Origin of the sequence: Limosilactobacillus mucosae DSM 13345, from assembly GCF_001436025.1 — a bacterium.
Lineage (GTDB): Bacteria > Bacillota > Bacilli > Lactobacillales > Lactobacillaceae > Limosilactobacillus > Limosilactobacillus mucosae.
This window is the reverse complement of the sequence record NZ_AZEQ01000016.1, coordinates 1-57,051: the sequence shown is the minus strand read 5'-3', so window position 1 is coordinate 57,051 and position 57,051 is coordinate 1. Positions and strand designations below refer to the sequence as shown.

47 protein-coding genes are annotated in these 57,051 nt (G+C 45.8%); 7 read left to right on the top strand and 40 right to left on the bottom strand.

The window, feature by feature from the left end:
- Nucleotides 1-528: 528 nt before the first annotated feature.
- A complete protein-coding gene (locus FC47_RS07835; protein ID WP_235804002.1) occupies nt 529-2,079 on the bottom strand; it encodes an aryl-sulfate sulfotransferase in 1,551 nt (516 codons plus the stop codon).
- A 346-nt stretch (nt 2,080-2,425) separates the two neighbouring features.
- Between FC47_RS07835 and FC47_RS07830 the strand changes: the two genes are divergently transcribed.
- Nucleotides 2,426-4,072 carry a phosphoenolpyruvate carboxykinase (ATP) gene (locus FC47_RS07830; protein ID WP_056968551.1) on the top strand — a complete coding sequence of 549 codons (1,647 nt, stop codon included), beginning with the start codon at nt 2,426-2,428 and terminating at the stop codon, nt 4,070-4,072.
- A gap of 49 nt (nt 4,073-4,121) precedes the next feature.
- On the opposite strand, the gene FC47_RS07825 is transcribed toward FC47_RS07830, so the two are convergent.
- The 4 genes from FC47_RS07825 to FC47_RS07810 form a co-directional block, all read right to left on the bottom strand.
- Nucleotides 4,122-4,682, bottom strand: coding sequence for a hypothetical protein (locus FC47_RS07825; protein WP_052133643.1), 561 nt, complete (start codon nt 4,680-4,682; stop codon nt 4,122-4,124).
- Between the two features lie 188 nt (nt 4,683-4,870).
- Nucleotides 4,871-5,404: a PadR family transcriptional regulator gene (locus tag FC47_RS07820; protein WP_039945548.1), complete on the bottom strand. Its 534-nt coding sequence runs from the start codon at nt 5,402-5,404 to the stop codon at nt 4,871-4,873.
- Between the two features lie 48 nt (nt 5,405-5,452).
- Nucleotides 5,453-5,989 (bottom strand): phenolic acid decarboxylase, encoded by a 537-nt coding sequence (locus tag FC47_RS07815; RefSeq protein ID WP_056968555.1) that lies wholly within the window; start codon nt 5,987-5,989, stop codon nt 5,453-5,455.
- Nucleotides 5,990-6,182: 193 nt separating this feature from the next.
- On the bottom strand, nt 6,183-7,583 hold the full coding sequence (locus FC47_RS07810; protein WP_056968550.1) for a DHA2 family efflux MFS transporter permease subunit: 1,401 nt from the start codon (nt 7,581-7,583) through the stop codon (nt 6,183-6,185).
- Nucleotides 7,584-7,878: 295 nt separating this feature from the next.
- Here FC47_RS07810 and FC47_RS07800 point away from each other — a divergent pair, with 295 nt between their 5' ends.
- Nucleotides 7,879-8,346, top strand: coding sequence for a pyridoxamine 5'-phosphate oxidase family protein (locus FC47_RS07800; protein ID WP_056968548.1), 468 nt, complete (start codon nt 7,879-7,881; stop codon nt 8,344-8,346).
- 537 nt (nt 8,347-8,883) lie between these two features.
- On the opposite strand, the gene FC47_RS07795 is transcribed toward FC47_RS07800, so the two are convergent.
- The 4 genes from FC47_RS07795 to FC47_RS07780 are packed head-to-tail and all read right to left on the bottom strand — an operon-like array spanning nt 8,884 to nt 16,509.
- Nucleotides 8,884-11,385, bottom strand: coding sequence for a CFI-box-CTERM domain-containing protein (locus FC47_RS07795; protein ID WP_056968547.1), 2,502 nt, complete (start codon nt 11,383-11,385; stop codon nt 8,884-8,886).
- Between the two features lie 10 nt (nt 11,386-11,395).
- Nucleotides 11,396-12,640, bottom strand: a complete 1,245-nt coding sequence (locus tag FC47_RS07790; RefSeq protein WP_056968546.1) for a dynamin family protein — start codon at nt 12,638-12,640, stop codon at nt 11,396-11,398.
- Between the two features lie 11 nt (nt 12,641-12,651).
- Complete coding sequence (locus FC47_RS07785; protein WP_056968545.1) at nt 12,652-14,823, bottom strand: dynamin family protein; 2,172 nt, start codon at nt 14,821-14,823, stop codon at nt 12,652-12,654.
- A 3-nt stretch (nt 14,824-14,826) separates the two neighbouring features.
- Nucleotides 14,827-16,509: a dynamin family protein gene (locus FC47_RS07780; RefSeq protein WP_056968544.1), complete on the bottom strand. Its 1,683-nt coding sequence runs from the start codon at nt 16,507-16,509 to the stop codon at nt 14,827-14,829.
- Nucleotides 16,510-16,904: 395 nt separating this feature from the next.
- Between FC47_RS07780 and FC47_RS07775 the strand changes: the two genes are divergently transcribed.
- The gene (locus FC47_RS07775; RefSeq protein ID WP_006499635.1) at nt 16,905-17,879 is read left to right on the top strand and encodes a helix-turn-helix transcriptional regulator; all 975 of its coding nucleotides are present in this window, start codon (nt 16,905-16,907) and stop codon (nt 17,877-17,879) included.
- 611 nt (nt 17,880-18,490) lie between these two features.
- On the top strand, nt 18,491-18,883 hold the full coding sequence (locus tag FC47_RS07770) for a tyrosine-type recombinase/integrase (protein ID WP_056968543.1): 393 nt from the start codon (nt 18,491-18,493) through the stop codon (nt 18,881-18,883).
- 125 nt (nt 18,884-19,008) lie between these two features.
- On the opposite strand, the gene rplS is transcribed toward FC47_RS07770, so the two are convergent.
- From rplS to gmk, 31 genes are all read right to left on the bottom strand, one after another.
- A complete protein-coding gene (rplS, locus tag FC47_RS07765) occupies nt 19,009-19,371 on the bottom strand; it encodes a 50S ribosomal protein L19 (RefSeq protein ID WP_006499633.1) in 363 nt (120 codons plus the stop codon).
- A 117-nt stretch (nt 19,372-19,488) separates the two neighbouring features.
- Nucleotides 19,489-20,937 carry an APC family permease gene (locus FC47_RS07760; protein ID WP_056968542.1) on the bottom strand — a complete coding sequence of 483 codons (1,449 nt, stop codon included), beginning with the start codon at nt 20,935-20,937 and terminating at the stop codon, nt 19,489-19,491.
- A 9-nt stretch (nt 20,938-20,946) separates the two neighbouring features.
- Nucleotides 20,947-21,705 (bottom strand): tRNA (guanosine(37)-N1)-methyltransferase TrmD, encoded by a 759-nt coding sequence (gene trmD, locus FC47_RS07755; protein ID WP_006499630.1) that lies wholly within the window; start codon nt 21,703-21,705, stop codon nt 20,947-20,949.
- Nucleotides 21,705-22,214 (bottom strand): ribosome maturation factor RimM, encoded by a 510-nt coding sequence (gene rimM / locus FC47_RS07750; RefSeq protein ID WP_034540435.1) that lies wholly within the window; start codon nt 22,212-22,214, stop codon nt 21,705-21,707. Before rimM ends, trmD begins: the two co-directional genes overlap by 1 nt.
- 57 nt (nt 22,215-22,271) lie before the next feature.
- Nucleotides 22,272-22,532, bottom strand: coding sequence for a KH domain-containing protein (locus FC47_RS07745; RefSeq protein ID WP_033935154.1), 261 nt, complete (start codon nt 22,530-22,532; stop codon nt 22,272-22,274).
- A 12-nt stretch (nt 22,533-22,544) separates the two neighbouring features.
- A complete protein-coding gene (rpsP, locus tag FC47_RS07740; protein ID WP_033935155.1) occupies nt 22,545-22,823 on the bottom strand; it encodes a 30S ribosomal protein S16 in 279 nt (92 codons plus the stop codon).
- 288 nt (nt 22,824-23,111) lie between these two features.
- Nucleotides 23,112-23,858 carry a hypothetical protein gene (locus FC47_RS07735; RefSeq protein WP_048345356.1) on the bottom strand — a complete coding sequence of 249 codons (747 nt, stop codon included), beginning with the start codon at nt 23,856-23,858 and terminating at the stop codon, nt 23,112-23,114.
- Nucleotides 23,859-23,868: 10 nt separating this feature from the next.
- Entirely contained in the window at nt 23,869-24,726 is an 858-nt protein-coding gene (locus FC47_RS07730; RefSeq protein WP_006499625.1) for an ATP-binding cassette domain-containing protein, read from the bottom strand.
- Nucleotides 24,707-25,090 carry a GntR family transcriptional regulator gene (locus FC47_RS07725; RefSeq protein WP_006499624.1) on the bottom strand — a complete coding sequence of 128 codons (384 nt, stop codon included), beginning with the start codon at nt 25,088-25,090 and terminating at the stop codon, nt 24,707-24,709. Before FC47_RS07725 ends, FC47_RS07730 begins: the two co-directional genes overlap by 20 nt.
- Before the next feature lie 315 nt (nt 25,091-25,405).
- Nucleotides 25,406-26,857, bottom strand: coding sequence for a signal recognition particle protein (gene ffh / locus FC47_RS07720; RefSeq protein WP_048345355.1), 1,452 nt, complete (start codon nt 26,855-26,857; stop codon nt 25,406-25,408).
- A gap of 124 nt (nt 26,858-26,981) precedes the next feature.
- Entirely contained in the window at nt 26,982-27,323 is a 342-nt protein-coding gene (locus tag FC47_RS07715; protein ID WP_033935160.1) for a putative DNA-binding protein, read from the bottom strand.
- Nucleotides 27,324-27,335: 12 nt separating this feature from the next.
- Nucleotides 27,336-28,820: a signal recognition particle-docking protein FtsY gene (ftsY, locus tag FC47_RS07710; RefSeq protein WP_235804003.1), complete on the bottom strand. Its 1,485-nt coding sequence runs from the start codon at nt 28,818-28,820 to the stop codon at nt 27,336-27,338.
- Between the two features lie 677 nt (nt 28,821-29,497).
- Nucleotides 29,498-33,061, bottom strand: coding sequence for a chromosome segregation protein SMC (gene smc, locus FC47_RS07705; RefSeq protein WP_056968541.1), 3,564 nt, complete (start codon nt 33,059-33,061; stop codon nt 29,498-29,500).
- A gap of 16 nt (nt 33,062-33,077) precedes the next feature.
- Complete coding sequence (rnc, locus tag FC47_RS07700; RefSeq protein WP_056968553.1) at nt 33,078-33,803, bottom strand: ribonuclease III; 726 nt, start codon at nt 33,801-33,803, stop codon at nt 33,078-33,080.
- A 54-nt stretch (nt 33,804-33,857) separates the two neighbouring features.
- Nucleotides 33,858-34,109, bottom strand: coding sequence for an acyl carrier protein (gene acpP, locus FC47_RS07695; RefSeq protein ID WP_006499618.1), 252 nt, complete (start codon nt 34,107-34,109; stop codon nt 33,858-33,860).
- A 49-nt stretch (nt 34,110-34,158) separates the two neighbouring features.
- Complete coding sequence (plsX, locus tag FC47_RS07690) at nt 34,159-35,187, bottom strand: phosphate acyltransferase PlsX (RefSeq protein ID WP_056968552.1); 1,029 nt, start codon at nt 35,185-35,187, stop codon at nt 34,159-34,161.
- Between the two features lie 14 nt (nt 35,188-35,201).
- Nucleotides 35,202-37,232 carry an ATP-dependent DNA helicase RecG gene (gene recG, locus FC47_RS07685; RefSeq protein ID WP_056968540.1) on the bottom strand — a complete coding sequence of 677 codons (2,031 nt, stop codon included), beginning with the start codon at nt 37,230-37,232 and terminating at the stop codon, nt 35,202-35,204.
- 87 nt (nt 37,233-37,319) lie between these two features.
- Nucleotides 37,320-39,017: a DAK2 domain-containing protein gene (locus FC47_RS07680; protein ID WP_056968539.1), complete on the bottom strand. Its 1,698-nt coding sequence runs from the start codon at nt 39,015-39,017 to the stop codon at nt 37,320-37,322.
- A 24-nt stretch (nt 39,018-39,041) separates the two neighbouring features.
- Nucleotides 39,042-39,407 carry an Asp23/Gls24 family envelope stress response protein gene (locus tag FC47_RS07675; protein ID WP_006499614.1) on the bottom strand — a complete coding sequence of 122 codons (366 nt, stop codon included), beginning with the start codon at nt 39,405-39,407 and terminating at the stop codon, nt 39,042-39,044.
- Nucleotides 39,408-39,561: 154 nt separating this feature from the next.
- Nucleotides 39,562-39,747, bottom strand: a complete 186-nt coding sequence (rpmB, locus tag FC47_RS07670; protein WP_006499613.1) for a 50S ribosomal protein L28 — start codon at nt 39,745-39,747, stop codon at nt 39,562-39,564.
- Between the two features lie 116 nt (nt 39,748-39,863).
- The gene (locus FC47_RS07665; RefSeq protein ID WP_056968538.1) at nt 39,864-40,547 is read right to left on the bottom strand and encodes a thiamine diphosphokinase; all 684 of its coding nucleotides are present in this window, start codon (nt 40,545-40,547) and stop codon (nt 39,864-39,866) included.
- Between the two features lie 61 nt (nt 40,548-40,608).
- Nucleotides 40,609-41,262 (bottom strand): ribulose-phosphate 3-epimerase, encoded by a 654-nt coding sequence (gene rpe, locus FC47_RS07660; RefSeq protein ID WP_034540451.1) that lies wholly within the window; start codon nt 41,260-41,262, stop codon nt 40,609-40,611.
- A gap of 22 nt (nt 41,263-41,284) precedes the next feature.
- Nucleotides 41,285-42,154 carry a ribosome small subunit-dependent GTPase A gene (gene rsgA / locus FC47_RS07655; RefSeq protein WP_056968537.1) on the bottom strand — a complete coding sequence of 290 codons (870 nt, stop codon included), beginning with the start codon at nt 42,152-42,154 and terminating at the stop codon, nt 41,285-41,287.
- 13 nt (nt 42,155-42,167) lie between these two features.
- Nucleotides 42,168-44,105 carry a Stk1 family PASTA domain-containing Ser/Thr kinase gene (gene pknB, locus FC47_RS07650; RefSeq protein WP_056968536.1) on the bottom strand — a complete coding sequence of 646 codons (1,938 nt, stop codon included), beginning with the start codon at nt 44,103-44,105 and terminating at the stop codon, nt 42,168-42,170.
- 5 nt (nt 44,106-44,110) lie between these two features.
- On the bottom strand, nt 44,111-44,854 hold the full coding sequence (locus FC47_RS07645) for a Stp1/IreP family PP2C-type Ser/Thr phosphatase (protein WP_006499608.1): 744 nt from the start codon (nt 44,852-44,854) through the stop codon (nt 44,111-44,113).
- 16 nt (nt 44,855-44,870) lie between these two features.
- A complete protein-coding gene (gene rsmB / locus FC47_RS07640) occupies nt 44,871-46,217 on the bottom strand; it encodes a 16S rRNA (cytosine(967)-C(5))-methyltransferase RsmB (protein ID WP_056968535.1) in 1,347 nt (448 codons plus the stop codon).
- Nucleotides 46,207-47,163 (bottom strand): methionyl-tRNA formyltransferase, encoded by a 957-nt coding sequence (gene fmt / locus FC47_RS07635; RefSeq protein WP_039945516.1) that lies wholly within the window; start codon nt 47,161-47,163, stop codon nt 46,207-46,209. Before fmt ends, rsmB begins: the two co-directional genes overlap by 11 nt.
- A gap of 20 nt (nt 47,164-47,183) precedes the next feature.
- A complete protein-coding gene (gene priA, locus FC47_RS07630) occupies nt 47,184-49,607 on the bottom strand; it encodes a primosomal protein N' (protein WP_056968534.1) in 2,424 nt (807 codons plus the stop codon).
- Nucleotides 49,608-50,810: a bifunctional phosphopantothenoylcysteine decarboxylase/phosphopantothenate--cysteine ligase CoaBC gene (gene coaBC / locus FC47_RS07625; protein ID WP_056968533.1), complete on the bottom strand. Its 1,203-nt coding sequence runs from the start codon at nt 50,808-50,810 to the stop codon at nt 49,608-49,610.
- A gap of 74 nt (nt 50,811-50,884) precedes the next feature.
- Nucleotides 50,885-51,178 carry a DNA-directed RNA polymerase subunit omega gene (rpoZ, locus tag FC47_RS07620; protein ID WP_006499603.1) on the bottom strand — a complete coding sequence of 98 codons (294 nt, stop codon included), beginning with the start codon at nt 51,176-51,178 and terminating at the stop codon, nt 50,885-50,887.
- Nucleotides 51,175-51,795, bottom strand: a complete 621-nt coding sequence (gene gmk / locus FC47_RS07615; RefSeq protein WP_056968532.1) for a guanylate kinase — start codon at nt 51,793-51,795, stop codon at nt 51,175-51,177. The genes rpoZ and gmk overlap by 4 nt, the downstream gene beginning before the upstream one ends.
- A 420-nt stretch (nt 51,796-52,215) precedes the next feature.
- On the opposite strand from gmk, the gene FC47_RS07610 reads away from it, so the two are divergent.
- From FC47_RS07610 to FC47_RS07600, 3 genes are all read left to right on the top strand, one after another.
- Nucleotides 52,216-52,548: a hypothetical protein gene (locus FC47_RS07610; protein ID WP_033935171.1), complete on the top strand. Its 333-nt coding sequence runs from the start codon at nt 52,216-52,218 to the stop codon at nt 52,546-52,548.
- A gap of 163 nt (nt 52,549-52,711) precedes the next feature.
- Entirely contained in the window at nt 52,712-53,272 is a 561-nt protein-coding gene (locus FC47_RS07605) for a TetR/AcrR family transcriptional regulator (RefSeq protein ID WP_056968531.1), read from the top strand.
- Nucleotides 53,273-53,335: 63 nt separating this feature from the next.
- Nucleotides 53,336-56,749, top strand: a complete 3,414-nt coding sequence (locus tag FC47_RS07600; protein ID WP_056968530.1) for an MMPL family transporter — start codon at nt 53,336-53,338, stop codon at nt 56,747-56,749.
- Nucleotides 56,750-57,051 lie beyond the last annotated feature (302 nt).

Below are 57,051 nucleotides of genomic sequence, written 5' to 3'. Positions count from 1 at the left end.
CGCGACAACGTTATCTAATATACAAAGATTACGGTCATATGTCAACGGCTTATCAAAAGTTTTTCAATTGTTTTTCAAACTATGAATATTAGACTGACTAGCTTAATTATCGTTCATAAAAATACGAATTTTAGCAGTGAAGTCAATCCATATCGATCGTTAGTTTATTAACCGCAAAATTTACGATTATCTAATCATGACACGGTCCAAGCCAATCAGCGACTTTTGCCAACAATCATGATAACAATCTATTTTAAAAATTTTCCGAGTTCAGGCTCGATTTGCTATCCAAAAATCAGCCATCCACTCTTTTAACTAATCAGTCTGCTTATTGTCACCAAAATCACTGATAACTCTTGAACCCAAAATAGAAAAAACATCGACAAAAACTGCCGACGCTTCTTTAAAACAAGCACAAAACTATTTGGTTACATCAAATACAAAATTAGATGGCGTAAATTTGACGCGGTATGCACGGTAAACGTATGTCCGGTCAGTTTTCGATGAACTGATCGTCAAGTTAAATACCTAGTTGTTGTTCTTATCAACTTCGATAATATTGCTTTGACTACCATCATGCTTGTAGCCAAAGTCAATCAAGGTATTGCCATTGCTTAAGCGCTGTGCCGAGCCGATCACCCGTGTAAAGTTATCCTTACCCAGGCTCTTACCATAAGACCAAGTCTGCTTAATGGTTTTCTTCTTAGTATCAATCGTGTACTGAACCGCTTGTGAGTACTTGCCAGATGTCTTGGCATTACCGTTTGTAACATCAATGTTGTTGTCATAAAGCAATACTTTTAGTTTCCCATTTTTACTGCTCAAAAGCGTCAAATCATGCTGACCACCGGTAATCGTCGTACCTTTGGTTGGCGTCAACAGTTTGCTGCGGTACTTCTTAGGCCAGGAGCTCTTCTTCTTGCCAGAGTAGATCCAGTTAATCTTGCCCGTCTTGTAGTTGATGGACATAGTGATATCTTGGTTACGAGCTGAAACTAAAAGATTGCCCGTCTTTTGATCGTAGTACAGCGAATTCATGTGCAGCCAGTCGATCTTGCCACCCTTAGTCGTCGTACTGTTATAGTTGCGATACATGCTTGAAGGCAGCAGTTTCTTAAAGTCGATTACCTTGACCGTCTTACCAGTCTTGTAATCAATTTCGGCAATCATGTCTTCTGCGTACTTGTCACCACCAGAGATCGTTACCAGCAGATTATGGAGATTATGGTTTGGCAACTCAAGCGCGTCATGGTAAACCGCGGTAATGTATTGTTCAAGCGAACTCTTGCCAAGCTTGTCGCTGAAACGGTAACGCCGGTAGATTCGACCAAGGTAGTCCGTTTCAGATAAGACGTTGTAAGAACCCTTATTGCCATTCGTCCGATTTTGAATCAACAAATGGCCATTGCTGAGCTGAACGAACGTGTGACGGCTGTAGAGCGTTGAGTACCAGCGAATATTGCCATCCGCGTCAACGGCAAACGGTTCTTCAGAAGTCTTGTTGATGTAAGTCAGCTCGTTATTGCCGATTTCCATCTTGGACTTGTTGCTCTTAGAAACCGTGATCTTGGTGTTGCGCAGATTCTTTGGCAGCTTGCCCGTCTTGATGGTAAACGTCTTTTGTTCCGTCGTGCCATCCTTGTAGGTAAGCGTAACCTGAACCTGGTTGCTGTAGTTGGCATAAAGCCCCACGATCGGTACCTGGTGCGTGGTCTGGTATCCTTTAACCGTGTTGGTAATCGATGTGTTATCCGTCTTACCGACAACCGTGTAAGTTACCTTAGCAGCCTTATCCGTCTTAAAGATCATCAAGGCCGTCAATGGCGAGGTACCGTATGGATTAACCTTGACGTAAGCATTATCCAGCGTCCGCGTAGTACTTTTGACGATTTTGGCATAGCTCTTGGTCTGCTTGGATGTCGGATTATTCTTAAGCAGATGACTATTGATATTTTTAATGATCTGCTTATCAGAAATGACACCCAGCGAATAATGACGATAGCCAAACCAGCCACCAACCCCGCATAAGACCAGCAGCACCGCGATCAGTGCCAGCCAACGTCCTTTTTTGTGGTGCAAACAATCACTTCCCTATATTAAATTAATAATTTCGCCTTGATCGACAAACCGCTTAACGCCCGACCATCAAAGCTGATACACAAAGCTTAAAGAAAAGTTGCGAATCCTTTTAGGAAAAGTTTTGAAGAATAACGGGGCAAAATGTAAATTTTATGCGATATAAATTCTTTTAAACTTAATCAATAACTTTAAAAAATTCATAAAATTGTCAATTCCAGAGTTTTTTGACATTTATCAAACTTTTCGACAAATATCAAAATTTAAATCTATTATTGGCTGATATTTGCATTATAATAGGAATGTAAGCACTTTAATCACGATAGTTTATCAGAAAGGTGGCTGTTCAATGAGTACTCAAACAAAATTTTCTGAAAAAGACATCGTTAAGACCAATCCGATCTTCTCACGGACGCGGACTACGATTGAATCGGCATTCTACGCCAACAACATGACGCATATTGCTGATACCGCGACTGCTTATCGTTTGGCGGCCGGCAACCCCAACACCATCGTTACCGACCTGCCAATCAAGCATACCGAAGAACTGGGACTGCCAGCCGATGCCAAGATGCTGGTCGACAACCATGGTCAGATCGTGGGCCGGACCGCGGCAGCACGGCGTTTGATCGGTTCTCCAGACATTGATGCCGAAAAAATCGATGGCGTCCTGCGTGAAGCTATCTATGAAGGCCACGAACGCGACTTTTACACGACGGACGTGATCGTGGGGCTGGATGAAGACTTTATGGTAAAGGCGCATCTGGCACTAGCAGAAGGATTTGAGGTTAATCTGCTTTCTTACATGCTCAACTTCCAAACAGCTACCGAAAACTGGCTGAAGCGCTATGCCGATTCACGGGCCTATGATGAAGGCGACATCTATCTGTACTGCGACCCATACTGGAGCAGTCCCGACTATCCACATGGGCTGGTTGTCATCGATGCTCAGCACAATGCAGCGGCAGTCTTGGGTCTGCGCTACTTTGGCGAGCTTAAGAAGTCCACTTTGACGCTGGCCTGGGCAACCGCGCACCGGCATGGTTTTACTGCTTGTCACGGCGGCGAAAAGACTTTCCACTTCAGCGACCGTGATGATCAGACTTTTGCTTTCTACGGGCTTTCTGGTTCGGGCAAGTCTACGCTGACGCACGCCAAGCATGGTGGCAAGTTTGATATTACCGTGCTGCATGACGATGCGTTTGTAATCAATCGTGAAGACGGCAGCTCCACGGCTCTTGAACCGGCCTACTTTGACAAGACCAACGACTATCTGCCGGGCAGCCGCGAAATGCAGTACTTTACTACGGTGATGAACGTTGGTGTCACGCTTAACGAAGCCGGCCAAAAAGTACTGGTAACCCAGGATCTGCGCAACGGCAATGGACGGACCATTAAGACGCGCTATGCCTCTACCAACCGGGTGGATCGCGAAATTGCCCCAATCAATGCCGTCTTTTGGATTATGAAAGATGACAGTCTGCCACCAGTCGTTAAACTGACCGATCCCGTTACCGCGGCTACGTTTGGTCTGACGCTGGCTACCAAGCGCTCCACAGCTGAAAACGTGGTGGGCGCTGACCGCAACGCTTTGGTTATCGAACCATTTGCCGACCCATTCCGCGCCTACCCATTAAGCGAGGACTATCAAGACTTTAAGGCGCTGTTTGAAGAACGCCACGTTGACTGCTACATCGTCAATACCGCCAACTTTAACGGCTTGGACATCCCTAAAGAACTGACCTTGAAGGCTTTGGAAGACATTGCCCAAAACCAGGCCGCCTTTAAGCCATTTGGCGAGCTGGCCAACATGGAATACATTGCTTACGACGGCTATCCAGTTGACTTTAATGATGCTGAATACGTAACCAAGCTCAAGATGCGTTTTGAAATCCGGCGCGACTGGGTTAAGAACTATGAAGCTCAGCACACGGGCGAAAAACTGCCAGCTGAAATTCTGACCAGTCTGGACAACTTGATCAACGATCTAAACTAATCAAATACTGACAACCTTGATCTCCAAGCGCTGAACTGCTCAATGCGGCTCAGTGCTTTTTAGATGCTCCAGTAAGTTGTTTTTGCAAGACAATATCATAGTTTTGCGCATTTTTCATAACGTGATTGGTCAGCCAGACTCGATACTGCTCGATATAGTACGGATCAATCGGACGACAGCTGGCCTCGTAAAACGCGCGCTCCCGTTCCATAATGTAGCCAATCAGTGCTTGACGACCGAATTTGGTAACAGTGTCGGGCAGCAAACGCCGGGGTCCCTCAATTTTGGCCTGCAGCGCAACTTGCGAGGGCCGCTCTACCTTGTAGTCAAGTTTTTGGGAGGTGCCAAAATAACCTTTGACGTAGCTGGCAACCCGACCGTTGAATCGCAGCAGGTCACCAGTTAACAGTTCACCTAAATCTAAAAAGCCTTTCGTATAATTGAGCCATAAATGATCAGTAATCAGTTCCCCGGTTTCGGCTAAAGCAACGTGGGTGAGCAAAAGCGTTGGCCGACAGTAACGGTAGCTTTTTTTATAGCCAACGCGCTCAAACCGGCCGATGAACACGTGTCGCATTTGGGGACCAAGTTGTTGGAGCTTTTTTCTCATTTTCCGGCTTCCTTTCTCAAATCATCTATCAGTGTCCTTATAAATGCTTTAGACGATTTAAGCGGAAATGCATTTTTATTTTTGATGAATTTCAGCGTTTGTCGACCAGATTGCGGCAAAATAAAAAACAATCGCACGCCACCAGCTGCGAAAAAACTGGTATCACACGATTGTTCTTTTCATTGTTTTTAACGATTATTCAATTTATCTTCCAGCCAAACCAATTGATTTTCTTGGCGACTGATTGCGCGAGCCAAAATCAAATAATGACCATATTGTTGATCAATCTGTTCTTGACTGCTGAATAATGCTTGTCGACGCTCGCGCAGATGATTAAGGCTGTTGCTAACCAGTTGGATCTGGTGCTTAAACAAATTTTCCAGTCTTGGATCATTACGATCATTAATGAAAAAAGTCTTTAAAGAAAATAGGTCTTTGGATACCGGCAGCTTATCAACGGGTTCCATCAACCAGTCATTAATAATTTCATGACCATAAGCCGTTAAATGGTAGTGTATCTCTTTATCATTATCTTCTTTTGAGTAGCTTTCAATCCAACGATCTTGTTCCATACGCTTTAGCTCTGGATAAACCTGACTATGTGATGATTGCCAAAATTCCCCGATATCAAAGCGAAACTCATCCATAATCTGCTTTCCAGTACAGTCCTTATTAAGCAGGATCCCCATAATAACATAGGGCAGTATCCTTTTTTGCGGCATTTTGCAGCATCCTTCCTTATCTGATTCTGCAAAACATTATATAACAAGCTACTTAGCCAGACGATGGTAATTTTCATCAAAGAAGCGGCCATTGCGAATATCATCAGTCATGCCGGCATAAGGGGCTTCATTGATAACTTCTTCATTATCCTGACCAGCGTCGCCCATGTAGGTAATCGTCGCAAACTCAGGCACTACTAATTTTGGATAGGTTTCATACTTTTCACGCGATTCATGCATTAAATCAATGTGTTCGTTTTGGAAACAAACCGTAATTTCTGGATATTCCTGTACCCATTTTGGAAAAAAAATCGTACCGTTAAGCTTATGTTCATTAGGAACGAAATCCAACGCGACATCAGTTCCCGTTGGTTCAGTCCAGGCAATCTTGTAAATTCCTTCCGTTAACTGATGAATGTGCGCTGGTTGATCCTTAACCCAACGGCCAGCAACCATTCCGCCATGAATCCGATAGTCAACCGTGTGATCATTTTTAGCGTACCATTCGTATTCCCAGCCATTGTCATACGTATAGATGAAATGCGTTCCCAAGAAGTCATCCAGCGTTTTGAAATGTTTGTCCATATGATTTAAGTTTGCCATATTTATTTCCGCCTTTCATAAATGTCGTTATCAACATAAAACAGAATATCATTTTATGTCGTTATCGTCAAATATCACCGACTAAAATAATTTGACCCCCATTCCCAAAAATACTTTTGAGAATGAGGGTCTATTAAAAATTTTTTGGATTTATTTTAAAGGCTTAATAACACAATTAATCTTTACTTTGTTTGGGCAAAGCAAACGATACGATCAGCGCGATAATTGCCAAAGCCAGCGTAAAGTAAAGTCCCGTGTGTACCCCGGACGTAAAACGCATCGCTTGGCTGCCAGCTGCCGCGTGTCGGCCTAATTCCAAGAAACTGGTAGCCAGAGCAGTTGCCAATGCTCCAACGATCTGCTGCATCGTATTCAAAATCGTACTGCCATCACTGGAGGCTGGTCCCCGCAATGCGTTTAGAGCACTGGTCTGCGCTGGTGACATTGCCAATGGACAGCCAATCATCAAGATCACGTGAGCCGCAATTACGTATGCAACTGCAGAATGATCAGTCGTCAAAAGCAGCATGACGATCCCGACGATGGCAATCACAAAACCAATCATGACTGGACGCTTGGCCCCAATTGAATCATACATCCGTCCAGCAAACGCGGAAACCAAAGCATTTACCAGACCACCTGGCAACATGACGATCCCAGTTAAGGCAACGGCTAACAGTAAGCCATTTTGCAGATACATTGGCATCAGATACATGGCCGAAAGAATAATACCAAAATCAAGCATGACCAATACAGCGCCAATTGTAAATGCCTTAACTTTGAAAACGCGCAGATTTAAGATCGGCGTTTCTAGTTTCAGCTGACGAATCACATAGGCAATCAATACCAAAATCCCAACCGCAAACGAGCCTAAGACTGGCCAAGAACCCCAGCCATCCAGACTGGACAGGCTCGCGCCAATTACCAGACCAGAAAAGCCAAGCACGGATTCAATGATTGAAAGCAGATCAATGTGAGGACGCGTTGGCTGACCAATGTTTTCCAAAGCAGTTACGGCCAGGCATAAGGCGATGACCAAGAAAATTTCAAATGACCAAAAGATCCAGCGCCAGGAAAGCTTGGCCAGAATCAAACCAGTCAAGGTCGGCCCAATTGCCGGGGCAAACATGATTACCAAAGCACAGATGCCCATAATGCTGCCAATCTTTTTTGGTGGGAAAATCTGCATCACAATCGTAAACATCAGTGGCAGAATCAAACCGGTACCAATCCCTTGAATCATTCGACCCGCCAATAGAACCGCAAAGTTAGGCGCCAGTGCTGAAATTGCCGCACCGATAATAAAATCCAGCAAGGCAAAAATCACAATCTGGCGAGTCGTAAACCACTTGGCAATCAAACTGGACAGCGGCAAGACGATCCCAATAACCAGCATGTAGCCAGTTACCAGCCATTGTAAGACGGCCGTACTGGTATGAAAGACGAGCATCAGCTTTGGCAGCGCGATGTTTAATGAAGTCTCACTAAACATACCGACAAAAGCCCCCAAAAGCAGACTGGCCATCGTCAAGCCAGGGTGTTTGACGCGAAAAGCAGGTTCAGAAAAATTTTGCATATATTTTGCTCCTTTAATCAAATTGACTTGATTAAAGACCAAACAGCAAGCAGACTTAATTTGATGTATTCAATTAACGCTAACTCTTAATCTTAATCAGCATGTTTGCCATTCTAGCAAAAATTGCCTCGGTTTCGTAAGTACTTTTTTTGGCAAATGGCAAATTTTTTCTAAAATCACCTGTCTTGAGCTTTTATCAAGAAACTTTGATACGATTTGCTGCATTTGATCATATACAAATGTAATGTTTTTAATTACAATTAACACAAAAATATAAAAGAAAGCAGGTATCACCATGCGCAAACCAGTTCCCATGTTAGACAGCCATCTGTCAGGCGATGAATTTCTCAAGCTGATTGTCGATAGTTTTCAGTCCGTTGTGTTTGGTACGGTTGATCAAAATGGCGATCCCCACACCAACGTCGCTGATATCGAGGTTTTAGACGGCAACCGGCTGATTTTTGCGACGACCTATCAAAAACCATTTTATCAACGTTTAAAGGCTCATCCCCGCATCTCGATCACGGCTTTAAAAGGCAGCGAAACTCTGGACAGTGTTGGCTTCACCTTAACCGGCACGGCAACTGAGGTCAATCAGCAGTATCTGGAGCAGATTTTTGACGCTCGACCGGAAATGCAGCAGATTTCGGCAAACCATTCTGAACGGCGCAGCATTTTAAGACCATTTGCCATTACGCCAATTACCGGTTCGATTTACGACCTGCGTCAACAGCCAATTTTCCAGAAGCGAATTGAATTTTAAAACTGGCTGTCTCAAAATTCGCCTAAAACAGCACGACCCTGCCGCAAGTTTTGCGTCAGGGCCGTTTTGGTATGCTTAATTTAGATATGTCATTATGGAAGAGTGGTTAGATGTTTTAGCAGTTCATTATGCAATATTCAAAAAGCTTCAAACCCAGTAAAAATTGCCTCTGCCATTTCACGCCGCTCATGAATACTTCGAGAACATCTAGGAATAACACAGTATTGATTGCTGTTTTTGCTCTCGTCCAAAATATCAGGATAGACACACAGATCTGATATTTTACTTTTTAAGCTAAAGCATCATAGTTACCTTAAACCGTAACATTATGACTTTTTCCGAGATACTCCTGCGTCAGAACGCTTCTTACGCCAGGCGCCATCCGAACGACGCGATCGATTTTGGCCTGAAGTAGGTCCCGTTTTTACAACTGGTCCATGTGTTTCGCAAGGTGATTTAGAATTCTTATTCATAAATGTCACTCCTTTGTGATTGTTAACCAATATAATCAAATCACTTTTCCATCCAATGCCTAATTTACTTTAACTGTACTGCATGCAGCTTTTTAATATGATTTAAAACTTTATCTGTTAGTTTCACATTATATCTACTACATAATTGTTGCACCATCTCAACATAAAACACAGTTGCTCTTAAATCATCGTTATTTTTAATAGCTTGATAGGTTTTTGAAATATACTCTTCCCATAATTTCTTATAAACTTCTTGAGCATTTTCTTGTTCATTAATCCGACTAACAATACCGGGTGCAATTCTGTAGTACTCTTTTACTAAATCATCCATTACCTGATTGCGTACCCTATTACGATCTCGAAATCTTCTTAACGTATTCAATTCATCACAGTTATCGTCTTTATTTAATGCAAGACAGGTTGCAGTAGTAATAAAACATCCACTATCAATAACTTCAGATTCTTCAACTTCTACTTTTGGCGTATGTTTTTTGGCTTTTAATTTTCGTTTACTAATTTCATTCGTTATCTTATCAAGCAATCGTTTCGCTTGAACATATCCCTCATCATCAGATTTTTTAGCATATCTCTTGGCTTTATCTAAATCTTGGACAATATCACCATTACGATTGAAATAAATTTTAGCGATATAGTAATTCGCTTTAGCACTATCTGATTCTTCCAAGTAACTTAATGCTCGACGATCATCTTTAGTCATGTAGTATAAGAAGCCAAGGATTTCTTTTGTCTCAACTTTCACCTCTTCATCTACATTTGCATCTAAAATACTTAAAGCAAGCTCTTTTAATTGAGTAGCCTTTCGCTGCTTAATATCATCACTCAAAGGTACCTTATCCTTTTTTTCGTGATGTAATTGTCTTTCAAATTGTTTGTATTCAAATGAGAGAATTTCAAACATAGCCGGTGGATACTTCAATGCAGCAGCTATCCGATAATTCCAATTTTTGCCTACTCCCATTACCTTAGCTTCTTGATAATTAGCTTCTGGAAAGGCATTCTTAGCTAACCAACGCAGAGAAGTATCACTTTCACTCAAGAGCACTTTTCCAGCCATTTCACTTCCTAAGTTAAAGGCCGATTTTAAAAGCCGCACTGCTTTAATTGGATGATTCTGTTTCATTTGCCACATTCCAGCATACAGATACTCATCGGCAGTTTCATAATGCTGAAGATTGCTTGCCAATCGCATTAATTCATCATCAGATAGCTTTAAAACACTATTAGCAAAGATTTTGGCATGACAAATTAATTCAGTATCTTTTTCAGCCAACAGCTTATTAAGATCACTACTTGCGCTCGATACTCCTAGGGATTGATTAATCATTATATTAAAAATGTAGCCATAACGAGAATCAAGCTCCGTCATCTGCTTACGTATAACATCCAATTCTTCTTCTCTAGTGTAAGCCAGACTCTTACAGAAATTCCACCAATAGCGATGATAGAAGTCCAACGCATAAGTACCTAAAGGAGTTCTTTTCCCCTTTGGTAGCTTCTCCATCAGATAATCATCTATCTCAGACAGACTATTTAAAATTGGTTTAACTGTGGAATGAAAGGAATTATATTCTTTCTCTAATTCTTTCTTATTGTTTATTATTTTTTGATATAAATCTTTAGTTTCTGAAGTTGCTTCTTCCTCTAGATCAAATCCCATTTGACGGATACGCGTTTTCTCATATTCAATTGTTTTTCGATATTGAATATCAATCTCAAAAAACAATTCTTTAAATGCAATCACTGCAAAACGAGTGTCATATGATCTCCATTTTGAAATATCGGTTGCTACTGACCGCAAATTTTTTTGACTCTTGCTCCATTCCAGAACTTCTGGATTTTTAGAGATTAAACTAATTGGACGATAATCTTGCCAGATCTCTAAATATTGCTTAGCATATTTTAATTGCTGAGCATCATCTACTAACAACAATATTTCATCTTGAAATTGCATTAGGTCCTGACAAGAAGGATCTTTTGCATTCACATATTTTGGGAAAAGCGTAATTGTTAGATTCTCGTTTTTAATATGAAAAGGAAAGCAGAATGCACGCAATAACTGCATAATATCCACATCATCTTTCCATAAACGTAATACATTCTTAAATTCATCAAGCGTTATCTCTTCTTGATGAGAATAATTATTGATTAAGCTGGGATAGTGGCATAGTGGTGATAAAACTATTGGTAGATTTTGATTTTTTTTGATCATCCAATCTAACTGTGATTCTGTATTTAAATTTAGCTGATCTTCTAACGCTATCGGATCAAAATATACAATTCCTAGATTATAATGACCAATGTAATCTGGAAATGAGGCCAACGTTTCCAACATTCTAAATATCTTTTCAATTTGATGATGATATTTTTCAAACTGAATGAATTTGGAAGTTCTTAATAATTGTGCTAAGTCTTTATTAACCATTTCTCGAACTTCAGTAATTTGTTTTATTAAGTACTGACGTTTGACATTGTTTTCACTTTTAAACTCTGTATCGAGAACTTTAGATAATAATTTTATATTTTTATTTTCTTTCGTTATAATCAACCACCTTATATCATGATAGCAACTCAATCTTTTTTAATATTTTCTTTTTTAAATTGTCATATCGCCTTTGATCATATTTCAAAGTATCCAGTTGGCGAACATTATCAACATATAAATCAACTACTGATTCTAACCCCATGATATTATTCGAATTGCTGATAATATTTTTCAAATTTACTCGATCTTCATCAAGACCAAGCGCAACCTGCTTAAATTCATTATCTATTTTGTCGAAAAGTAAATTTAATTCGTTAAGAGCCTTGAATCCAGTACTATTTAATGTTTTTTTCTCTATGGCTTTAAAATAATCAACGATATGATGTTGACCTGCATACTCAACGCCTCTGACAGAATCATAAGCTGTAATTACTTTTGGATGAATTCCGTTTTGGTTAAGTGTTTTCTCAGCCTCTTTAATAATCTGCTGCAGTTCCCTAGTTGTTTTTGAGTCAGCCCTTGTAAAAACAACCAGCAATGGTATGTTTTCCGGTAATTGCTGCAAGAATTCAATATCATCACTTGTAACTGCTCCAGTTCCCGAATCAATTAGCCAAATCAAAGAATTAACGTTTCTTAATTTTTTGAGCGATAATTCTTTGTCTGTCTGTTCACTAGTTTCTTCGCCGCGATTATATCCAGGTGTATCCAGAAAAACCAATGACTGTTTCCACTTACCAGGAAAACTATTACTTTTGATTACGATATATTTAATAAACCTACGTAAAGAGATTTCAAATTTTTCAAAAAATTCATGAGTCAATGCCTGCATAGCCTGACCATCTACCACTATTTTATTGTACTGGGTAACAATACTAATTTCGTCGTGATCGCTGCCAACAACATACGTGGGAATGGAAGTAGTTGACTTTTGATTCTCCGGTAATCTCATAGTATCCGATACCTTAATCAATGAATTTAAAAACTTTGACTTCCCAGCACTAAACTGACCACCTACACCGATTAGAGTCTTATTTGCTAAAATTTCTCCTTCCATCAAGCGCTGACTTAAATCAGACATTTTCTCATTTAACGTCATAGAATGACCTATTGGCAGCAATCGGACACACTTAGGCAATTGTTCCTCAAGCATTTGATTTAATTGACCGATGTCAAATTTTCGAAACTTATCTTTCTTACTAGGTAAAACCTGATAAATTAAGTTCAACGCCTGTTCAGGATCATTCAAATATGGATTTAACCTTTTCTTCCGAAATCCATTTTTTAATAGTTCGTTAGAATCATCTAGAATCCCCATAATAAATTCCTCTAGACTTCAAAATTTTGAAAAATACTTTTAGCATCTTTTAACTGCTGTAGATATTCTTTATACCTTTCAATGTTAGCTTGTTTATTATTTAAATTGCTTTGCAGCATTTTTTGGCTTCTTACTAGATGCTTCTCAATATCATCAGCAAAGCTAACAGCTTTCTCTTTCATTAATCGGCTAACCTGGCTTTCAATTTCACTAAGCTTATCCACAATATCTGACTTAATCTCTTCCATTACTTCTAGCTGCTTAACTTTCAAAGTTGCTATCTCATCATCAGTAACTGTCGCACTATAAAAACTGTCACTAATCTCTTTTTGATATTTTTTACTATCAACCGTTTTAAAAGGCGGCAACGTTAACTGCTCCAACATTAATTTAACTGGTCGTACAACGTCATCTACATTAAAGTCAACATCACTATTTTCGAAGGTATCCTTAACAATCCTTTGCACTTTTTGTTTAATGTCATTGATATCAAAAGCATTATTCATGTTCTGAATAATTAAGCGATCACTTTCATCAACATATTGTCCAATATTTCGAACAACGTCACTCACGGAAGCCGTACTATACTGTGAAACCGTATCATAATTGTTCTTCCACCACAAATGCCCTTCTGTGTGGTGCTCAACTTTCTTTTTAGTCGACACATCAATATCATTATAATTACTTGAAACACCCCGAATTTCACTAGATATTTCTCGTAATCGAATACTAATATCATGATTAGCCTGCTCAAAAACATCCTCTAATTGCGAACGCATGCGTATAGCTGCTTCTTGAATCAATTTAATTTTCTGCTGACTATTTTTAATGCTTAACTCTTCTAGCTGATTTAAATTGCTGGCGGCTTCATCGTGAATAGTATTCAATTGCTTAATAAAGTCGATACAATGATCCTTAATGTAGTTATTTTGATGTTCTTGAATAATTTTTTCCTTTTTTTCACGAATTGGTTCAAATTCTTCTTTATAAAAATAATCAATCCCAGATAGATCTCGTAAAGAAGCTTCATCGTCATTCATACCAATGAAGCGCTCTTTCATCAAATCAATCGTCTTTTGTTCTTCTTCATTAAATTTTTGACCATTGGCTTTTTTCTGTGCAGCGTTAAGCAATTGTGCAGAGATAAAGTGTAACTGAGTTTCGCCATTTCTATATTTTGTGGCAATTCTACCAAATTGTCGTGTAGTTTGAGAACGACTATCAATTTGCTGTTCGAGTGTTTCCTCCAGTTCCACTCTAGTTGCTGTAAAAACATTCTTTAGTTGCTGTTTTTGATTATTTCTGTCATCTAGCATTGCAAGATCAAACTTGCTGGCAACAAAAGCAACATTTTCAATTCCCTCACTTGGCAATGTTTCTGAAAGCAGCTGCATATCTTCATTTCCCATAAACTGTGAAGCCGTACTCAACAATATCACTAAGTCACAAGATGACAAAAAATCCTTTGTTTCTTTGCTTCTAGAGATAATTGGATCGCCTAAGCCAGGCGTATCAACCACTACCATATCCTTCAACACAGGTTTATCTACGCCAAGTTCAACATTTTTAACGATTGGTGAGTACTGACCATGAGAACCTACATAATCTTTTAAATCTTCAACTTTTATTTCCTCACTACTCCCAATTCTTTGTTCAATCGATGGTGTACTATTGGCCTTAGAAACTAACTCTTTGCAAGCCTTTAAACTATCAGGCATTTTTCCAGCTACACGATTCCTAAGTACCTCTTCAGATACTCTTCTTTTTGCGCGCTTTTTTTCTTCTACAAGTCGCCGGTCAAGTTCGCTGTCATACTCAGTTGCCTGTTTTTGAATGTCACTCCAGTCTTTAGAATCATAATATACGACCTTTGCATATGGTTTTTCAGCATAGACGATACGGGTCAATCCAGCTGTCATTGGCGTAGCAGCTTTCGGTAATAATGGTTCACCGTCAAATAGCAAAGCATTGAGAAATGAAGATTTACCTGCTTTAACTCGACCAACAATCCCGATATGGATACTTCGATCATGAGCCATAACTTGTTCTACGTTTTTGGCTAACTGTTGACCACTATTGCTAAAAGCATATAAGTAATCATTATCTACTAGCCCTTTACCTTTGTTAACGATCTCAGTCGCATTTTGAATGACATTTAAAAATTCATTAATCTTACTTTGCATCGTTTATTCCCCCATGGCTGCTTCAATATTCTGCAGGCTCTTTTCGATTACTTTAATGCCATGATCAAGTTTTGCTTGTTTTTGTTGAATATTAAGCTGCTTATCTGTTCTTTCTTGTTTGAGTTGTTTAATGGAGTCATTAATAGTATCAAGCTTAGTTTGTAAGTCTTCTTCGACCTTTTCACTCATTTCTGCTTGCGACTTCTTTAAATTGTCAGCAACACCCGATCTAAGCCCTTCAACAATTTTAGGAATAACTTGATTTTCTATCTGGTTTGATAGTTTTTCTCTTTTAGAAGGGCCAAATAAGCCACTGATCATATTAACCAAATCAGGTCCTAATATGATCAACACTTCTAAAATTGGATTAATGACGGACGTAGCTAATGACAAAATTGAGGCTATAATTCGGTATGATCCTCCCGCTACATTTCCCGATTTTTTATTTTCTAAAGTTTTTAATCCTGCACTAAAGCCAGAAGCAGCATTTACCAGTTGCTCACCTGATAGACTATTATCAGTATTAAACTTTGAAACAATATTTTTCATAGTTGAATTGTAGCTGCTATTTAAAACATCACTTAACGATTCGTTCAATACTGGTCTAAGAATTGAAGACACAGTATTGTTAAATGATGCATCCCCTTGTTCAGCAGCATCAACTAATTCATAAAGATTGCTTCGCAGCCTACCGTCAACCTCATTCAAAACATCTTCTGTTCCTTTATTGACAACATAGTCTAATTGACGTTCTTTGTCCTTCTCCATATCTTTAGCTAATTGAAGTTTTCGTTCTTCATTTTTTGCTATTTCTTGATCAATTTGATAAGAGTTAAACTGGAGAGCACCTTTTTGAGTAATTAATGAATCTTTAGCAAATTCCATATCCCGTTTGCAACGATCGCCAAGTTGTCCAATCATTAACTCGTCGGGATCAAAACTGGAAAATAATCTAGCTAGTTTTTCTGGTGCATCTTCAGAACGACTTGATGTTTCGAGTAAGTCAACCTGCTTTCCAAGTACGTATTCAATGTTATTTTTAACACTGGAAGCAATTTCTTCAATATTGCTAGGCGTATGCTTATCACACTTTGTTAAAACGAACTTGATACTAGAACTATAATTTTGAATTTCGTCTAAAAACAACTGAGATTCTGCATCAAAAGTCCCCGCATCGGAAGAAGTAACATATACATATCCAGCCGCACTATTTATGTATTGAGTAATGGCTTTGTTATGTTCTTTAACACCAGAACCATAACCTGGCATATCAACCAAAATAATATCTCCCAAATTTTTCAGCGACTCATTTGGTAGATAGAATTGATATTTTAAGCAGTCACTTGGATTTTTTTGTTTTGCTTCTTCAATACTGCATCGCTCTTCAGAACCATCCAATTTCACTCGCACTGCATATTCTTCTGGACTATAGAAAAGTTCTGTTGCAATTGCCGTCTCCATTGAAATATTCTCTGTAAGTACTTTTTTGCCTCCCATAAAAGTGTTTAGCAAAGCTGACTTACCAGAACTAAAGGCACCAACTACCAAAACCCTGGCGTGAAAATCCGCAATCATCTTTTTTTCATGCTCAAAATTTCCAAGTAGAGTCTGATTGTCATCCATACCATTATCTTTAAGAACATCCTCAACAGTGTTCATTTCACGTGTTAACTCTAATTTATTCAATCTTGTCTCCTCTTTTCTATTTTTAATTAACTTTTCTCAAAGCAGCAGATATGAACGTAATAACAAAAGTGCTGTTAACGCAAAAAGGCCTACTGCACCCCTTGGGATACAGTAAACCTATAAGTAGAAAACTTGACAGAATCAGCGGCACGATTGCATGATTGCACGATTGCACGCATCTTCATCTCGTCTCCCCCCAATTTATTTATAATTAATTTATACCGCTTACATTCTAAAACGTCAATATATTCATGGTAACAATTACAACGTGTTTATTTTGGAAATTGGAAATCACTTTCAATTGATTAATTCCATTTTCTATTTATAATTATCTCAAATCGCATAGACAGATTTTGTCCATGTGAAAATATAAATTTAAAAATTAGGGAAATTCCATGAAAACATACAAATCAACTACCAGTGAACGGCAACTTTTCATCTATCAGCAATTGACTGCCGGCCGTCATATTCAAAAATCACAGCTAGCTAAACAGTTTGCCGTTGACGCGCGGACCATTCAGCGCGATTTTGCCAGCCTGCGAGCGTTTATGGACGAATATCTGCCCGAATACACACTGAATTATGACCGTCAAAACAATTCCTACTGGCTGTCTGCCAACGGAATCGGCTTAAATAAGGCGCAGTGTCTTTGTCTCATCAAGATTCTAACCGCCAGTCGTGCCCTCCCCAAAGACCAGCTAACCGAGCTTTCCAATCGTCTTTTGAAAATTCTCGACGAAAAAGATGCTCAAAAAGTCAAACAATTGATTAGAAGCGAGCAACGCACGTATCAGCCGCTGCGCAATCTTCAAAATAAAGACTTGATGAATCTGATCTGGAACTTTTCGGAGTATACTCTGCTGCATCGAACCATTCGCATCGACTACCGCAATCAGGCTGGCCATATCAAAACGCACACTATTATTCCGTTGGCGCTGACGTTTTCTGACAACTATTTCTACCTTATCGGCTACACCAATACATATCAAAAAAACATCATCTACCGCTTGGATCGCATCATTGATTATCACATTTCACAAAAAAGCATCCCGCAATCCGAATGGCAGGCTCATCAATGGAATGAGGGACTGACCAAGAAAAAGTTGCAGCTGATGTATCCCGGCAAAAACGTTAAGATTCTTTTTGAATATCGCGGTGTCGTTGAAGCAGCTCTGGATAAATTCCCGCTTTCCAAAATTGTTCAACCAAAAACCGATCAGCAGCCAGCAGTCATTGAAGTCGAAACTTATGATATCGGCGCGCTGATGTGGCTGCTTAGTCAAAAAGACATGGTTACGGTACTTGAGCCAGATTGGTTTAGGGAACAGATGATCACGACTCTGCAAAAAATGCTCAGTAATTATCAATAAAGACCGAAAATGGCTCAACCACGATTTTCGTGACGGAGCCATTTCCATTTTGCACTATTTTGCTTAAGCAACTGGATACGCAACTTCTTGATTTCCCTGTTCAAAGGCCGTCAGATGATGCTCAGCCCGGTAAAGCGCCTTGTTGAATGAGTCAAGCTACCCCCGAATAAAATCCGGGGGCTTGTAGACTTCACCCATCAGTTCATCGCTGAATGAGTTACTAGCTACAATTTGCCTAGATAAAGCCAGCGTAGCAACATCTCAGATAATAAATTTGATTGGTGGACTTTCATCCTGGTAGTATCAGTATTCTTACCGCTAATGGCTGCATAGACGCCATAGAATGTCATATAATACAAGCATGATGATTAGAAGGCCGGTGCGCAAAACGGTGTTGAGGTAGCTCCTCACGTACCGAACCGGTTGAGGGCGCTTAATAGGCGCTCTTTTTTATTAGCTCACAGCGTTAATGATGTGGGCTTTGTTTTGGATCTTTGTCAAATCGTAATTGTAGCTTAAGGGGACGGCTTTTGTCCTCTTTTTAATACCCGAAATCTAATATCAGCACTCACCAATACAAGATAGTGTAGATCCAACATACCAAACTTAAAATGTCTGAATGGCACAAAACCGACCAAACAAAAACGCCCGCCGGAATGCGCGATGTTGCGCTCTCCAGGCGGGCAGTCGAAATATATCGTGATCGGTACGCTTATGCTGATGGGCATGGCTATCTATTCACTACTAAACATCATACACCGATTCAAATATCAGCGTTCAATACTTTTTTACGTAATGCAGCTAAAAAGCTAAAAATTGACAAACCGGTCAGCTCTCACATCTTTCGCCACACTCATATCTCTAAGCTAGCTGAGCTCGGCGTGCCAATGTATGTCATCCAGCAGCGGGTTGGTCACTCTAACAGTCGAGTTACTCAGGAAATCTACACACACGTTACTCACGAAGCGCTTGTGAAAAATCGTGATCAATTGGAAAATTTGTGACAAGTTTGCTACCATTTTGCTACCACAAGCAAATAATTGGCAAAAATTCACAAACTCAATTGGCATTTTTAAAATCAGGCAAAAAGAAAAACCCTTGCACAGCAAGGGTTTTGGTCGACACTCGACTACTTAACGTCGCGACGGCGTTCAGGAATACGAGCGGACTTACCAGTACGTTCACGCAGGTAGTACAGCTTAGCACGACGAACGCGACCGTAACGGACAACTTCGATCTTAGCAACACGTGGGGAGTGAACTGGGAAAGTACGTTCAACACCGACACCGTTACTAATCTTACGAACAGTGTAAGTAGCAGAAATGCCTGCACCGTGACGCTTGATAACGACACCTTGGAAGATCTGGATACGTTCACGAGTACCTTCAACGATCTTGGCGTGGACGCGAACCGTGTCACCGGCGCGGAATTCTGGAATGTCATCGCGCAGTTGGCTGGCGGTGATCTTTTCAATCAATTGGTTTTGACGCATAATATTTTTTCCTTTCGTCGATATTCTTGCCCGATTTCAGCAGCGGAATACCGTTGTTATGGCCATAAAAAGCCAAGACATAATATAACATATTCCCTTAACGACTGCAAGGGTAAATTACTTGACAACCTTTTTAAGCTGCTGATTCAGGTTTGAATGCTTGATTCCATAAGCAAAGTAGATTATCAAACCAATAACGAACCAGCCGATCATCAGCAGTTTGGCATCAATATTCAAACCAGCAAAAATAACGATTGAATAGACAACCGAGATGGCTGGCAAAACCGGATAGCCCGGCATCTTAAACTTGGCTTCCGGCAGGTCAACGCCTTCTCGTTTCCTTAACGCGTAGATTCCTAACGAGACAAAGATAAAGGCAATCAAGGTCCCGGCCGAAACCAGCGTCGCCAAAAACGTAAACGGAAATACGGAACCGAGAATCATCGCTAGCACCGTGATCAGCCACAACGCGTGATCGGGAACATGTTTATCGTCAATATGCCCCAAACGGCTTGGTAGCAGACCATCCCGCCCAAACGCATAGATCAGACGCGATGAGGCCAGCAGAATTGCGATCAAGGCTGAAAAGATCCCAATCAAGGCTACTACCGAAAGCAGATTGGCCGTTAAATAATGACCTGAATGCCGCAGCGCCCAAGCAGCCGGTTCGGCGTTATTAGCATAGCGGCTGTATTTAAACATCCCCACCAAAACCAGCGAGACAGCGATGAAAAAGCCGGTCCCCAACAGCAGCGTGCCAATCAATCCTTTAGGCATCGTGTGCTGAGGATCCTTGGTTTCAGCAGTATTGGCCGCAATTGCATCAAAGCCAACATAGGCAATAAAAATCTGCGAAGAGCCAGCCAAGATCCCCTGCCAGCCCCCAAAAGTCGTTCCTGGTCGGTGCGCGGGAATAAACGGCACATAGTTTTGCGGATGAATGGCAGTCGCGCCAATCACGACAAACATGATAATCACAATCAGCTTAACGGCCACGATCGTATTCTCGACGCGGCTGACCTGATGAATGCCACGCGCGATCAAGCAGCCGACGATCAATATCGCAATCGCCGCCAAAATATCGACATACGAGCCCTTAGCCGGATTAAAGCCACCAGTCAGAGCAACTGGCAATTTAACGCCGAAACTGCCCAAAAAGCCCTGCATATACGCCGACCAGCCCGAGGCAACGAACGCTACGGAGATAAAATATTCCGCCAGCAGTGCCCAGCCCGCGATCCAGCCAAAAAACTCGCCAAACAAGACGTTCATCCAAGAAAACGCCGAACCGGCAAACGGCAGCACTGAGGCTGTTTCCGCGTAGGCCAAGGCAGAAAGTCCCGCTCCGATTGCCGCCACGATAAACGCTAATGGCACGGCTGGTCCGGTATGCTCAGCAGCTACGATTCCTGGCAAGGTAAAGATCGCCGTGCCTACGACCATCCCCGTCCCCAGACCGATCAGATCCAAAGTCGTCAATGAAGGTTCCAGCGATGCATCCTTGAGCTGATAGACGGTTGGATCTTCTTTGGCCAGCAGTCGTTTTAAAAACTTATTCTTAATCATGCGCGTCGCCTACTGCATCGTTGGGTCTTCACCCAATTTAATGTCTTGAAGCATGATCTGCTGCTCGCGGGACAGTTTAGCCTGTTCAATCAGATCTGGTCGGCGTTCCCAGGTGCGTTTTAACGATTGATACATCCGCCACTGCCGAATTTTTTCATGGTTGCCGCTGGTCAGCACTTCTGGCACCTTCATCCCGCGAAACTCAGCTGGCCGCGTGTATTGGGGATATTCCAGCAGACCATTGCTGAACGAGTCGCCCATTGAAGAAGACATATTGCCCAAAACGCCCGGCACGAATCGAACCGTGGCATCAATCATAACCATGGCTGCCAATTCACCGCCCGTCAGTACGTAGTCACCTAATGAGGCTTCATCGGTTACCAGCTGGCGAATGCGTTCATCATAGCCCTCATAGTGACCACAGATAAACGTCAAGTGTTCTTCTTGGGCCAATTCCTGAGCATAGTCCTGATCAAACTTGCGCCCCGCCGGATCCATTAAGATGACACGGCCTTTCGGATAGTTTTCCTTTTGTGCTTCTTCATCAATGGCCGCCATCGCATCAAAAATCGGCTGAGCCTGCAGCAGCATGCCGGCACCACCACCAAACGGCGCGTCATCGACATGATTGTGCTTGTCGGTTGTAAAATGACGAAAATCAGTTACATGAATATCCAAAAAACCATCGTCTTGGGCCCGCCCCACGATCGACTGACCCAGCGTTGGCTTAAACATGTCCGGAAACAGACTTAAAACATCGATTCGCATTATTCCAGTCCTTCCATTAATTCAACGTCGACTTCGCCCTTGTCCAGATCAACGTTTTTGACCACATCATCAATTACCGGTAATAAAAGATCGCTTTGACCGGCTCGTTTGACGACCCAGACATCATTGGCACCTGGCGAAAGAATCTCTTTGATCACGCCTAATTCGCGTCCTTCCAGCGTCTTAACCGTCAAGCCAATGATCTGATGATAGTAGTACTGACCTTCTTCTAAAGGCTGCTGCTCGTCTTCAGTCACCATCAGCTCGTGGTCACGGAAACTCTGCACGTCATTGATGTTGTCGTAGCCTTTAAACTTAACCAGCCACATTCCCTTATGCTGACGCGCGCCGGCAACTTCCAGGCGTAATGGCTCACCGGCAGACTGCTTTAGGTAAAGGATGGCGCCATTTTGGAAACGCTCTTGAGGAAAATCAGTCGTGGCAATCACGCGAACCTCGCCGCGAATACCATGCGTATTGACGATTTTACCAACATTATAATATTGCATTTAAAAATCCTCCGAATAATAGAAAAACTCCCACAGGGTTGGTGTGGGAGTTTTTATTTAATGTCGATGGTCATTAATCACCAACCGGACTTTCTTAGAGTTGGGCCGCTTAGAACGCATGCCTTCGACTACGGTACGCAGCGCGGAAGCAACGTGTCCCTGCCGACCAATCACGCGACCGACGTCAGCCGGATGAACGTCGAGGACGTACCGGTGATACCGATCAGTCTCTGATTCGGTGATGCGAACTGCATCCGGATGCTTGACCAACGGCGTGACCAGGGTACGAATCAGTGTCTCTAGATTTGTCTCAGTCATGACTATTTACCACTACTTCTTGGAAGCGTACTTGGCTTCGTGGAGCTTCTTCATGATACCTGCTTTTTGGAACATGTTGCGAACAGTATCTGAAGGTTGGGCACCCTTTTGCAGCCAGTCCATAACGGCGTCTTCGTCGAACTTAACTTCCTTTGGAGTGGTCAGTGGGTTGTAAGTACCCAGCGTCGTGATGAAGCGGCCATCACGTGGTGAACGTGAGTCGGCAACCACGATACGGTAGAATGGGCGCTTCTTAGAACCCATACGCTTTAAACGGATCTTTACTGACATTGATTCACACCTCCTTGATTTTTTCTAACAGCTAATAATATACCAGTCATTCAAGTGAATGTAAAGTATTTTTTCTTGACAGGCTAAACTTTTTTCAAAAAAATCCTTTTTAAGCATATCTTCGTCTTCTTTTCCTTGAATCCATAAGTCCTCAGCCAATCAAAACCGTTGAAATCACGGTATTTCACGCCAAGCAATTCAAGTTTTATCCAGGCAGCACGATCCGATTTTTATTTACTATCAATCAAAAAATCCCCGCCTGATTGATCGGCAGGGATCGTTTAATGATTAGTCGCGCCGCAGCTGCATGTGTTTGGCACTGATGCGTGAGACCAGCATCATTAAAAGCGTCCAAACGATTGCTGAGACAACCAGCGTAACGATGATTGCCGTTTTAGCTGCCTGACCGCTCAAATCGATTGACCAGTTTGATCCAATAAACTGGAAGACGCCCAGTTTGATCAATAGCAGCGTCAGGTAATAGATGCAGAATGCTGCCAGAATCGGGCCGCCAATCGCAACGATTACTTTCCACTTACGATTCAATAGACTAAAGAAGTAGCCGATTGCCATTGCCGTCATGGTTGCTTCAAACAACAGCAGCAACTCAAACAAGATTCCCTGCCAAGTCGAAACGCTGCTGTTAACGATAAACGCCTCTGCTGGATGACCATCTGCCAAGACTTCAAACAGCACGATCAGAACTTCTTGAACCAATGTAATGATAACCGCGCTGAGCATCTGGGAACGCCACATGGTCTTACGCGAGATGCCGTTTTGAATCGTCCATTTAAAAGTGCTGTATGGCGTAATCAAAAAATAGAAAAATGGCACAAAACTAAGGACAAAGCTCCAAGAACTAAAGATGCCGCGCAGATCACTGCCAAAACTGCTCCAGCCAATGTGTCCTAAAATCAGGTTCAAGATGGCAAAAAATGCCTGAATTGCCGCCAGCCAGATTGCAGCGATGACAAAGCCCTTGCCGCAGCGGTACAGATCAGTCTGCACCACGATTTTTTGTTTTGATGAAATCATAATTCTCCCCCTATTTGTTCGTCAGATAGATAAATGACTGCTGTAGATCTGGATGTTTGATTTGAATCTGGTCCGGAATCTCCTTTTCTTCATTCAGTGCTCCACGTACGAACGCAGTCTTGATGCCGGCCAGGCTGCGCGTTCCCAATACGTTTTGATCCTTAACATACTCTTCAACCAGCATTGCCGGACCGCTGATTACAAACATCTCGCCTAACAGATCTTCAACGTCAGCATCAACGGCAATCTTTTTATTATCCAAAATAAAGACATGTTCAACCAGCTGCTGAATCTCTTCAATCAGGTGTGTTGACAGCACATAGGTCTTGACGTTTTCTTCATAGGCCTTGAGCAGTTCTTGATAAAAAACATCGCGGTGATTGGCATCCAGCCCCAAGATCGGTTCATCCAGGAAAATATAATTAGCGTTGACCGATAATGCCACGATGAGCTTGGCCGCCGTCTGCAGACCTGTCGAAAGATTGCTCAGCCTTACGTTCTCGTCTTGAATATCAAACTCCTTTAGCAGCCGCCGTGCCCGATTAAAGTTAAAGCTGCCATAAGAAAGGTCTGCCATTTCCCACATCTGCTTTAAAGTCACGTGTTTAGGATAGAGACTGACCTCGCTCATCAGATAAAACTGCGTTAAGGCCGCGTCATTGTCATTGATCTCATCATTGCCCAGCTTAATCGTGCCATTAGTTGGCAGAATTCGATTAACGATCAGATTCAATAGCGTTGACTTGCCAGCTCCATTGCGTCCCAACAGCCCGTAAATCTTGCCCGGCTGAATCGTCAGACTGATGTCGTCTAAAATCGTCTGCCGACCATATTTTTTGGTAATTTGACTAACCTTTAATGTTTCCATCTTGATACCCCCGTTTGATCAATTCGATTAGATGCTCTTCAGTGATTCCCAGCTTGCCGGCTTCTTCCAGCAGGCTTTTAATATAGTTTTCATAAAATGCGTCCTTACGCGTTTCGACTATCTTGGCTTGGGCCCCCGCTGCTACAAACATTCCCAAGCCGCGATGCTTTTCCAACAGTCCCCGATCAACCAGCTGCCGCATTCCTTTGAGCACGGTCGCCGGATTGATGTGCAGTTCTTGAGAAAGCTGCGTGGTTGAAGGCGCCTGTTCACCTTCCTTCAACAGACCAGTAAAGATCATGTCTTCCAGCTGATCGGCAATCTGTTGATAGATTGGTTCCGTTTGGTCAAATTCAAATTGCATGACCAACCCTCCCTATTTATTCTCTTAGTTAATTACATAAGTAACTAACTAAATAATACCAAAGCTTTTGTTTTTTGCAAGCTCTAAAAATAAAATAATTTCGTCGAGCCGCCCAAAGCCTTGGTACACAAGGAGTTTTCAAAGACCAACTTTTTCGTAAAACGGTTTGGTCATCTTTTTTGCCGGTTTATGAGTATCAAATGTCTCATTAACCAAAATAAAAACCCCGCCTCATTATCGAGACAGGGTATTGACTGAACAGAAAACTGCTCAGGATTGAATTATATCGCCAACCAAGTTTTTGATCGGGTGATTTTAGCGGCGCTTGTGCTTGTTGCGCAGTTTCCGCAGTTTTTGCTGCTGACGCTTCTTAGCCTGCCGCGCCATGCGATTCATCGCCATTTGACCCATTTTGCCGCCCATGCCAGGCATCTGACCGCCCATCATGTTCTGCAGACCGCCAAAATTGCCATTGGTAACCTGCTTCATCATTTTGCGCATCTGATTGAACTGCTTGATCATTCGGTTGACCTCAACGATTGGCCGCCCAGAACCTGCTGCCAGCCGACGACGACGACTCGGGTTCATCAGATCAGGATTTTCCCGTTCTTCAGGCGTCATTGACAAAATGATGGCCTTGATGTGCGCAAACTGTTTAGGATCAATATTGATGTTCTTTAATGCGGGATTATTGGCCATCCCCGGCATCATCTTTAAGATATTCTCCAGTGGGCCCATCTTGGTAACCTGGTCCATCTGCTCCAAAAAGTCATTATAGTCAAACTCATTGGCCCGCATCTTGTCCATGGTTTCCTGGGCTTTTTCTTCATCGAAATTCTTCTGGGCCTTTTCAATCAGGGTCATCATGTCCCCCATGCCCAAAATTCGTGAAGCCATACGATCGGGATGGAAGACGTCGAGATCCTCCATCTTTTCACCTTCACCGACAAACTTGATTGGCTTGCCAGTAACGGCTCGAATCGACATGGCCGCCCCACCACGAGTATCGCCATCCAACTTGGTCAAGACGACCCCCGTGATGTCCAGCTTGTCGTTAAAGCCTTGCGCCGTTTTGACCGCGTTTTGACCAGTCATGGCATCAACAACCAGCAGAATTTCGTTTGGCTGAACCAGCTGCTTGATGTTGACCAGCTCATCCATCAATTGTTCGTCAATCTGCAGCCGCCCAGCCGTATCGATGATTACATAGTCGTTATGATTCTGCTTGGCCTGTGCCATCCCGTCTCTAACGATATCAACGGGATCTTTTTCGGTTCCTTCTTCAAATACCGGCACGCCAATCTGGTCAGCAACCTGCTGCAGCTGCGTAATTGCGGCTGGTCGGTAAACATCGGCCGCGATAAACATTGGTCGGGCGTTTTCTTCGTTTTTCAGACGCAGTGCCAGCTTACCGGCCGTCGTCGTTTTACCGGCACCCTGCAGCCCGACCATCATAATTACGGTTGGAATGTGCGGTGCTTTATTCAGCGGGACGGCTTCCTCACCCATCAGCTTGGTTAATTCTTCATTAACGATTTTAACGATTTGCTGTGCTGGATTTAAGCCTTTTAGAACCTCAGCCCCAGCAGCTTTTTCCCGTACCGTTTTAACAAAATCCTTAACTACAGCAAAGTTAACGTCGGCTTCCAAAAGTGCCAGGCGGATCTCACGCATGGTTTCGCGCAGATCGGCGTCCGTAACTTTAGGCTTGCGCCGCAGTTTTTCCATCGCTTTTTGCAGACGATCGGTCAATCCTTCAAATGCCATTTTTTTCTCCTCTTTTCATCGTGCTTGGTCAATCGCAATCGATGAGGTTAATTTAATTTATAGTTCAAACATTTCTTATTATACCAAAAAGCCGGCCAACTCAAAATGAACCGGCCAGCTTATTTTATTCTTCTTCCATGTTTTCCATGTTGGCAATCAGATTATTCAGCTCGGCGTCATCAGGATAATGCTCCTTGACATAGCGCTGAATTCGATCTGCCTGGCGATTGCGCATCTCAAAATCGGCATACAGATGCAGCTTGTCCTCGTAGCTTTCCAGAATCTTTTCGGTCCGCTTGATGTTGTCATAGACCGCCTGCCGCGAAACTTCAAATTCTTCGGCAATCTCGCCAAGCGAATAGTCATCGGCATAGTAAAGCTGAATATATTCGTTCTGCTTTTTGGTCAGCAATGGCTGATAAAACTCAAACAGCGCGTTGATCCGCTCGTTTTTTTCGATATCCACGGCCGCCACCTCTTATTTTTCGACAACCAGGCCCTTGAACAGTCCGTAGACAAAATCGCTGGCATCGAATTTCTCCAGATCGGTAACCTTTTCGCCCAGCCCAACGTACTTAACCGGCAGATGCAGCTCATTGCGAATGGCCAGAACAATCCCACCACGCGCCGTGCCATCAAGTTTGGTCAGCACGATTCCGGAAACATCCGTGCTTTCCTTAAACAGCTTGGCTTGATTCAGCGCGTTTTGACCAGTCGTTGCATCCAACACCAGCAGAACCTCATGTGGCGCATCTGGAATCTCACGTGCCATGATCCGCTTCATCTTAGCCAGCTCGTTCATCAGGTTGACCTTGTTTTGCAGCCGTCCTGCCGTATCAACCAGCAGAATGTCGTAGTTTTCTTCCTTGGCTTTCTTCACCCCGTCAAAAACAACGGCTGCTGGATCACCATTGGCAGGACCCATGACGATATCAACGCCATCACGCTTAGCCCAGACATCCAGCTGCTCAACGGCCCCGGCTCTAAACGTGTCTCCAGCTGCCAGCAGGACGCGCTTGCCTTCATCCTTAAAGCGCTTGGCCATTTTACCGATCGTAGTCGTCTTACCGGCACCATTAACCCCGACGAACATGATCACGGTTGGGCCTTCCTTGGCAAAATTCAGATCCGGGTTTTCATCCTTGCCAGCATCTTCATACAAATCCACCATCTTTTCAATGATGACGTTGGAGACATCCTGTTTGCTCTTGGCATTTTGCAGCTTAACTTCTTCCCGTAGCTCATCAGAGATCTTCATCGCCATGTCATAGCCAACGTCTGATTCGATCAACAGGTCTTCCAAGTCTTCAAAGAAATCCTCATCAACGTGACGGAAATTAGCCAGGAAGTGATTCAGTTTGGCCCCAAAACCGGTCCGCGATTTTTTCAGACCGCGATCATACTTTTCTGTCGTCGATTCTTCGGCCTGGGATTCCGAAGCAGCCTCATCATCATTTTCATCATTTTGTTCAACCGTGGCTTCCGTTTCGGCTTGCACTGCTGCAGCCGAATCGTGGTCAGCGTCTGACTGCGGCTCAGCTGCTTTAGTTGGTTCTTCAACCGTTTCTTCAGCTGCAACTGATGCTTTGACTGTCGCTGTGACCGCACTCTCATCAGATCCGGCCGAAGCAGCTTCAGTACCGGCAGACTGAGAATCAGCCTGTTCAGCTGATCTTTCATCGCTGATGGCTTCTGATGCGGCTTGTGACTGAGCTGATTTAACCTGAGCAGCGTGTTCTTCAGCTGCCGCAGCGCTTTGCTTGGCAGCTTCAGACTGTGATTTTTCAATGGCAGCCTGCTCTGCTTGACGCGCGGCATCAGATTGAGCGGCTTGTTCCTCGGCGGCCGCGGCGCTTTGCTTGGCGGCTTCGGACTGTGCTTTTTCAATGGCAGCCTGTTCTGCTTGACGCGCGGCATCAGATTGAGCAGCTTGTTCTTCGGCTGCCGTGGCCGATTCCTGCATGGCAGCTGCCGTTGCTTCATCAATTTCAGTAACTGTTTCTTTTTGATCATTTGCCGCACTGGCTGCTTCAGATTCAACTGCAGTACCTTGACCGGCCGTGCCTTCACTTACCTCAGATTCAGCGACCGTACTTTGGCCAGCCGCACTTTCACTCACCTCAGATTCAGCGACCGTGCTTTGGCCAGCCGCACTTTCACTCACCTCAGATTCAGCGACCGTGCTTTGGCCAGCCGCACTTTCACTCACCTCAGATTCAGCGACCGTGCTTTGGCCAGCCGCACTTTCACTCACCTCAGATTCAGCGACCGTGCTTTGGCCAGCCGCACTTTCACTCACCTCAGATTCAGCGACCGTACTTTGGCCAGCCGCACTTTCACTCACCTCAGATTCAGCGACCGTGCTTTGGCCAGCCGCACTTTCACTCACCTCAGATTCAGCGACCGTGCTTTGGCCAGCCGCACTTTCACTCACCTCAGATTCAGCAGCCGTACTTTGACTGGCCGTACCTTCACTTACCTCAGATTCAGCAGCCGTGCTTTGGCCAGCCGCACTTTCACTGGCAGCGGTCTGGCTTTCAGCATTTTCACTGGCCGCTGATTCAGGGGCTTCTTCTTTTTTCTGCTTGGACTTACGACGGAAAATATCAAATAATCCCATTTTTACGCCTTCTTTCTAACCTAATTGCGATCATCGCTATTGAGTGCTTCTTCAACATCGACGGAAACCATCTTGGAAACCCCGGATTCCTGCATGGTGACCCCATACAAGACGTTGGCATTCATCATGGTTCCTTTCCGGTGCGTAATTACGATAAACTGTGGGCCATCCTCGCCGAAACGACTCAGGTACTTGGCAAATCGATCAACGTTGACCTCATCCAAGGCAGCTTCGGGTTCATCCAAAATGGCAAATGGTACCGGCCGCACCTTCAAGATGGCAAATAGCAGCGCGATTGCCGTCAGCGCCTTTTCCCCACCAGAAAGCAGGCTCAGCTGTTGATTGCGTTTGCCAGGCGGTTGGGCCATGATGTCGACCCCACTAGTCAAAACATCATCCGGATCAGTCAGCACCAGTTTAGCCTGACCACCTTCAAAAATCGTGGCAAACGTTTCGGTAAAGGCGGCCGATACTTCTTTAAAAGTCTTGATAAAGCGCGTCTTAACCTGTTCATCCATCGCATCCATGGTTTCCTTAAGCTGATCTCTGGCTTTTTCCAAATCGGCTTTTTGGCCAGACAAGAAGTCATAGCGCTCCGAAATACGTTCATATTCCTGAATGGCACCAGTATTGACCGGCCCCAGCTCATCCAGGCCGCGCTTCAAAAGCTTCAGCTGCCGGTTCAATTCATCATCAGACAGTGGACTGAGCTCTTGTCTGGCATCGGCAAGCGTCATTGAATAGGTTTCGCTTAAACGATTCAGTCCTTGATCGATCAGCATCTCCAAACGGGCCCGCTGTGACTTGATCCCAGAAAGATCTTCGATAGCCGCGCGCTGTAATGCCTGCAGCCGATCGTTCTGCTCATTGGCATCCTGCAGCTGATCATTCAGCGTCGTCAGTTTTTCATCACTGGCTTTCAACTGATCCTGCGCGTCGTGAAGCTGCTGTTGAGCCTCAGCCAATGCGGCGGCCGTTGTCTGGCGATCATCGGCCTGCAGCTGATCATCATGGTCAAGCGCCTGTAATTGCTGTTCCAGACTGGCTAGCTGCTCATTGGCATTCTCTTGACGCGTCTGCAGTTCCGCGCGCTGCTCTTTAGCCTGACGCAGCCGTTCACGCGCCACGGCTAGCCACTGCTGCATTTCATGAAGCTGTTCAAGCTGGGCACTGGCGTTGTTCTGCAGATCATTTTGCTGCTGCTTGATCTTCTCCATGGTGACCTTAAGCTGCGTCAGTTCATCAGCGAGCTGTTGTTCGTTTTTCTTGGCTGCGGCCATCTCTTGGGCAAACTGATCTGGGTTGCCGGCTGCATTGGCTTGGTAGTCCAAAGCTTTCAACTGACGCTTAAGCTCAACCAGCTGACTGTCAGCGAGCTGCTGATTGGCCTTGGCTTCACTGAGTTTTTGATTGGCCTGGGCAGTTTCATTCTGCAAAGCAGCCAGCGTTTGCTGATTGCTCCGCCTTGCCTGTTCCAGCTGCGATACTTTTTGTTCCAGCTCACTGGATCGCTGCTGTTGTACCTGCAGCTCTTGTTTCATCTTTTCAACCATCTGCTGCTGGCTTAACAGACCAATCCGCTGACTGCGGCTGGCCCCACCAGTCATTGCCCCGCTGGTATTGATCAGCTGACCATCCAGCGTAATGACGCGAACTTGGTGCTGGCCTTCTTTGGCGAGCAGCGTGGCATGATCAAGATTATCGGCCACGATCGTATTGCTCAGCAGATGATCGATTACGACTTGAAAGCGTGGATCATACTGAATCAGCTCACTGGCACGACCGACAAAGCCAGGCAGCGTGCGCAGGCGTGCCAGATTGCGAGGCTGATAACCGCCGCGCAGCGTATCCAATGGCAGAATCGTTGCCCGACCGCCGCGCTGACGAACCAGATAGTTGATAATCTGCTTACCATCGTTTTGAGTTGCCACCACCAAATGCTGGAGCTGACCGCCCAGAACCGTTTCCAGTGCCGTCGTATAGGCTTGCGGTACTTTGATCAGCTCACTGACCGGACCGTACAAACCGTTAAACTGGCGCCGCTGCTTTAAGACGTTCTGCACGCCGCTGTAATAGCCGGTATAGTCGGCAGCCATTGCCTGATAGTTTTTCACGCGGTTTTGACACGAACGCACATCCCCCAGCGCTTGATACCAGCTCTGTTGAACCTGCTCATACTGCGTTTGTAGCTGAGCCTGCTGCGCTTTTTCCTGATCGAGCTGCTGGGTTTTGGCTTGCTGTTCCTTTTGAGCAGCAATTACAAGCTGAGCCTGCTGATCAGCATTCTGCTGGGCTTTTTCCAAGCGTTCCTGCACGTTTTTCAGTTCATCGCTGTGCTGCTGATACTGATTGAGGGCCTGTTCATGGCTGCGCTGCAAAAACGTCTGCTGGTTATGGGCCGCAGCTTGTTTCTGCATCAGATCAACCTGCTGATCACGCATTGATTCCAGTTTTTGAGCCAGCTGCTGCGCGCGCTGTTCCGCACTTTGCGATTTGGCCTCATTAAGCGCTTTTTGATGTTCCTTAATCGCCTGCTGCTGATCGGCAATTGCCTGATCCTGCTGCAGAAGTGCCTGTTCAGTTGCTGTCAGCTGCTGTTTAAGCTCATTTTGCCGGGCAAGCAGGCGCTGTTTTTCATTTTCGCGCTGTTCAAGTCTGACAGAGGACAGCGACTGTTTACTGTTAAGCTTGCCAATGATCGTCGTGGCATCCAGAATCTTTTGCTGCAGCTCATCTTTGACGACTAACAGCCGTTTTTGCTGTGCCTGTTGCTGGGACAATGTTTGCGCGGCAGCCTTGGCCTGTTCGTCATATTCAGCCGCCATGGTCTGTGCTTTTTCCTGCTTGGCGACGATTTGTTTCAGCGCGGCTTGGTTCGAATCCAGCTCACGGACGGTCTTGGTCTTGTCAAGCAGATCGAACTTGCCTTTTTGCTCCAGGTAGTCTTGAGCCAACGCACTCTGCTCGGCTAAAGGCTCCAGCTGATCTTCCAGCTCGGCAACGATGTCATTGACCCGGTTAAGGTTTTCTCGCGTCGTATCCAGGCGTTTTTCAGCGGTTGCCTTATTTTGTTTATATTTTGATACTCCAGCGGCCGTTTCAATAATGGCACGGCGATCAGCCGGCTTACCATTAAAAATCTCGGCAATCCGGCCTTGTGAGATCACGGAGAATGACTCGCGACCAACGCCGGAGTCAACAAACAGATCAACAATATCTCTTAAGCGAACCTGCTGACTGTTGATCAAATACTCGCTGTCGCCATTTCGATACAGCTTGCGCGTGATCTTAAGCTCGGAAAAATCACTGTTCAGATAATGATCACTGTTGTCAAAGGCAATCGAAACCAGTGCCCGATTTAGTGGCGCACGGTCTTCAGAACCATTAAAGATGACATCCGCCATTTTATTACCACGCAGAGTTTTGGCTGACTGCTCACCCAAAACCCAGCGAATGGCCTCGATGATATTTGACTTCCCACTGCCATTGGGGCCAATGATCCCGGTCATTCCCGGACGAAATTCAATTGTTGTTGGTTGGGCAAATGACTTAAAGCCATCCAACGTAAGCGACAATAAGCGCATCGGGATTCCCTGCCTTTTAGTTATTTTTGCGCAGCTGATTCAAAGCTGCCTGTGCCGCCTGCATTTCAGCGTGCTTCTTGGAACTGCCGATCCCCTGGGCAATCGGTTCGCCATTTACGCTGACGCTGACTTTAAACTGCGGATCGTTTTCAGTACCGGCTTCACTGAGGAGATGGTATTCAATATCGACATCCCCGTTGCGCTGCAAGAATTCCTGCAGACTGGTCTTGGCATCTACGGCATGGTCAAACCAGCCCATATCCAGTTTCGGGAAGATGACGCGGTGAATGAACTTTTCCACAGCATCGCGACCCTGATCCAGGTACAAAGCGCCAATAAAGGCTTCGAAAATGTCACACAGCAGACTGGGCCGCTGCCGAGCGCCAGCCATTTCCTCACCATGCCCCAGACGAATATATTGATCAAAGTGACATTCCTTGGCAAACTTGGAAAAACTGTCCTCGCACACCATCGCTGCCCGCAGCCGTGTCAATTTACCCTGCGGCAGCTCGGGAAAACGCTTGTAGATATATTCCGAAACAAACAGCTGCAAAACTGCATCACCCAAAAACTCGATCCGCTCATAGTATTTCAATCCCTGATGCGGATGTTCATTGACGTATGATGCCTGCGTAAAGGCCTCTGCTAAAAGATCCGGATTATTGAAATGAATGCCAAACTCTTTGGCAAGATAGTCTTCTAGTTCTTTAATGAGAAAAACTTCCTTTCGTGTAATTTCCATTGAAAAAAAGACCGCCGACAAAGTAATGCTTCATCGCGGTCCCGGTGATTTTGCTTATTTTTTGTCCTGTTGATGGGCAGCGATGTAATCAACCACTTCACCGATCGTACTGAGCTTTTCGGCTTCGCTGTCTTCGATTTCAGCACCAAAAGTATCTTCGACTTCCAGAACGAATTCTACAAAGTCGATGGAATCGGCATCCAGGTCGGTCTTTAAGTTCAGGTCTTCCGTAATCTTAGCCCGGTCAATGTCAAAGTGATCGGCTACGATTGATGAGACCTTGTCAAAGATTTCCTTTTTATCCATCGTCTGTTCTACCTCACAATTTTATTTTGAACTAACTTTTCCTATTGTATTAGTTTTTCGGCTGATTGTCCATGTTTTCCTCGGGACTGAAGTAGTCAACGGCTTCTTTTATAATGCCGGTCTGGATCATGGTGCGAATCTGGCCAATCGTATTCTTGACTGCAACGGCATCAGCAGAGCCATGCGTCTTAACGACTGGTGCCTTCAAACCAAGCAATACGGCCCCGCCATAGGTCGAAGTGCTCATCTGTTTGGCAATGTTTTTAAAGACGGGCTTTAAGAACAGGTAGCCGATCTTGGCCCGCAGACCGCCATTTAAGATCCCGTTTTTGATCAGCTTCAAAAACATCTTGGCAGTGCCTTCAGTTGCCTTCAGTGCCGCGTTGGCCGTCCAACCGTCGCTGACTACGACATCAGCCTTGCCAACCAGCAAGTCGCCGGCTTCCACGTTACCGATAAAATTCAGATTGTCTTCGGCCTTAAGCAGCTGGTGAACTTCTTTATGCAGCCGGTCGCCTTTGTCTTCTTCAGCACCGTTGTTGAGCAGCGCCACCCGTGGATTTTCGATTCCCAGCACGCTTTCGGCATAGAAACGGCCCAAATGAGCATACTGAACCAGATTGCGCTCCTTGGCCTCAGCATTGGCACCACAATCCAGGTAGACAAAACTGTGCCGTGAGCTGCCTGGCTCCGCAATCGGCAGAACGCTGGTCAGACCCGGCCGATCGATTCCCTTAATGCGGCCAACGATCAGCAGGCCCGCTGCCAGAATCGCGCCGGTATTGCCAGCCGAAAAGAAGGCATCGGCCTGCCCTTCCTTAACGGCTTGCGCGGCCCGCACGATCGAGGAATCCTTCTTGCGGCGAATGGCCTTGACTGGTTCTTCGCCCATTTCGATTTCTTCGGTGGTTTTTACCAAGTGCAGCCGCGTCTGATCCTTAATCAGCGGTTCAACTTTTTGCGGATCTCCGTACAGATCAAATTCCAAATCGGCATACTGATCACGGGCTGCTTCAACTCCAGCAACGATTGCCTGGGGTGCGTGGTCGCCGCCCATGGCATCTACAGCAATTTTAATCATTTTTTCTCTCCTTAATCAAAGTGCGTTTCCAGCTGATGACGTTTTAAATACAGTACCAGCGGCTGATTCTCATCTTTTTCATCCCAATGCGGTGCAGCCAAGAGCGCGCCTGCGTCAGCCCGCGCCGTCTGCAGCATCTTCAAGTCACCAATCGGATCGCCGACTTTAAACTGCGGCAGGCCTGACTGGTTGGTTCCTAAGACGTCTCCTGAACCTCTAAGCTCCAAGTCGCGCTGCGCAACGGCAAATCCGTCTGTCGTTTCAGTCATGGTCTGCATCCGGGCCTGACCATCCTCAGTTTTTGGATCGGCAATCAGCAGACAATAGCTCTGGCGCTGTCCACGCCCGACACGACCGCGCAATTGATGCAGCTGGGCCAGCCCAAAGCGATCCGCGTCATAGATCAGCATGACCGTGGCATTTGGATTGTCGACACCGACTTCAATTACGGTCGTTGCCACCAGTACCTGCAGCTGATTGTCCTTAAACTGCTGCATAACCGCCGCTTTTTCATCACTGCTCATCCGACCATGCAGCAGTCCAACCCGGTAATCGGGCGCGAAATATTCGGCAAACTTTTCATAGAGGTCGGTTGCGTTTTTTACATCGATTGATTCTGACTGTTCAATCAGGGGACTGACTACATAAACCTGCGCGCCGTCTGCCAGCTGTTCTTTTAAAAACGACAGCGCGGCTCCGCTCTGATTTTCTCGCAGCCAACGCGTTTCAATCGGCTTGCGGCCAGCTGGCAACTGGTCAATGATCGAAACGTCCATCTCGCCATAGGTTGTAATTGCCAGCGTCCGCGGAATCGGCGTGGCCGTCATCGCCAAGACATCTGGATTCTCGCCTTTTTCGCGCAGCAGCTGCCGTTGACGAACCCCAAACCGGTGCTGCTCATCAATAATCGCCAGCCCTAGATTAGCATAATCAACCTTGTCTTGAATCAAAGCATGCGTACCAACAACCAGATTAATGGTTCCCGCTTTAATCTCATTAAGCAGCTGCTTATGCTGCTTAGCAGTCATTGACCCGGTTAAAAGACCGACGCTGACATGCGTGCCTTCAAAAATATCAGCCAGTTTGGCAGCATGCTGGGCCGCCAAAATCTCGGTCGGCGCCATCAAAGCAGCCTGGTAGCCAGCATTGACCGTGGCCGCAATTGCCAGCGCAGCGACGATTGTTTTGCCTGATCCCACGTCCCCTTGTAAGAGACGGTTCATCTGGTAAGGCGCGCGCAGGTCGCGACAGATCTCATTGACCGAGCGTTTCTGCGCGTCAGTCAGCTCAAAGGGAATCGTTTTGATAAATTCCTTGAGTTCCTGATTGTTATACAGAATCTGATTGCCATCGTCTTGCCGGTGCGCCCGCCGAATTGCCTGCAGTCTCAGCTGAAACAAGAAGAATTCTTCGTAGGCAGCTGTTTTTTGTGCCTGCTTGGCAACAAAAGGCGTGGTTGGCCAGTGCATCTGTCTGATCATTTCACGGCGCTCCATCAGCTGATAGCGTTGGCGCAGCGAAATCGGCAGCAGTGTTGCAATGACGTCTTTATATTGATCATAGGCCTGTTTGATCAACTTACGCAGTGTTTTTTGTGAAACATGCTTGTTGGCTGGGTAGATCGCGCCTAATTCACGCTCTTGGTTCTGCGTAAACAATTTGCTTCCCAGAATCTGCTGACGCGCGGCATCCCATTTTCCCTGCACGGTAACATGGGTATTTAGGATAATACTGTTTTTTAAATATGGCTGATTGAAAAAAGTCGTTAAGACAACGTTGCGATCAACCAACAGCCGAAAACTCAAACGATTGCGTCGATAGCCGTACCGCGTCAAAACCGGCTCCGAGCTCACCGTACCATGCACCGTTACTTTTTGACGATCCTTGGCAGTGCTCAGATCAGTCGGGGCAAAGTCATCATAGCGTGAAGGAAAGTACGTCAATAGATCCTCAACCGTTTTAATGTCTAAAGTCGCCAGTGCCTCAACCGTTTTCGGGCCAACCCCTTTTAGGCAGCCAACTGGATCCTGCAGACTTTTCAAACAAACGCCCCCTTTTATTGCTGGTAATAAAAAAGCCGCATCGCCTGCTGACGACACGACTTGATTACGCCAATTCAGCGCTGATAATTATTCAACCGAAATCAGATATGGATAGACTGGCTGACCACCATCATAGATCTGAACGTCTAATTCGTCATCAACGGCCAAAATGGCTTCCTTGATGGCTTTAGCAGTTTCTTTATCGCCATCGACCCCATAAAGAATCGTAACGATCTCGCTGTCTTCATCCAGCATCTGCTTAACCATTTCGATTGCTGCCGTTTTGACATCGGCCGCCGTATTGACGATCTTGCCATCCACGATTCCCATGAAGTCATCTTTCTTGATCGTTTGACCATCAATCGTCGTATCGCGAACCGCGTTGGTAACCTCGCCGCTCTTAACCATATCCAGGTTGCCTTCCATGTTGGCCTGGTTTTCTGCCAGGTCAGCTTCTGGATTGAATTCCAGCATGGCACTCATGCCCTGCGCAATCGTCTTGGCATGAACGACCTTAGTTGGAATATCGGCAACTTCGGCAGCTTGATCGGCAGCCATAAAGATGTTGCCATTGTCAGGCAATACCAAGGCCTGCTTAGCACCGCTTTCGTTGATGGCCTCGGCAATTTCTTGAATGCTTGGATTCATGGTCTGACCGCCGTTGATCACATGGGTTACGCCAAGACTTTCCAGCAACTTGGCAATCCCATCGCCAGAGGCTACGGCAATCACTGCTGTGTCCAGCGCTGGCTTTTCGGCTTCCTTGGCCTTTTCAAGCGGTGTCGGCTCGCCTTCGTCCTTTTCCATGATCTCTTCTTGCTGCCAACGCATATTGTCAACCTTGACCGTCTGCAGATCACCAAACTGCTGACCCCAGGAAAGCACCTTGCCTGGGAATTCAGTATGAACGTGAACCTTGACAACCTCATCGTCATTAATGACCAACAGGCTGTCGCCCAGCTTGGCCAGATAGTTATAGAAGGTGTCGTAGTCAAACTTTTGCGTTACCTGCTTGCCACGGCCAATCCGAACCATCATCTGTGTACAGTAGCCGTACTTAATATCATTCGGATCCAGCTTGCCCTGTGCACTTTGATGATGCTTGGCATTGATCATTTCATCGATTTGAGCATTATCCGGCTTAACCAGGTCGTTTTCCGCAACCTTGCCGCTTAATGATTCATAAAAGGCCTGCAAAACAAACACCAGCCCTTGACCACCAGAATCAACTACCCCGACTTCCTTGAGCACTGGCAGCAGATCCGGCGTCTTTTTCAAGGCTACTTCACTGGCATCATAGATTTTTTCCATAATGTCAACCAGATCGTCATTCCCAGCCTTGACCTCATTTAAACCAGCTTGAGCCGATTCGCGAACAACTGTCAGAATCGTCCCTTCCGTTGGCTTCATAACTGCCTTGTAGGCCGTTTGAGCACCATTGGCATAGGCGTCAACAAAATCTTTGGCTGATAATTCCTGCTTATCAGCACAGCCTTTGGCAAAGCCACGGAAAATCTGCGACAGGATAACGCCGGAATTGCCCCGAGCACCCATTAAAAGACCTTTAGCCAGTGCCTGCGCCAAGTCGCCAACGTTGGTGCTGGTAGCTTCACGCTCATACTTGGCACCGCTGGCCATTGACATACTCATGTTGGTTCCCGTGTCGCCATCTGGAACCGGGAATACATTTAACGAATTAATGAATTCGGCTTGAGCATTCAGTTTGGCGGCTGCCGCCTGAACCATCTTGCCGAATTCGAGATTAGTAATCTTGGTAACTGTCAAAATCAATTCCTCCCGTGGCACGTCTTAATCATCGCCCAAAACGCGAACGCCTTGAACGTATACATTGACCGCATTGGCCGTGACGCCCAGCATGGATTCGAGGTTGTACTTGACCTTTTCTTGGACGCTCTTAGACACTTCTGAAATCTTCGTGCCATAGCCAACAATGATATTAACGTCAACGGAAACGCCATTGTCTTGCTGACGAACAACAACGCCCTTGCTGTAGCTGTCATGCCGCAGAATCTGGTTGACGCCATCCTTTAATGGATTGCGACTGGCCATTCCTACTACGCCATAGTTGTCGGTAGCGGCGCCGCCTACGACCGTTGAGATCACATCATTAGCAATATCGATCGTGCCAGACTTTGTTTTAATCTTAACTGCCATCTTCAATGGCCTCCCTTAATCGTTTGTCATCAAGTTGATATCTCTATCATCTTACCATAGCACAGCAATGTCAAAAAGCAAATTAGCCTGCATTGCTTAAACCAATCAGCAAAAAAATAAGCCGCCCGCAAGGCGGACAGCCTATTTCTTTGGACTAAACCCGAGTCACTTTACCCGACTTCAGGGTACGTGCTGAAACGTAAACCTTCTTTGGCTTGCCATTTACCAAAATGGTAACCTTTTGCAGGTTTGGCTTCCAGGTACGACGACTTGAGTTAAGGGCGTGTGAACGCTTGTTGCCGAAGCGCGTCCGCTTACCGGTCATGAAATCCTTAGCCATGTGGAACCCTCCTCTCCTCATCAGTTATTTTCTCCGCGCTGAGATGCGCGCTGTAACTCACCTAAATAATTTACCATAGGGGGGCTTTCAATGCAATAGTTTTCTTTCAAGTATTTTCACTTGACACCCTTGAAAGACCCCTGTGAATGGACATCACGGCTTTGAATAACGGCCACGATTCCAGTGTCAAAAGAAAAATGATTGATCGTCCCGACAAACTCATTGCTGGACCAAGAAATGGGCAGCGAGCTGTCAAAATGATCCAAATTATACTTTTCATCAGGCAGTGTCAAACCAGTTACCGGCGTCAGATTGACAAAAGCCAGATACGGCATCTCAGGCACTTTATAAATCTCATAGCTGCCCGGTTCATAAAAATCAACCGTATTCTGACGATCAACCAGATGAATCTTTGCCAGGTACTTACGATATGGCTCCATCAATGGCGTGTACAGGTTGGCCAGCAGCTGATCCAGGCGGCCTCCCGTTGTTCCCCAGATCGTGATTGAAGCTGGCTGGTAATATTTCATTGCCAGTAAAATACCGATCTGAGTATCGGTATAGTCTTTTTCCGGTGGATAGATATCTACTTTTGGGACCGCCGCTTTGACTCGTGCTAATTGCTCAGGCGTGCTGGAATCAAAGTCGCCAGCAGCATATTCGGGAACAATACCATGCTCAAGCAGTCTGGTTGCTCCTAAATCAACGCCCAGCCAAGTCTCAGAGCGATGATCAGCGACTTGATCATAAGGAATCAGCGCTTCCGGCCCGCCAACCATAATGTTGATTTTTTCATTCATAAGCAGCCTCTCAAAAAACGCGACGAATCGCTTCGTCACGTTTTTAACCTAATTAACCTGATTACTTAGTAGCGTCGCGCAGTGCTTGAATGCGAGCCAGTGGGTCTTCGGCATTGTAGACGTATGAACCGGCAACCGCAACCGTGGCGCCAGCCTTGTAGCAGTCAACAACCGTTTCATTGTTGATCCCACCATCGATTTCAATGTCAAAGTCATAGCCGTTAGCTTTCTTGATTGCATCCAATTCAGCAATCTTGGCAACCGTTTCTGGCAGGAACTTTTGACCGCCAAAGCCAGGGTTAACGGTCATTACCAATACTTGGTCAACCATGTGCAGAACCGGCTTGATCATCTCAACCGGCGTCCCTGGGTTAATTACGACTTCAGCATCCTTGCCTGCGTTCTTGATCAGCTGCAGGGCACGGTGAATGTGCGGCGTTGCTTCAACGTGAACGCCAATGTTGTCAGCACCGGCTTCTGCCATTGCTGGAATCAGGTGTTCTGGGTTTTGAACCATCATGTGAACGTCCAGGTACATGTCAGTGATTTGACGAATTGCCTTTACAAAGCCTGGGCCATAGGAAATGCTTGGAACAAACGTGCCATCCATCACGTCAATATGCAGTTCTTCGGCACCAGCTTGGTCAACCAGCTTGATGTCCTTTTCAAGATTCATGTAGTCTGCGCTCAAAATCGATGGAGCTACTTTAATCATAATCTTTTTCCCTCGTTTCAATTCAATAGTTTGGTTTTTGGCTGACAATCAGTTCATTAAACTGAACATAATTGTCATACCGGCTCTTCATTATTGTACCATGCTCGACGGCGTTCTTCACGGCACAGCCAGGTTCTTTTAGATGCAGACAGCCGCGAAATTTGCATTCTGGGGCTAATTGACGCATTTCTGGAAATAATTTTGAAAGCTCCGTCACGTCCATATCAAAATCTTCATATGACGAAAAACCAGGCGTATCAGCAATCAAGGCCTCGCCAATCGTCATCAGGCTGACTTTACGCGTGGTATGCCGCCCGCGTTTTAAAGCCTGTGAGACCTCACCAGTTGCCAGATTTAATTCAGGCGCCAGATGATTCAGCAGCGTTGACTTGCCTGCCCCGGTCTGCCCCATCATCGTAACGATATGATGACTAAGCAGCTGTTGAAGCTGATCCAGTGTTGTTTGGCCAAACGGCGGCCGCTGCGCAATTACTGCGTAGCCGATTGCCCGATAGCCAGCTAAGATCGGCTGCAGATCCTGCCATTCTTCATCATTTAGCAGATCCGTCTTAGAAAAATAAATGATTGGTTCAATAGCTTGTTTTTCCAGAGCAATCAGCTGACGATCCAATAAATTGCTGGAAAACTTGGGCTGTTTAGCGGCCGTAACGACGACTGCCTGATCGACATTGGCTACTGGTGGCCGCCGCAGTTGATTCTTACGGGGCAGCACCTTAAGCAGATAGCCGTCTGCAAATTCTACTTGATCGCCAACGATTGGCTTAATGCCGCGCTTACGGAAGTTGCCCCGGCCACGCGTGCGATAAACTGCACCGTCACAAAGCACGTCAAAAAAGCCACTGAGCGATTGCTGGATGATTCCTTGTTGCACTTTACACCTCAACTTATCCTGTAATATTCGTCGCGCTCATAATAGTCTGACCATTGCGAATTACTCGGTAGGCGCCAGTCTGACCATTACGCAGCGTAAATGGTACGTTAATCGTCGTTTCTTGATTGATGGTAATATCCTCATATTCCATCGTCAGGTTATGATAGGCATCGCGAATATATACCTGTACTCGGTTTTCCTTCTTGCCGCCATTACCATCAAACGGAATGTTGATTTGAATATTGGTCGTCCTTAACTCGTTGGAATTGCTGGCAATCTGAACGGTCAAGGTATCACCATGCGTCAGCTTGCTGCCTGCTTTAGGCGTTTGCTGGATCACATGGTTGGTAGCAACGGTTGTTGAATTTTTCTGCGTCGTCGTCAATTGCAGCTGGTGCTTATTGGCAAAATCCTGCACTTCACTGACATCCTTGCCTTTAAAGCTTGGAATAGTGACCTGTTTCTTGCCGGCGCTAACCGTCAGTGTGACCGTCTGCTGGCTGGGATTGATCATCGTGCCGGCATTGACGCTTTGTTTAATGACCTTCCCCGTTGCAACGGTATCAGAATATTTCTTAGTCTGCTTAACGACAAAGCCTTTATCGCGCAGCTCATCAGCCGTGTCAGAATAGCTGTCGCCAACGTAATCAGCCATCTTCCAGGTCTTAACGCCGCGGCTGACAACCAGATCGATCGACTGGCCGGCATGGGCGTGGCGCTGGTTGTCAGCGACTTTGACGACATGATTTTTAGCCACGGTCTGACTGCTTTTTTCGATAACGTTGCCTAAGCGCAGATGATTTGCCTGCAGTTTCTTTTCCGCCTGTGCCGTCGTCAGTCCCTCAACGTCAGGAACGCTGACCGAGCGATGCATGTAAAGACCGGTACCGATTCCAATGGCCACGACCAGCAGCACTAAAATAACCGCCCATTTGCGAATTGGGTGGCGCTGAATGGAGCGTTTCATACGACTTTGTCGCGTTGCCGTCAGTTGTTTGGTGTCGTCGTCAACCTTTTCATCGCTGGTCTCATCAAGATTGGCGGCCTCTTTAATTGCATCCAGATCCAATACTTTGGTTTCTTCGTTGCTGGAACGTTGACCAACTACGAATTTTGGTTCATCAGCCCTTGATGGATCCAGCGAGGTCTGCAGATCAGCCGCCATCGCCGCAACATCGTGATATCGGTCACAAGGGTGTTTGGCAGTGGCACGATAGACCACGTTTTCCAACGGCTGCGGAATCTGCGGATTGAATCTGCGCACTGACGGAATCTCATCGCGAAAGTGTTTTAAGGCAATCGAAACCGCTGTCTCACCTTCAAAAGGCACTTGACCAGTCAGCAGTTCAAATAGGATGATTCCTAAAGAGTAGATATCAGACTGCGGCGTTGCAATGCTGCCGCGCGCCTGTTCGGGAGAAAGGTAGTGAACCGATCCCAACAGACTATTGGTTTGCGTCATCGAATTTTGCGAAGCCGCCATGGCGATCCCAAAATCCGTAATCTTAATATTTTTATTCTCATCGATCAAAATATTCTGTGGCTTTAAGTCGCGGTGAATAATGCCGTTAGCATGGGCCGTCTGCACTGCTGACAAAACCTGTTCCATAATGTCGATGACTTGCGGCAAGGGAATTGGATAGTGATCATGAATATAGGTTTTCAGGTCGGTACCCTTAACGTATTCCATTACCATGTATTGAATGCCATGCTCTTCGCCAACATCATAAATGCCAACGATATGAGGATCGTTAAGCTGAGTGGCCGCCATGGCTTCTCGTTCAAAGCGACGTTTGGTACTCGGATCATCGCGCAGGTCCAAGCGCAGCAGCTTGACCGAAACATCGCGATCCAGTACCAGATCGTGAGCCAGGTAGACATTGGCCATGCCGCCCTCACCCAGCGATTCGATTATTTTATACCGGTGATTAAGCTCATATCCGGGTTTCATTGATTTTATCTCTCCTGATCATTTTGGCTGATCAGAACGGTGATATTGTCCGGGCCACCAGCTGCATTGGCTTTTTCAACCAAAACGCTGCACTTGTCCTTCAGCGGTGCATCGCTTTGCAGCACTTGGGTCAATTCCTGCTTATCAACAGTTTTGGACAGGCCATCCGAGCACATTAGCAATTGATCTCCCGGTTCAAATGGAAAAACGTTGACATCAATCTGCGCATCATGCGAGATTCCAATTGCCCGGGTTATAATATTGTTCTGTGGTGACACGGCGGCTTCCTGTTCGGTTAGATCGCCGTTCTTGACTAACTCATTTACCAAGGAATGATCAATCGTGACCTGTGTCAAGACGTTTTGATGCATGATATAGCCACGACTGTCGCCGATATTGGCAATTACGATTTTTTGCCGATCATTAAAGAAAATGGCGGCTACCAAAGTGGTCCCCATTCCCTGATAATTTTCATTCTTGCGTGATTCGTCAATGATTTGATCATTGATCTGCTGTACCTGATCAGCAAGCCACTGTTTAGCAGCTGCCTCATCATTGGGCGCAGACTTTAAGAAGCGCTGACCGAGAGTCTGAACGGTTGTTTGAGCGGCAACATCCCCGCCACGATTGCCACCAATGCCATCTGCAACCAAATCAAGCTGCATTCCGGCATCCGTGGCAAAACTATCGACGCGATCTTGATTTTCAGATCGTTGTTGTCCAATATCTGATTGATAGGCTGTTTCCATGGGTCTATGTTCCCTTCTACAAACGTTGGAGGTTGCTGATAAAGAATCCATCAGAACCATAATCGCTTGGCAAAATCGTCAAGGTTGCCCCCGTTCGCGCGTTTTTCAAGGCACGCGCCGTTTGCGTCTTTAGCAGTCTGAATTCAGGATGCGCGGCTAAAAAGGCCTGCACGGTACCATCATTTTCCTGCTGCAAAATCGTGCACGTACTATATGTCATTATACCGCCTTTTTTTAGTTTTGGGGCAACTGCATTTAAAATTGCCAGCTGAATTTCATGCAGGTTTTGACTGTCACTAAGTTTTTTATCATAGCGAATCTCGGGCTTGCGGCGCAAAAGGCCAATTCCGCTGCAAGGCGCGTCAACTAAGATTTTGTCAAACTGGCCATCCTCAAACTTTTCATCTACCTTGCGTGCATCCAGTTGACAGGCATGGACGCGCTCAGCCACGCCAAGCCGCTGAGCATTTTTTTCAATTAATTTGATCTTGTGGGCATGAATGTCTAAGGCCGTAACGCTGCCACCCTGTTTTTCATCCAAAGCAGCCGCAATCTGGACGGTTTTCCCTCCCGGCGCGGCACAGGCATCTAAAACCTGATCTGCTGGGTTAATCGTCATGCTTTCTACTGCCAGCATGGCGCTTTCGTCTTGAATCGTGACCAATCCTTGCATAAACGAGTCTGTATTGACGACATCGCCGCTTTTAACCACCAGACCGGCCTTGGCAACCTGACTAGGCACAACTTCAACGCCCTGTTCTTTTAAAATGGCAATTGCCTGGGGAATAGTCGTCTTGGCCTCATTTATCCGCAGTGACACGCGAGCTGGTTCGTTGACGGCCTTAAAAATTGCATCGGCAGTCGGCTGACCATATTGTTTGATCAATTCATCAACCAGCCATTGCGGCAGACTGAACTCCACTGAACGTCGCTTGATTGGATCCTCGATGGCGTTAACATCCCCCAGCCCTTGACGCAAAACGGCATGCAAAACGCCGGTCACAAAACGACGGGTTCCTGGATTGCCAGGCTGCTTAGCCAGTTCGATCGACTCATTGGTTACCGCCCAGTCAGGCACGCGATCCAGGTAGCGATATTGATAGATCGACATTAAAAGCAGCGTCTTGACCCAGCTTTCGATCTTTTTGCCCTTAATAAAAGGCGCCAGCCAGTATTCCAGGGTTAGCTTGTGCTGTAAGACGCCATAGACCAGATTGGTAGCCAAGCGTTTGTCGACTTCGCTCAGCTGGCTGCTCTTAAGATTCTGATTCAGCTGCAGATTGGAATAGGCGCCATTCTGCAGCACCTGATCAAGCGTTTTTAAAGCAGCGCCGCGTGCGGTATTAATTTGCTTATTCTTCATCGGTGATTGCCTGAACTCCTTGCTTTAGATTTTGATGACCATTCAGATAGGAAGTGATGTCCATTTCGCGTTTGCCCTTAGGCTTGAGCCGATTGATCCGATAAGTCGTATGATCGCCAGCCGCCAGAATCAAGGCATGCTTTTCAACGCGTACGACCTGTCCAGGTGCCAGATCCGTTTTTTCGTCCAATGGCGTGACGTCGTAGATCTTAGTCTGCAGACCGTCAATAATCATGTTGCCAATTGGGAATGGCCGTAAGCCGCGCACTTTGTCATCAATCCGGTCAGCTGGCAGGCGATAGTCAATGCGTTCCTGCTCACTGGTAATATTCGGTGAGAAGACGACTTTTTCCGGATCCTGCTTGACTGGCTGTACGTCGCCGGCAATCATTTTGGGCAGCGTCTCCATCAAAAGATCGCGGCCCAGCAGACTCAATTTTTCAAACATTGTGCCACTGTCATCCTGTTTGGTAATCGGAATTGCCTTTTGCGCAATAATATCGCCGGCATCCATTGCTTTGACCATGTACATGATCGTGACGCCGGTTTCTTGATCGCCATTGATGATTGAGTATTGAATCGGCGCGCCGCCACGGTATTTAGGCAGCAGCGAGCCGTGGACGTTGATGGCCGCGATCTTAGCCGCTTCAAGCATCTTGACGGGCAAAAACTGACCAAACGCCGCGGTAATCTCAAAATCAGGCGCCAAGTCGATCACACGCTGCATTTCCGGACTGCCGCTCAGCTTTTCGGGCTGCAGAACCTCGATTCCATACTTAACGGCCAATTCCTTAACTGGTGTCGCGCGCAGTTCATGCTTACGGCCAACCCGGCGATCCGGCTGCGTAACGACCGCTTTTACGTCATAGGCCTCATCATCAATCAAAGCCTGCAGAATCGGCACGGCAAACTGAGGCGTTCCCATAAATACGACTGATACTGACATAACAACAAATCCTTTCTTGATTACATAAAATACTGTGGTTCCGGATCAATGCTGACCAAGGTGTCTTGACGACTCTTGGCCTGCGTTTGACGCATGATGTCCTTTAAAAGCGCGTGCAGCTTGGGATCATGCTTATACTTAACGATTATTTGATAATAGTATCGGTTTTTCATTCGAGCAATCGGCCGCGGCGTAGGCCCTAAAACGACCGTCTCTTTGCTTAGATTGACACTGAGCTGGTTTCTGATTTCATAGATGGCCTTGGCAGCCGCACGTTCGTCTTCATTACTGGCCATGATGCGAACGGTGTAGTAATAAGGCGGATAGCCAGCCTGGTAGCGAATGTTCATTTCGGCCTTGAAGAAGTCTTCATAATCATGCAGCTGCGCATAGCGAATCGCGTAGTTATCTGGATTAAAGGTCTGAATCACGACGTTTCCCGGCTTATCGGCACGACCGGCACGACCGCTGACCTGACTGAGTAGATCAAACGTCCGCTCACTAGCCCGAAAGTCTGGCAAGTCCAATCCCGTATCGGCATTCAAGACCCCCACCAGAGTCACGTTGGGAAAGTCCAGTCCTTTGGCAATCATCTGCGTGCCCAGCAAAATATCGGCTTGATGCTCGCCAAATTCTTTCAGCAGCTTGGCATGCATCCCTTTGCGCCGTGTTGTATCAACATCCATGCGAATCACACGCGCGCTAGGCATCAGCTGCTGCAGCTCGGCCGCAACTTTTTCGGTTCCCGTACCATAGTAGCGAATGTGACGACCTTGGCACTGCGGACAGATTGAAGGAATCGGCTCCTCATGGCCGCAATAATGACATTTCATCGTTCTCGAGTCCATATGCAGCGTCAGCGAGATATCACAGTTGGGACACTTCAAAACGAAGCCGCAGTCTCGGCACATAATAAATGAAGAAAAACCGCGTCGATTCAGCATCAAAATACTCTGTTCGCCTTTTTGCAGCCGCTCGTTCAACAGATTCAACAGCCGGTCTGAAAAGTTGGTCTCGCCATTGCGCTGCATTTCCGGCCGCATGTCAACGACTTCTACTGGTGGCAACGGCCGCTGATTGACCCGCATTGGCATTCTCAAAAGCTGATAGACGCCAGCCAGTGCCCGCGCCCGGCTTTCCAGACTAGGGGTGGCCGATCCCAATACCAGCGGTGCATGATGATACTCAGCACGCCAGGCGGCAACGTCACGAGCATGATAGCGCGGCGTTTCGTCTTGCTTATAGCTGGTTTCGTGTTCTTCATCCATAATGATCAGCCCCAGATTTTCAAGTGGAGCAAACACCGCCGATCGCGCGCCGACTACTACCTGAGCCTCGCCCCGCTCGATTCGGCGCCATTCATCATAGCGCTCGCCATCTGAAAGACTGCTGTGCAAAACGGCCACGCGCTGACCAAATCGCCGTCGGACCCGATTGACCATCTGCGGCGTCAAAGAGATTTCTGGTACCAGCATCAAAGCCGTTTTCCCCTGCCTTAAAGCTTCAGCCATTGCCTGCAGGTAGACTTCAGTTTTGCCTGATCCGGTAACCCCCTGCAGCAAAAAGGTTTGATTTTGGGCTTGATCGATGGCCTGATCGATTTTGGCAACGGCCGCCTGCTGATCCGGATTCAATTTCAATGGTAAATCCAGATGCTGATCATCAGGTATCATACCAGTCGGCGTTCGATAGGTCTCCACTGCGATTTTTTTGAGCCAGCCGCGCTTTTCGCCAACGTTAAACGTTCCAGCTTTCAACCCCGACTGCTGTTCGGCCTGCTTAAGCTTGACTTTTTGGCCGTCAATCTGCTGCAGATAGGAAAGCAGTCGCTGTTGAGCATGCGCGTTGGCCCGAACGCCGACTCGCTCATCTTCATATTGTTCAAACGACATCAATGGCTGAATAGCAATTTCTTTTTTGACACGGGCCCGGTCCTCAACTTGATACTCAAACGAGACCTTACCCTGCCGCTTAAGTTTGAGCAGCTGGCTGACGATTTGCGGATCATTTTGATAGCGTTCAAAATCCAGCTCATCAGCTCCTTGAAAAAGATCCAGGGCCGTCTGCTCATCAACCTCATCAACTATGCGCACCACTCGATGACTCTTGGCTTTTAAGGCATTGGGCAGCATCGTATACAAACACGAAATCCAGAATGCATAGGTTTGATCGGCCATCCATCGGCTCAGTTGCAGCAGTTCGGTATTGACGACCGGTACCAGATCCATCAACCCAATAATTGATTTGAGCGTGCCATCATATTCCGTCGGCTGATCAATGCCAACGACAAAGCCCTGCACCTCGCGCTTGCCCCGCCCAAATGGTACGATTACGCGCATACCAACTTGAATCTGGCTTTCCAGGCGTTTGGGAATCGCGTAGGTATATGGCTGGTCAGTCTGCATCGTCGGTACGTCAACGATTACCTGGGCCAGTTCAGCCATTTAATCACCCACTTTCAGCAGGTTGGCCGTCAAAGCAACGATTTTTTTGGCAATCATCATCTTAGACTGGCGCGACCATCTCAACGGTGCCTGGTTTGGCCGCAGAATCGTAACGGCATTGTCATCCGTTCCAAACCCGATTCCTGGCTCAGAAACGTCATTAGCCACGATTGCATCGGCATTTTTCTTTTGCAGCTTGGCATCGGCATTATGCAAAAGATCATTGGTTTCAGCCGCAAATCCGATTACTACTTGATCTGAGCGTTTTTGTGCGCCCATCTTTGCCAAAATATCTTCAGTTGGTACCAAATGCAGAGTCAAGGTGCCATCGCCATGCTTTTTGATTTTTTGATCTGCCAAAACTGCTGGCCGAAAATCTGCAACCGCCGCTGCCATGATCAAGGCATCAGCTGTTTGAAACTTGTCGGATACGGCAGCCGCCATCGCGCTCGTTGAAAGGGCTTGGGTCACCGTAATGCGATCAGAATGCGGCAGTGCAACCGAAACGCTGCCGACAATCAATTCGACCCGTGCACCTGCATTGGCCGCTGCTTTTGCAATTGCAATTCCCATTTTACCAGAGGAACGATTGCCTAGATAGCGAACCGGATCAAGCGCCTCTCTGGTACCACCAGCAGTCACTACCAGCGTTTTACCTTTCAGCGGGCCATTGGTTAAGTAATCCTGCACCTGTTTGACGACCGCAGCTGGCTCCGGCATGCGTCCCTTACCGGTATACCCTTCTGCAAGCATACCTGTTGCCGGATCCATTACCATGACGTTATCCTGTCTGAGCTGGGCAATGTTTCTTTGCGTAGCTGGATTGTTCCACATGTGAACGTTCATGGCTGGGACCACGATCTTTGGCGCGCTGGTTGCCAAAAGCGTGGCTGAAACCGCGTCATCAGCCAGACCTGCTGCCATTTTTGCCAACAGATTGGCCGTTGCCGGAACCACTAAGGCCAGCTCGCTCCAGTCTGCCAGTTCAATATGCGGCACCTGACCGTTTAAAGTCGCCGCCCACTGATCGATTAAAACGGGATGCTTGGTTAGCGCCGCCAGAGTTGCCGGACCGACAAAGCGGGCTGCATTTTGAGTCATCGCCACGCGAACCTCATGCCCCTGCTTCTGCAAGCCGCGAACAACTTCAACTGCCTTATAGACAGCAATCCCACCTGTCATATGTACCGCAATCTTCGTCATGTTTGCCTCCTTGATGAAAAATAAAAAGAGCAGCACCAAAACTTTTGTCTGGTGTCGCTCTTTGGCAGCTGCAACTAGTCTTGCAAGTCTTCCGTATGATCAGTATCAATCGTTACCTTGCCGGCTTCGATTTCTTCCAGCGCCATCCCGACTGACTTGGTTGAGTAGTAATGATCCAGCAGCAATGGATGATCTTGTGCCAATGCTTCGGCTGCGTAATTGTCCTTTGACTGATCAGCGTTTTCGGCACGCCATTTGTCAGCACGGTACTTATCGATTTCGTGAGCCCGCTTGCTTGCCAGCATAATCAGAGAGTAGCGAGAATCAACGCGCTTGAGCAATTCATCGACTGATGGAAAAAGAATCATTTTTCTGAATCTCCTAACATTTCAAGGTAATCCGGCATTACGCGAGGTACCCGCAAGCGTTCGGAACGAATAATGTCTTTGATCTTAGTGACTGCATTGTCAACTTGATCATTAACCACGGCATAGTCGTAGTTCTGCATCATTTGAATCTCGCCGAAAGCTTTGTGGATTCGTTTGTTGATGACTTCCATGCTGTCGGTACCACGATGGATCAAGCGTTGGCGCAGCTCCATCAGATCCGGCGGCGTAAGAAAGATGAAGACGCCATCAGGACATTTTGAGCGAACCTGCATGGCACCATTGACTTCAATTTCCAAGAAGACATCTTTACCTTCGTCTAGCGTATCATTTATATATTTTAAAGGAGTGCCGTAATAGTTGTCAACATACTTGGCATATTCCAGCATCTGCCCTTCGCGAATGTGCTGCTCAAACTCTTCTTTTGAAACAAAGAAATAGTCCTTGCCGTTGATTTCGCCGGGCCGGGGCTGCCGCGTCGTCATTGAGACCGAGTATTGAAAATCATTGCCAGGCTGACTAAATAGCGCTTTTCTAACCGTTCCTTTACCTACGCCTGATGGACCAGACAAAACAATCAGCATTCCTCGCTTGCTCATATTGCTTCCATACCTTCTTTTCTCATAGCTCTTTTAATGTTTAATAATACCATATTCTGCAATAAATTCGGTCATAATTCAATGGAAATTTCAAGATCCGCCTAATCAGCAGCTGGATTCTGATTTTACTCTTACTTGGATCACAGCTCAAAAACATCCGCTGCCCTTGCAAAAATATCACCTGATGATGAAGCGATCTTTTCTGACCATGCTTACGGCGATTCTTTTTATTAATATGGCTGTCGATCATCTCGTTTCAGCAATGGTCATCTCAACATCAACTAAGGTGGCCAATTCCTTATTTACCGGCATTCGGCCCGTTCATCTCAGCAAATAAAAAACTGTATTAAAATTATTGCTTGCATTTTTGAACGCTTGTTCGTATACTATAGTCACAAACGAGTGTTCGGAGGAATAATCATGCAAAATCAGCGGCAGTCAATTATTAATCGTAGTACCAAAATTATCTCCCAAAGTCTGCACCATTTGTTTGAACCGATTGAGTTCGCTCCTATTCCAGATTTATTGAATCCCCAGCCCGCTTTTCAAAGGAAAATGTTTATCCAAAAAGCATTGTCTGATCAGCTGCTGGTCTATCTGCAGTTAATGCCTAAAACTGCTGCGGGCCAGCCGGTTGAAGTACGCGGCTATTTAAAATCGCTTGGTCAGGATCGCTATTTGGTTCAATCAAAAAATCTTTCCTACTTCTTTGATTTCGATCAATTACGCTACATTGCCCATCCTTTATCCTAAGACTTGCCAAATGTTGCAGGTCTTTTTTTATGCCGTCATGGAATAATTTACGACATATATCTCATAATAGAACGTCTCGCTCAAATAAACTACAGAGTGTAGATTGTTATCTACATTTAGTAATGTTATATTATTCTGGTTAAAAAAGTAAAGGAGGGATTTCATGACTAAGCGACGAACCCTTGATCGGGAAAAGGTACTTGCTACTGCTGAAAAATTAGCCGATGAACAAGGGCTTGGAGCTTTAACCATGCCCAATCTGGCTAAAGCACTCGACATTCGCTCACAATCGCTTTACAACTATGTCGCCAACCGTGAAGAAATGGTATCGCTGACTGGTGCTCGACTGATGCAGCAAATGTATCAGCAGGTCGTTGATGGCATTATCGGTCTTTCCGGTTCCAAGGCCTATTTAAAATTCGCGGATATCGTTCGTGATTTTTTACTGGCCCATGCTTCTTTATCAGCGATCCTGTACCATGCCCAGCGTTTTTCAACCGACTCGGCAATGTATCAAGAAATCAAGCGAATGATCAAGCTGGTCGATCAAGTCGTTGATGTAGATGGCAACCGGCTGATTTCTTCACACGTCTTGATAGGTGCGGTTTTAGGCTATATTTTTCTTGAAACGACACCACTCTACCAAGATGAAGATGAAAATGTTGCGACCGTTAACTACCATCAAATGCTTTTTCGACTGATTGACCCCGTTGAAAAAGCCTAGGACATGCAAGCCGCAATTTTGGTGCATTATTTTTTATATAAATAGGTAAGGAGAAATTTTGAGATGCGATTTATTAAAAACCACGTTGGATCCTTGATCGCGTGGATTCTCATTGTTGTGATCTCGATCTTCATGCTGCCTAACGTCAATCAATTAACGCGTGAGCACTCGACAATCTCACTGCCTGCCAACGTTCAAAGTGAGGTTGCCAGCACGATTGGCAATCATTGGGGACATCATCAAAACAATACCTATCAGGTTGTCGCCGTTTTTAACAATCAAGACGGTGCAATGTCCAAATCGGATCAAAAAAACGTTAACCAGACGATTCGCTATCTGAAGCGTCACAAATCCGAACTGGGCATCAAGAGTATGTTGACCCCATATGAAAACTCGGCTACCAAGAAGAACCTGATCTCAAAAGACAAGACTACCGAATTAGTTCAGTTAAACGTTTCTAAAAAGAAATCAGTTTCCAATATCAACAAGCAGCTTACTAAAGCCGTTAAGACGGATGGCATCAGAACCTATATTACTGGCGCCGACATCTTGCAGGACGACTTTTCGGGAGCCATCCAAGAAGGAATCAAGAAGACTGAGGTCATCTCGGTTATCTTTATCTTCATTGTCTTGGTACTGGTCTTCCGGTCACCGATCGTTCCATTGATCTCGCTGCTGACGGTTGGGGTTTCGTTCATTACCGCCTTTTCAATCGTTACCAACCTGGTTAAGAACTTTAATTTCCCATTCAGTAACTTTACCCAAGTCTTTATGGTGATCGTTTTGTTTGGGATCGGTACCGACTACAACATTCTGCTTTATGACCGTTTCAAGGCTAATCTAGGAAACGGCATGGATAAGTTCGAGGCGGCCAAAAACGCCCAGTGGAATGCCGGCAAGACGATCCTGATGTCAGGTTCTTCTATCTTGATCGGTTTCTCAGCACTGGGTCTGGCCCGTTTCTCAGTTTACAAATCCGCAGCTGGGGTTGCCGTTGGGGTTGCCGTTTTGCTGATTGTCTTGCTGACGCTGAACATGTTCTTTATGACCACGATGGGTAAGACCATGTTCTGGCCGGTTAAGACCTTCAACGGTGAATCGGAAAGTCCGTTCTGGCGTTTTCTTTCCAAGCATTCCCTGGCTCATCCAATCATTGCGCTGGTCTTGGTTCTGGCTGTTCTGTCGCCATTCTACTTTACTTATCAAAACAAGCTGAATTATGACGACACGGCAGAAATTGCTGACTCAACGCCATCCAAGCAAGGGTTCCTGATCGTTCAGAAGCACTTCTCCAAAGGAACGGCTGAGCCCGCCACGCTTTATATCAAGTCCAACCACACGCTGGACAACGAAAAAGACTTAAAGCTGATCGACCAGTTGACGGAACAGATCAAGCATACCAAAGGCGTTAAGACCGTGGCTTCCGTTACTCAGCCATCTGGTTCCAAGATCAAGAAGCTTTACGTCAACAGTCAGATGAAGACGGTTAACAACGGCGTTTCAACGGCTCGCAACGGGCTTGGCAAACTAAGCGCCGGCAGTCAGCAGATGACAAATGGCCTTAACTCCGCCGCAACTGGTACCAACCAGCTGAACAGCGGGATCAATTCCGCGGCTACTGGTGCCAACCAACTGACTTCTGGTCTGGCACAGCTCAGTTCTGGCGGCAATCAAATGACCAGCGGCTTAAACCAGCTTAGTGCCGGCAGTCAGCAGCTGGTCAACGGCATGAACCAGATGAGTCAGCAGCTCAGTTCTCAATTGACCGGCGCCAATGCCTCACAGCTTCAACAGCTGGAAAGCGGTCTGCCACAGATCAATAACGGGATCCAACAGCTGAACAGTGCCTTGCAGAGTGCTGGTACCTCAATTAATACGACTGGCATTCAATCCAACCTGCAAAACGTTGCCAGTCAGGCTCAAATCATTGGCAGTCAGCTGGAACAGGCAGGCAATACCTTAAAGAGCATTCAAGGATCTGCCGGTTCTTCCAGCTCAGCCAGTCTTGATTCTGTCATGACTCAGTTTAAGGCTGCTGAAAGTCAAGCCAACCTGAACGACCAGCAAAAGGCCGTGATGGAAGGAGCTATGCAGCAGATTCTTAGCGGCATTCAAAGCCAGATTGCTTCTCAGACCAACAGTCAAACCAGCGCGCTGGCCAGTCAGTTGCAAAGCGTGGCCCAAAACCTGCAGACAGCTGGCAATGCCGACAAATCACTGGCCGGTTCCTTGCAAAACGTTGCCGGTTCGGCTTCCAGTCTGCAGAACCTTAATACGCAGGTCGCAACGCTGAAGGCTCAGGTTTCTCAATTGGCTCAAGCCTCCAATGTTGCTCTGCCTGGTGCCGTTTCAGCCCTGCAGCAGTTAACCAGCGGCCTCAACCAGATTCAAAGCGCACTTGGTCAAGGCACCAATGCTCTGGGTCAGCTTAACACTGGCATCAACAAGCTGGCAGCCGCATCGCCACAGTTAAGCAACGGCATCAACTCTGCCTACTCTGGCAGTCAACAGTTAAGTGCCGGGATGGGACAGCTTAGTGCCGGCAGTCTGCAGCTTAACACCGGCATCAACAAGCTGGCGCAAAGCTCACCACAGATCACCAACGGCCTAAACCAGCTGAACTCTGGACTTGGCGAGGGTCAAAGCTATCTGACCGGTCTGCAGAAGTCGGCCGCTGCTGAAACCTTCTACATTCCTAAGTCGGTTCTGCACAGCAAGACCTTTAAGCCAGCAATCGACAACTACATGTCATCCAACCGTAAGATCACCAAGATTACGATTGTCTTTGACACCAACCCTAGTGATGAAAAAGCCACAAAAGATGCCGAAAACATCTCCAACATGGCTCGTAAGTCATTGAAAGGCACTGCCCTTAGCAATGCCACGGTTGCCATGGGCGGTCAGTCTTCACGGATCAACGACATTAAGAACACGGCCAGCGGCGACTTTGTCCGGACCGCTGCCATCATGCTGATCGGGATTGGCATTGCGCTGATGCTGATCACGCATTCGCTGCTGCAGCCAGTCTACATTCTGGGTTCGCTGTTGTTGGCCTACATTTCCTCACTGTCAATCAACCACTGGCTGGTCGGCATCTTCATGCACCGCAGCATGCTGGCTTGGAATACACCATTCTTTAGCTTCATTATGCTGATTGCCTTAGGGGTTGACTACAGTATCTTCTTGATGACGCGTTATCGTGAAATCGACGAGAACAAGTACCTGCCAGGCGAGCGAATCTACTATGCCTGTGCAATCATCGGGACCGTCGTTATCAGTGCCGCTATCATCTTGAGTGGTACGTTTGCAGCTTTGATTCCATCTGGCATTCCAACGCTGATTGAAGTTGCTATGACGGTAATCGTTGGTCTGATCATCTTGGTAATCATCTTGCCAATCGTCATGACCAGCACGATCTACTTGAGCTATCCAATCCGTAATCACGTCAAGGATAATCAAAACAAGCGCAAAGATTAATCAAGTCTAAATCAAAAGAGCTCGCTGACTGGCGGGCTCTTTTCTTATATCTTCAAATACTATGCATTCCGCCACCTTTTCTTAATCGTTGGCAGTTGACACAACCCTGATATTGATTGGTGCCGACTTCAGAATCGTTTGTTCATTGCATTTCTTCAGCAGCCAACTGGTAATTGATTCAACGGCCTCAAGATTGCAGACTTTGTGAAGAAAAAGCAGTCTTTTTTAGCAACATTAGAAAGCCAAATTATATGTATTTATCAGCTAATAAAATTTAAAGGGGAGTGTAAAATATTTTGTGT

Bases quoted from the DNA above. Each gene is read 5' to 3' on its own strand.
- FC47_RS07830 (WP_056968551.1), top strand. From the start codon at position 2,426: ATGAGTACTCAAACAAAATTTTCTGAAAAAGACATCGTTAAGACCAAT.
- FC47_RS07825 (WP_052133643.1), bottom strand. From the start codon at position 4,682: ATGAGAAAAAAGCTCCAACAACTTGGTCCCCAAATGCGACACGTGTTC.
- FC47_RS07820 (WP_039945548.1), bottom strand. From the start codon at position 5,404: ATGCCGCAAAAAAGGATACTGCCCTATGTTATTATGGGGATCCTGCTT.
- FC47_RS07815 (WP_056968555.1), bottom strand. From the start codon at position 5,989: ATGGACAAACATTTCAAAACGCTGGATGACTTCTTGGGAACGCATTTC.
- FC47_RS07810 (WP_056968550.1), bottom strand. From the start codon at position 7,583: ATGCAAAATTTTTCTGAACCTGCTTTTCGCGTCAAACACCCTGGCTTG.
- FC47_RS07800 (WP_056968548.1), top strand. From the start codon at position 7,879: ATGCGCAAACCAGTTCCCATGTTAGACAGCCATCTGTCAGGCGATGAA.
- FC47_RS07790 (WP_056968546.1), bottom strand. From the start codon at position 12,640: ATGGGGATTCTAGATGATTCTAACGAACTATTAAAAAATGGATTTCGG.
- FC47_RS07785 (WP_056968545.1), bottom strand. From the start codon at position 14,823: ATGCAAAGTAAGATTAATGAATTTTTAAATGTCATTCAAAATGCGACT.
- FC47_RS07775 (WP_006499635.1), top strand. From the start codon at position 16,905: ATGAAAACATACAAATCAACTACCAGTGAACGGCAACTTTTCATCTAT.
- FC47_RS07770 (WP_056968543.1), top strand. From the start codon at position 18,491: ATGTCTGAATGGCACAAAACCGACCAAACAAAAACGCCCGCCGGAATG.
- rplS (WP_006499633.1), bottom strand. From the start codon at position 19,371: ATGCGTCAAAACCAATTGATTGAAAAGATCACCGCCAGCCAACTGCGC.
- FC47_RS07760 (WP_056968542.1), bottom strand. From the start codon at position 20,937: ATGATTAAGAATAAGTTTTTAAAACGACTGCTGGCCAAAGAAGATCCA.
- trmD (WP_006499630.1), bottom strand. From the start codon at position 21,705: ATGCGAATCGATGTTTTAAGTCTGTTTCCGGACATGTTTAAGCCAACG.
- rimM (WP_034540435.1), bottom strand. From the start codon at position 22,214: ATGCAATATTATAATGTTGGTAAAATCGTCAATACGCATGGTATTCGC.
- FC47_RS07745 (WP_033935154.1), bottom strand. From the start codon at position 22,532: ATGACTGAGACAAATCTAGAGACACTGATTCGTACCCTGGTCACGCCG.
- rpsP (WP_033935155.1), bottom strand. From the start codon at position 22,823: ATGTCAGTAAAGATCCGTTTAAAGCGTATGGGTTCTAAGAAGCGCCCA.
- FC47_RS07735 (WP_048345356.1), bottom strand. From the start codon at position 23,858: ATGATTTCATCAAAACAAAAAATCGTGGTGCAGACTGATCTGTACCGC.
- FC47_RS07730 (WP_006499625.1), bottom strand. From the start codon at position 24,726: ATGGAAACATTAAAGGTTAGTCAAATTACCAAAAAATATGGTCGGCAG.
- FC47_RS07725 (WP_006499624.1), bottom strand. From the start codon at position 25,090: ATGCAATTTGAATTTGACCAAACGGAACCAATCTATCAACAGATTGCC.
- ffh (WP_048345355.1), bottom strand. From the start codon at position 26,857: ATGGCATTTGAAGGATTGACCGATCGTCTGCAAAAAGCGATGGAAAAA.
- ftsY (WP_235804003.1), bottom strand. From the start codon at position 28,820: ATGCAGGAATCGGCCACGGCAGCCGAAGAACAAGCTGCTCAATCTGAT.
- smc (WP_056968541.1), bottom strand. From the start codon at position 33,061: ATGCGCTTATTGTCGCTTACGTTGGATGGCTTTAAGTCATTTGCCCAA.
- rnc (WP_056968553.1), bottom strand. From the start codon at position 33,803: ATGGAAATTACACGAAAGGAAGTTTTTCTCATTAAAGAACTAGAAGAC.
- acpP (WP_006499618.1), bottom strand. From the start codon at position 34,109: ATGGATAAAAAGGAAATCTTTGACAAGGTCTCATCAATCGTAGCCGAT.
- FC47_RS07675 (WP_006499614.1), bottom strand. From the start codon at position 39,407: ATGGCAGTTAAGATTAAAACAAAGTCTGGCACGATCGATATTGCTAAT.
- rpmB (WP_006499613.1), bottom strand. From the start codon at position 39,747: ATGGCTAAGGATTTCATGACCGGTAAGCGGACGCGCTTCGGCAACAAG.
- FC47_RS07665 (WP_056968538.1), bottom strand. From the start codon at position 40,547: ATGAATGAAAAAATCAACATTATGGTTGGCGGGCCGGAAGCGCTGATT.
- rpe (WP_034540451.1), bottom strand. From the start codon at position 41,262: ATGATTAAAGTAGCTCCATCGATTTTGAGCGCAGACTACATGAATCTT.
- pknB (WP_056968536.1), bottom strand. From the start codon at position 44,105: ATGAAACCCGGATATGAGCTTAATCACCGGTATAAAATAATCGAATCG.
- FC47_RS07645 (WP_006499608.1), bottom strand. From the start codon at position 44,854: ATGGAAACAGCCTATCAATCAGATATTGGACAACAACGATCTGAAAAT.
- rsmB (WP_056968535.1), bottom strand. From the start codon at position 46,217: ATGAAGAATAAGCAAATTAATACCGCACGCGGCGCTGCTTTAAAAACG.
- fmt (WP_039945516.1), bottom strand. From the start codon at position 47,163: ATGTCAGTATCAGTCGTATTTATGGGAACGCCTCAGTTTGCCGTGCCG.
- priA (WP_056968534.1), bottom strand. From the start codon at position 49,607: ATGGCTGAACTGGCCCAGGTAATCGTTGACGTACCGACGATGCAGACT.
- coaBC (WP_056968533.1), bottom strand. From the start codon at position 50,810: ATGACGAAGATTGCGGTACATATGACAGGTGGGATTGCTGTCTATAAG.
- rpoZ (WP_006499603.1), bottom strand. From the start codon at position 51,178: ATGATTCTTTTTCCATCAGTCGATGAATTGCTCAAGCGCGTTGATTCT.
- gmk (WP_056968532.1), bottom strand. From the start codon at position 51,795: ATGAGCAAGCGAGGAATGCTGATTGTTTTGTCTGGTCCATCAGGCGTA.
- FC47_RS07610 (WP_033935171.1), top strand. From the start codon at position 52,216: ATGCAAAATCAGCGGCAGTCAATTATTAATCGTAGTACCAAAATTATC.
- FC47_RS07605 (WP_056968531.1), top strand. From the start codon at position 52,712: ATGACTAAGCGACGAACCCTTGATCGGGAAAAGGTACTTGCTACTGCT.
- FC47_RS07600 (WP_056968530.1), top strand. From the start codon at position 53,336: ATGCGATTTATTAAAAACCACGTTGGATCCTTGATCGCGTGGATTCTC.